Here is a 47746-nt window from a genome sequence, read left to right on the forward strand (position 1 = left end):
TTCCAGCCACGCCCTGGCCGGTGACGCGGGCACGGTGGCCACGGCGGCGCCCACGCGGCGCACAGCCAGTTCGCAGCGGCCCACCATCGCGGACCAGCGGTCGTTCACCGGAGGCGCAAGCGGCGGCGGAGGTGGTGGCGGCAGAAGTGGGGGCATGAGCGGAGGTGGCGGGAGCCGGCGTTCCCGGGTGCGGCGGCGGACGGCGCCCACCACCAGACCCACCACGGTGCCGGGGACGCCGCCTATCACCACGCCCACCACGCCGGACGCGATCACGGTCCCCACGATCGACGGCGGGCTCGCGTCAGTGGACGACGCGGTCAAGCCGAACGCCAGCAGCAGCGTCATCAGCGCCGTGCCGATGAGCAGTCCCCAGAGCGCCGCCCGTCCCATGCGCCCAATGTGCCAGATCAGGCGTCGTAATCCACGGTAACCGCCGAGGTCACGGCGACCGATTGGCACGTCAGGACGAAACCGGCCTCCACCTCGCGCGGCTCCAGCGCGTAGTTCCGCCGCATCTCCACCTCACCGGACACGACCAGCGCACGGCACGTCCCGCACACGCCGCCCTTGCATGCGAACGGCAGGTCCGCGCGCACCCGCTGGGCCGCGTCGAGGATCGGCACGTCCGCCGGCAGCGGGACTTCGGTGGTCCGCCCGTCCAGGATCACGGTCGCGGTGGCGGCGGAGACAAGAGACGACTCGGCACGACGCGGCGGAGGAGGCGGTTCGTCCACGTAGAACAGCTCGTGGTGCACGTCCGACGGTGGAACGCCCAGGGACGCCAGCACGTCCTCCGCGTCCCGCACCATCCCGTACGGCCCGCACAGCCACCACGCGTCGACGTCCGCCCACGGCACCACCGTCGAGAACAGCGCCCGCAGCTTCGCCGCGTCCAACCGCCCGCTGAACAGCTCGACGTCCCGCGGCTCCCGCGACAGCACGTGCACCAGCTGGAACCGAGCCGGGTACCGGTCCTTCAGGTCCGCCAGCTCCTCGGCGAACATCACCGTGTCCGCACGCCGGTTCCCGTACAGCATCGTCACCCGCGCACCGCCGGCCAGCACCGACGCGGCGATCGACAACGCGGGCGTGATGCCGGACCCGGCGACCACCAGCCCGTGGTGCGCCCCTCCGGACGGCGTGAAGGTGCCCAACGGCGGCAGCACCTCCAGCACGTCGCCGCGCTGCAGCCGGTCCACCAGCAGCGTCGAGAACAGCCCGCCGTCCACCCGCCGCACCCCGATCCGCAGCGGACCGCCGGCGGGCGCGCAGATCGAGTACGACCGCCGCTCGTCGCCGTTGCGCAGGGTCAGGTACTGCCCCGGCGCGAACGCGAAGTCCGCGGCCAGCGACGGGGGCACCTCGAACGTCACCGCGACGGCGTCCGAGCACAGCTGCTCGACCGACGCGACGGTCAGCTTGTGGAACACCGGCCGCGCCATCAGATCTCCTTCACGTGCTCGAACGGCTCGGCGCAGTCCGCGCACCGGCGCAGCGCCTTGCACGCCGTCGACCCGAACCGCGACACCTCCGACGTGCGCGGCGACCCGCACCGCGGGCACGGCACCCGCTGCGACGGCGGGGTCAGGTTCAGCGGCACCGGTCCGACCGCGCGCGGCCCCAGCCGGGACGGTGGCGCGATGCCCGCCTCCCGCAGCTTGCGCAACCCGTCCTCGCTGATCCAGTCGGTGGTCCACGCGGGCGAGAGCGACAGCCGCACGTCCACCGCCGCGTACCCGGCGGCCAGCAACGTCCGCCGCAGGTCGGCCGCCATCTCGTCGAGCGCCGGGCACCCGGAGTAGGTGGGCGTGATGGTCACCGACACCCGCCCGTCGGACTCGGTCACGTCGCGCAGCACGCCGAGGTCGGCCAGCGTCAGCACCGGCAGCTCCGGGTCGCGGACCCGCGCGGCGACGTCCAGCGCGGTGCTCACCACTTCGCCCCCGGCAACGACCGGTGCAGGTGCTGCAGCTCGGCCAGCAGGTAGCCGAACGCCTCGGTGTGCACGCCGTCGCGCCCCGCCAGCCCGTTGACCCGCGCCGCGGGCACGTCCGCGGGCCGCGTCAGCCCCGCCGCCGCCAGCACCGCGTCCAGCACGCCGTCCACTTCGGACCGCAGCTCGGCCGGGTCGACCGCGACACCGGGCAACCGCAGCTCGACGGCGTGCGCGGTGGACAGCTCGGCCAGGAACGGCCACACCCGCTCCAGCCCCGCGCGCATCCGCCGGTGCGACTCGTCGGTGCCGTCACCGAGCCGCACGACCCACTGGGCGGCGTGGTCGCGGTGGTAGGCCAGCTCCTTCAAGCCCTTCGCCGCCACGGCCGCCAGCACCGGGTCGGCGCTCGCCCGCAGCCGCGAGTACTGCGCGACCTTCCACGACGAGAACACCAGCAGCCGCGCCACGGTGGTGGCGAAGTCACCGCCCGCGAACGGCCCGCACTCGATCTCCGCCAGGTGCACGTTCCGGAAGTCGCGCTCGTCGCGCAGGTACGCGAGCGCGTCCTCGTCCCGGCCCGCGCCCTCGACCTCGCCCGCCCTGGTCAGCAGCATCCGGGCCTGGCCGAGCAGGTCGAGCGCGATGTTGGCCAGCGCGACGTCCTCCTCCAGCTCCGGCGCGCGGGAGCACCACTCGGCCAGCCGCTGGGACAGGACCAGCGCGTCGTCGCCGAGCATCAGGCAGTACGCGGCGAGGTCGGCGCGGTCGACGTCGGGCACCTCGCGGTCCACCCCGGCCAGCGCCTCGGAGAACCCCGTGCCGAACGCCCAGTGCGCGTCCTCATGCCCGTCGATCAGGGCTTCGTAGGCGTTATCGAAGCTCATAGGTGCGGCACGTCCTCGGGGATCTCGTAGAACGTCGGGTGCCGGTAGACCTTGTCCCCGCTCGGCTCGAAGAACGGGTCCTTCTCGTCCGGTGACGACGCGGTGATCGCCGTCGCGGGCACCACCCAGATGGACACGCCCTCGTTGCGCCGGGTGTAGACGTCACGCGCGTTGCGGAGCGCCATCTCGGCGTCCGGCGCGTGCAGCGACCCGACGTGCACGTGGTTCAGCCCGCGCTTGCCGCGCACGAACACTTCCCACAGCGGCCACGACGCACTCATGCCACACCTTCCTCGACAGCCGCGTGCTTCATCGCGTGCGCCGCGGCGGCGGCACGCACCCACTCGCCGTCCTCGTGCGCCTTGCGCCGGTGCTCGACGCGCTGCGCGTTCGTCGGCCCGTTGCCGCCGACGACCTGCCAGAACTCGTCCCAGTCGGGCTGCCCGAAGTCGTGGTGCCCGCGCTCGGGGTTCCACCTCAGCTCCGGGTCGGGCAGCGTCACGCCGAGCTTCTCCGCCTGCGGCACGGTCATGTCGACGAACTTCTGCCGCAGCTCGTCGTTGGTGTTGCGCTTGATCCGCCACTTCATCGACTGCTCGGTGTTGGACGACTCGGCGTCCGGCGGGCCGAACATCATCAGCGACGGCCACCACCAGCGGTCGACCGACTCCTGCACCATCGCGCGCTGGGCGTCGGTGCCTGCCATCATCGTCATCAGCAGCTCGTAGCCCTGCCGCTGGTGGAAGGACTCCTCCTTGCAGATGCGGATCATGGCTCGCGCGTACGGCCCGTAGGACGTGCGGCACAGCGGCACCTGGTTGCAGATCGCGGCGCCGTCCACGAGCCAGCCGATCACGCCGACGTCGGCGTAGGACAGCGTCGGGTAGTTGAAGATCGAGGAGTACTTCTGCCTGCCCGAGATCAGCTTCTCGGTCAGCTCGGCCCGGTCCGCGCCGAGCGTCTCGGTCGCGGCGTACAGGTAGAGCCCGTGCCCGGCTTCGTCCTGGACCTTGGCCAGCAGGATCGCCTTGCGGCGCAGCGACGGCGCGCGGCTGATCCAGTTGCCTTCGGGCTGCATGCCGATGATCTCGGAGTGCGCGTGCTGCGCGATCTGCCGGATCAGCGTCTTCCGGTAGCCGTCGGGCATCCAGTCGCGCGGTTCGACGCGCTGCTCGGCCGCGACGGTGCGCTCGAACTGTGCCTCCAGGTCCATGCGACCGATGTTACACCTGGAGACAGAATTTGGGCAGAACTGTCACAAGCCTCCGGTCACCACTTCCGGCGGACCCACCACAGCAGCGGCGCCAGCACCGCCCACGCGGCCAGCAGGAACGTGCCGATCGGCAGCAGCGCGAGCACGGCCGTGCGCCCGGCGACCCGCGCCACCTCGGGGTCGGCCGTGTCGTACTCGATGCGCACCAGCTGGCCCGGCTCCAGCCCTTCCGGGTACAGCAGGCCCTGCGACGGGCTGTGCACGGCGCCGTCCGGGGTGGCGAAGCGCACCACGGTCCGCTGGAACGAGACGGACACCACCTCGGCGGTCGCCTTGCCCAGCCGCTCCTCGATCATCAGGTCGTCGCGCCAGCACGCCGCGAGGAGGATCACCCCGATCAGCGTCACCACCGCGCCCAGCAGCACCAACGCCCGGCTGACCAGGAGCCGGGCCTTGGGGCGGGCACCTGTCCGCACTGCGTCGTCCACCACAACTGAGGAGTCTAGGGCGGCCTCCGCGCCGGATCTCAGCGATGAGTCCATACCCTCGACGCCGTGACCTCAGCTCCTGCCTCGCGGACCCGACAACGGCTGCGCGTGCACACCAGGCGCGTCGCGGGCGACAACCTGCTGGGCGGGCTACCCGCGCCGACCGGTGCGCTGAGTTGGGTGCGGGACGGAACGGGCCTGGTGGGATGGGGTGAGGCGGCCAGGTTCGAGGTGTCGGGAGCGGACCGGTTCGCCGCCGCCGACCGCTGGTGGCGCGAGTTCACCGAGGACCTCGACGTGGCCGACGAGCTCGGCGTGCCCGGCACGGGGCCGGTGGCGTTCGTCAGCATGGCGTTCTCCGACCGGCCCGGCCACTCGGTGCTCGTGGTGCCGGAGGTCGTGCTCGGCAGGCGCAACGGGCACAGCTGGCTCACCACGATCGGCGACAGCCGCAAGCGACGGGTCGAGCCGGTGCGCAAGCCGTCGGAGGTGCGCTACAGCGACGGGCAGGTGTCCGTCACCGGGTACCGCGAGGCCGTGCGCACGGCGGTCGAGCGGATGCGCGCGGGCGAGCTGGAGAAGGTCGTGCTGGCACACGACCTGCTGGCGGTCGCCGACGTCGGCATCGACCACCGGTTCGTGCTCGAAGGCCTGGCCCGGCGCTACCCCGAGTGCTGGGTGTACGCCGTGGACGGCCTGATCGGCGCCACGCCCGAGCTGCTGCTGCGGCGCAGCGGGTCCGTGGTCGACTCACGGGTGCTCGCGGGCACGACGTGGCCGCACGACGGCATGTCGGACGACGAGCTGGCCGCCGCGCTGCTGTCGTCGGGCAAGAACCGCGACGAGCACGAGTACGCGGTGGCGTCGCTGGTCGAGACGCTGCGGCCGTTCTGCGACACCATGTCGGTGGAGGGGCCGTCGGTGCTGCGGCTGCCGAACGTCTCGCACCTGTCCAGCGACGTCATCGGCACGCTCAGCGGCACGCCGTCGCTGCTCGCGCTCGGCGAGGCGCTGCACCCCACGGCGGCCGTCGGCGGCACGCCGCGCGCGGACGCGATCGCGATGATCGAGGAGCTGGAGGGCATGGACCGGGGCCGCTACTCCGGCCCGGTGGGCTGGATCGACGGCAACGGCGACGGCGAGCTGGGCGTCGCGCTGCGCTGCGCGCAGGTGGACGGCCGCACGGCCCGCCTGTTCGCGGGCTGCGGCCTGGTCGCCGAGTCCGACCCGGACTCCGAGGTCCACGAGGCGCACGCCAAGATGCTGCCGTTCCGGGAAGCCCTCGAAGGCATGTGACGCACGTCACCGGGACGGCGGAGGGCATTCCGGTCAACCGGTACGTGACCACAGCACTGGACAAACCTCCCGACCTGCGCGGGCCGGACGTCACGGCCGCGTTCGCCGAGCTGTTCGACGCGCACGCCCGGCAGCTGCGCGGTTACCTGGCCGGCCGGGTCGGTGACGCCGCGGCCGACGACCTGGTCGCCGAGACGTTCCTGGTGGCGTTGAAGCGGCGGCACAGCTACGACGCCGAACGCGCGCCCGTGAAGGGCTGGCTCTACGGGATCGCCACCAACCTCGTGCGCGAGCACGTCCGCCGGGAGACCCGCGGCCGGCGTGCCTGGTTGCGCACGGTCGGCCGACCGGAACCCGACCACGGCGGCGCGGTCGCCGACCGGGTGGACGCCCAGCGCCACACCGAACTGCTCACCCGCGCCCTGGCCGGCCTGCGCGACGAGGACCGGGACGCGCTCCTGCTCACGTCGTGGGCCGGGCTGAGCCCCACCGAGGTGGCCGCCGCGCTCGGCGAGCCCGCCAGCACCGTCCGCTCCCGGCTGCACCGGGTCCGCACCCGGCTCCAAGCCCTGCTCACCGAGGAGAACCGCGATGCGTGAACTCGACGACGCGCTCGACCGGCTCCACCACGACGTCCGCACCGCCGACGTGCCGCTCGACGCCGTGCGCGCCCGCGTCCTGGCCGCCGCGGCCGACTCCGCGGCGCCGAAGCGACGCGGCGGCACGTGGTGGCTCGCGCCCGTCGCCGTCGCCGCGGCGACGGCCCTGATCGCGGGCGTCGTCGCGGTGGGCAGCGGGACCGGGCAGGCGCCCGTGGCCGGCTCGTCGAACGTCGAGCCGGCGTCCGCGCGGGAGTACCTGACGCGGGCGGCCGACGCGATCACCGCCACCGACCAGCCGCTCGAACCGGGCCAGTACCACTACGTCGCGGTGCACCAGTGGGCCTCCTACCACGTGCCGCCGTCGCCCCAGGAGCCGGAGACCGACTACGCCTACCTGGTCGAATCACGCGACGAGACCTGGATCCCCCGGGACATCACCCAGGAGTGGGTGAACCGGCGCGACCGGTTGCCGGGCGCGAAGTGGCTCGGCGGCACCGTGCCGCAGTCCGAGGCGCCGCTGCCCGGGCCGAGCGGGTCCGAGCAGGGCGAACGCCGCGGCGCGTGCGGCTCCTTCTTCGGGCTCGTCCCGCCGCCGCCGGGGTGCGGAGACCCCGACTCGCGCCACCCGGAGTTCTACGCGCGGCTGTCCCGCGACCCGCAGGTCCTCGCCCAGTGGCTGCGCGACCGCACGGACGGCGCGCGCCAGGCGGGGGGCCTGAAGAACTTGCCGTTCCACTTCGCCGTGCAGCTGCTGCGCACCGGCCTCGTGCCTGCCGACCTGCGCGCCTCGCTGTACCGGGCGCTCGCGCTGCTCGACGGCGTGACCGTGGCCGACGTCCAGGTCGACCTGGACGGTCGGGTCGGCGTCGCGATCGCCGTCGAGGACGTGCACGAGCGGCGCGAGCTGATCGTGGACCCGGCCAACGGTGACTTCATCGGCGAGCGCACCGTCGCCGGTCAGCAGCCCCACTTCCCCTACCTCGCGCCGGGCACCGTGACGGGCTACAGCTCGATCACCACGAAGGTCGTCGACGGGATCGGCGAGACCTCCTGACGCGCGAAGGGCCGCCCTCACCGCGAGGGCGGCCCTTCACCGTGCGGTCAGTGCTGGTGACCCGCGAGCAGCTCGCGCGTCTCCTGGATCTTCTTGAACGACTTCGGCTCGGTCACCGCGGCACGCGCCGCGAAACCGGTCGAGCCCGGCGCGACGGCCGGCTTGCCCGGCGTGAACAGCCAGGTCCGGAACAGCTCGTCGAGCTGCTTGCCGGACAGCTCCTCGGCGAACGCGATGAACTCGTCCGTCGTCGCGTTGCCGTTGCGCTGCGCGGCCGGCCACTCCCGCAGCAGCTCGAAGAACGCCTCGTCGCCGATCTCGCCGCGCAACGCGTGCACGGTCAGCGCGCCCCGGTCGTACACGGCGGTGTGGAACTGGTTCGACGCGCCCGGGTCACCGGGCAGGACCTGCCAGAACGGGCTGTCGGCCGGGTAGAGGGCGTAGACGTAGTCCGAGTTCTCCTGGACCGTGCCCTCGCCGACGTGCTCGGACCACAGCCACTCCGCGTAGCTGGCGAAGCCCTCGTTCAGCCAGATGTCCTTCCAGCCCTGCACGGACACCGAGTCGCCGAACCACTGGTGCCCGACCTCGTGCGCCACGACGTACGTGTTCGCGCCGCGGCGGAAGAACCCGGCGTCGTAGGTCGAGCGGGTCTGGTTCTCCAGCGCGAAGCCGATGCCCGGCGTCGCCACGCCGCCCTGCGCCTCGAACGGGTAAGTCCCGAACTGCGACTCCAGGAACTCCGTCACCTCGGGCGTGCGCTCGATGCTGGCCACGGCCGCGCCGTAGTCCGCGCCGAGCCGCTCCGAGTAGGCGTTGAGCACCGGCTGGCCGTTCGGCGCGGTCGACTGGCGGATCTCGAACTGGCCGATCGCGATGAACGCCAGGTACGTGGCCATGGGCTCCAGGCTGCGGTAGCGCCAGCGGGTCCAGCCGTTGATCTGCTGGGCCGTGCCGCCGAACGTGCCGTTGGAGATCACCTCGACGCCGGTGGGCACGGCCACCGAGATGTCGAACTTCGCCTTGTCGGTCGGGTGGTTGTTGCTCGGGAACCACCACGGCGCGATGTCGGGCTGGTCGATCGCCAGCGCGCCGTCCGGCGTCCGCTTCCACGACGTGTAGCCGTCCACGGCGTGCGTGGAGGGCACGTCGGAGTACGTGACGACGACCGTCACGTTCGCGCCCTGCTTCAGCGTGCCGCGCGGGTCGACCACGAGTTCGCCACCGGACTGCGAGAACTCGGCGACCTTGTTGTTCACCCGGACGGAACTGACCTTCAACAGGAAGTCGAGGTTGAACCGGCTCAAGTCCTGAGTGGTTTTGGCCAGGATCGTCGTGGTGCCGGAAAGGGTGTCGCTCGCCGGCTGGTAGTTGAGCCTGATGTCGTAATGGGAAACGTCGTACCCGCCGTTGCCCGCATTCGGGTAGTAAGGGTCGCCGATGCCGGGCGCTCCTGGTTGGGCCGCCGTCGCCGTGCCGGCGAGCAGGAGCACGGACGCCGCGGTGGCGGTACCGAGGGTCAGCTTCGCTCTCAGGGACATGCGGAGAAGCTAGTCGCGGCCACCGGTGGGCTGTACCCCCGTCGGTAGGATTCCTCCTACTGGAATGCGGTTGACACGGCTGCCTTCAAGCGGGCGTGCAGATCGCGCAATTCGTGGCGTTCCGCCCGGATTTCCACCACCCGGATTCCGCTCGGCCGGTCGAGGGCCCGGCGCAACTCGTCCGGTGTGCCCGCTTCGGTGTGCGGCACGTGGTGCGCCGCGCACAGCGCCTTCAGGTCGACGCCGTGCGGCGTGCCGAAAACGCGTTCGAAGGTCCGCTCGTGCTCTTTCGCGCCCTGCTCCAGCAACGCGAAGATGCCGCCGCCGTCGTCGTTGAGCACGACCACGGTCAGGTCCGGCCGCGGCTCGCCGGGACCGATGAGCAGGCCGTTCGCGTCGTGCAGGAACGTCAGGTCGCCGATCAGGGCGTAGGTCGGGCCGCGGGTGAGCGCGATGCCCGCGGCGGTCGAGACGCTGCCGTCGATGCCCGCCACGCCCCGGTTGGCGTACGTGCGGACGTCGCGGCGCGGCTCGGCGACCAGGTCCACGTCGCGGACCGGGTTGGACGAGCCGAGGAACAGGTTCGCGCCCGGCGGCAGCGCGGCGACCACGTCGCGGGCCACGTGCAGGCCGGTCGGCCAGGGCTGCTTCGCCAGCAGGCCGTCCACCACGTCGGCGACGGCCTTGTCCGCGTGCTGCCAGGCGGTGAGCCAGTCGTCGTCCACGTCGTGCTCGCCGAGCACCAGGTCGGTGGACGTGTGGGTGGCGGTGAACTGCGGGTCCGGCCAGTCCAGGTCGTCGGACAGCACGTGCACGACGGGGGTCCGCGCGATGAGCTTGAGCACACCCCGGGAGAGGGTGGCGCGGCCGACGACGACCACCGCCTGCGGCCGGAGGCGGTCGGGCAGCTCGCCCGCGTTGAGCAGGAGCGTGCCGTGGCGCAGGCCGTGGCCGGTCGGTTCGGCGACCACCGGCCAGCCGGCGCGTTCGGCCAGGTCGGAGAGGTCGTGCTCGGTGTCGCCGACGATCACCAGGGTGCGCGGGCCGAGGTGGTCGGCGGCGTGCGTGGAGGTGGTCGTGCGGCGGGCCGTGCGGGTCCACGGCATGTCGAACGGGCGGCCGTCGAGGCTCTCCGGCCAGTCGACGTCCCCGTCGGGCACCAGGGGCTCGCGGAACGGGACGTTGACGTGCACCGGGCCCTGCTCCCGCGCGGTGGCCACGGCGCGGCACACCAGGGAGCGCCACAGGCCGTTCTGGTTCGCCCGGCGTTCGGCGATGGGGAACTGGAGCGTGTCCAGGCCGAAGATCCGCTGCTGGTCCACGGTCTGGCTGGCGCCCGTGCGGTACAGCTCGACCGGGCGGTCCGCGGTGAGCGCGATGACCGGGACGCCCGCGTGCCCGGCCTCCAGCATGGCGGGGTGCAGGTTCGCCACGGCGGTGCCGGACGTGCAGGTGACGGCGGTGACCTCGTCGTTGCCCTTGGCCAGGCCGAGGGCGAGGAAGCCCGCGGTGCGCTCGTCCACGCGGACGTGCAGCGTGAGCCGGCCCGCCGCGGCTGCCTCGTGCAGGGCGAACGACAGCGGCGCGTTGCGCGATCCGGGGCTCAGCACGACGTGTCGGACGTCGTTGCGGATCAGCTCGTCGACGAGCACCCTGGCCTGCGCGGTGGACGGGTTCACCCGCACATTGTCGCTCAGCGCGCGACCAGGTGATTCCACGCGCTGAGCCGGACCGGGCCCGCTCTCAGCCGCGGCGCGGGCCTATTGTCCCTGCCGTGGCAGATCAGGACGTTTCCGAGCTGTTCGACCCCGCCCGCTGGAAGCAGGTCGAGGGCTTCGACTTCACCGACATCACCTACCACCGCGCGGTCGACCAGGGCACGGTGCGCATCGCGTTCGACCGGCCCGAGGTGCGCAACGCGTTCCGGCCCCACACGGTCGACGAGCTGTACCGCGCCCTGGACCACGCCCGGATGAGCTCGGACGTCGGGTGCGTCCTGCTCACCGGCAACGGCCCGTCACCGCGGGACGGCGGCTGGGCGTTCTGCTCGGGCGGCGACCAGCGCATCCGCGGGCGCAGCGGCTACCAGTACGCGTCGGGCGAGACGGCGGACACGGTCGACCCGGCCCGGGCGGGCCGGCTGCACATCCTGGAGTGCCAGCGGCTGATCCGGTTCATGCCGAAGGTCGTCATCGCGGTCGTGCCCGGTTGGGCGGCCGGCGGCGGGCACAGCCTGCACGTGGTGTGCGACCTCACGCTGGCCAGCGCCGAGCACGCCAGGTTCAAGCAGACCGACGCCGACGTCGGCAGCTTCGACGGCGGCTACGGCTCGGCGTACCTGGCCAGGCAGGTCGGCCAGAAGTTCGCCCGCGAGATCTTCTTCCTCGGCCGGGCCTACTCCGCCGAGGACATGCGGCAGATGGGCGCGGTCAACGCGGTCGTGCCGCACGCCGAGCTGGAGTCGACGGCGCTGGAGTGGGCGAAGGAGATCAACGGCAAGTCGCCGACGGCGCAGCGGATGTTGAAGTACTCGTTCAACCTGATCGACGACGGCCTGGTCGGGCAGCAGATTTTCGCCGGCGAGACCACGCGCCTGGCGTACATGACCGACGAGGCGGTGGAAGGCCGGGACGCCTTCCTGGAAAAGCGCCCGCCGGACTGGTCCGACTACCCCTACTACTACTGATGATCACCTTCGAGGAGTTGCGCGCCGCCCTGAATGGCGAGGGTGGCCTGGTGACGGCACAGCCCGGCCCGACCGCTCCGCTGCGCGGGTGGGAGACCGGAGCCGTGCTCGCGGTCGCGACGTCGGGCTCCACCGGCGAGCCGAAGACCGTGCTGCTCGGCGCGGACGCGCTCACCACGTCCGCCGAGCTGACCCACGCCCGCCTCGGCGGGCCCGGCACGTGGCTGCTCGCCCTGCCGACGACGCACATCGCGGGCATCCAGGTGCTGGTGCGGTCGGTCGTGGCGGGCACCGAGCCGGGCGTGATGGACCTGGCCCCCGGTTTCCGCGCCGTCGACTTCGCGGTCGCGTCCCGGCCGGTGCTGGCCACGCCGGGACGCCACTACACCGCGCTCGTGCCCACGCAGCTGGCCCGCCTGGTCGCCACCGACGGCCCGGGGCTGGCCGCCGCCCGGCAGTTCGACGCCGTGCTGATCGGCGGCGCCGCCACCCCGCCCGCCCTGCTGGAACGGTCTCGGGAGCTGGGCGTGCGGGTGGTCACCACGTACGGGATGAGCGAGACGTCCGGTGGCTGCGTGTACGACGGGCTGCCGCTGGACGGCGTGCGCGTGCGGCTGGCCGACGGCCGGATCGAGGTCGGCGGCCCCGTGCTGGCGCTGGGCTACCAGGGCGACGAGCCGTTCGGGGAGTGGTTCCGCACCGGCGACCTCGGCCGCATCCGCCCCGACGGGACGTTGGAGGTGCTCGGCCGCGCCGACGACGTGATCATCAGCGGCGGCGAGAACGTCGTGCCGACCAGGGTCGAGCGGGTGCTGGCGGCCCAGCCCGGCGTGCGGGAGGCGTGCGTGGTGGGGCTGGCCGACCCGGAATGGGGTCAGGTGGTGGCGGCGGCCGTGGTGCCGGAAGATCCGGGTGACCCTCCCGACGCGGACGAGCTGTGCGCGGCGGTCGGCGAGGTGGTGGGGCGGTTCGCCATGCCGAAGCGGGTCGCGTTCGTGACGGAACTGCCGCTGCGCGGCCCGGGCAAGGTGGATCGGAGGGCGGTCGCTAGCTCGTTTGGGTGAGTTTCTGTCTTGTTAGCGACCTTGTTGGTTGACAGCTAACCACGCCAGGCGATTGGCTCGGCAGCGCCGAGACGCGAGCGGCCCTGCCGCGGTCACCTCCGCACCGCCGCGTCCGGACGAGGAGTGCTGCGATGACCAGGCGCTACCTGATACCGCTCGCCGTCGCCACCGTCCTGACCGCCGGTCTGGCGGCGCCCGCCGCCGCCGAGGGTGACCGCGAGTGGACGGCCGACCTCTCCACCGTGAACGCCGACGACAACGGCGTCACGACGCACGACGGCACGGTGCGGCTCGACCGCGCCGCGCCGACGCCCGCCAGCGCGCGGGCCGCCCTCCGCACCGGGTTCCTGCAACTCGACCCGCGGACGTTCGACGCGCCGGTCAACGCCGTCGCCGCGGCCGTGAAGAGCGACGTCCCCGCCGGCGCCGAGGTCGCCGTGGACGTGCGCGGCGCGTTGGGCGACGAGCAGTGGACCGAGTGGGTCGAGGCGCGTCCCGACGCGCCCGCCGTGCTGCCGACCTCGGTCACCACCGTGCAGGTCCGGTTGGCGCTCACGGCCGAGAAGGCGTCGCCCGAGGTGAGCCGGGTCGACCTGCGGGCGTTCACCTCGGTCGCCGCGTCGGACGTCGGCGCGCAGGCCGCGGGCCTGTCCTACCGGATCTACGCGACCCGTGAGGGCCTGGTCGGCGGCACGACCGCGAACGGGCACGTGATCGTCAGCCGCGACCACTTCGTCGCCCTGCCGTCACGGCGCGGCCTGTCCGCCAAGGGCACCGGCACGTACAGCGTGCGGGTGTGCGCGGCGAACGGCCGCTGCGAGTGGGCGCCGGTGTGGGACGTCGGCCCCTGGAACACCAAGGACGACTACTGGAACCCGTCGGCCACCCGGGAGATGTGGAAGAACCTGCCCCAGGGCAAGCCCGAGGCGCAGGCCGCGTACCAGGACGGCTACAACGGCGGCAAGGACCAGTTCGGCCGCACCGTGGCCAACCCGGCGGGCATCGACCTGGCCGACGGCACGTTCTGGGACGGCCTGAAGCTGACCGACAACGCGTGGGTCACCGTCACCTACCAGTGGACCGGTTCGGGCCCGGCGGGCTTCGTCCGCACCGCGGGCGATCCGCTGAACGTGCGCAGCGGCGCGACGTCGACCGCCGCGCAGGTCGGCCTGGCCGCGAACTACGCGCAGGTCCGGGTCGAGTGCCAGGTCACCGGCCAGTCGGTGACGGGCTCCCAGGGCACGTCGAACATCTGGTTCCGGATCGCGGCGGGCAAGTTCATCGCCCGGGCCTACGTGTCGGGCGTGTCCGGCGCCACCGCCTGCTGATCACGCGACCACCCGGGAGCGGGTCCCCGTTCACCATGTCGGAGGATGTCCGTCATGGCCACAGTCGCCCAGTGGGTATCGGGGACCCGCCCCCGCACGCTGCCGAACTCGATCGCGCCCGTGCTGGTCGGCTCGGGCGCCGCGCACCACATCGACGGCCTCAACCCGACGTGGGCGGCGCTGGCGCTCGTGGTGGCGGTGGCGTTGCAGGTGGGTGTGAACTACGCCAACGACTACTCCGACGGCATCCGGGGAACGGACGCGCACCGCGTCGGCCCGTTCCGCCTGGTCGGGTCGGGTGCGGCCGATCCGCGGTCGGTGCGCACGGCGGCGTTCGCGGCGTTGGGCGTGGCCGCGCTGGTCGGCCTGGCGCTGGTGGTGCTGTCGGGCCGGTACTGGATGGTGGCGTTCGGCGCGGTGTGCATCGCGGCGGCGTGGTTCTACACCGGTGGCCGCAAGCCGTACGGGTACTCGGGTCTCGGCGAGCTGGCCGTGTTCCTGTTCTTCGGGCCCGCGGCGGTGCTCGGCACGCTGTACGTGCAGACCGGGGAGGTCACCGGCATCGGGATCGGCGGCGCGGTCGCGATGGGCGCGTTCTCGACCGGCGTGATGATCGCGAACAGCCTGCGCGACATCCCGACGGACATCCAGGCGGGCAAGCGCACGCTGGCGTCCACCCTGGGCGACCGGGACTCCCGCCGGCTGTACCTGGCCCTGGTCTCGATCCCGTTCCTGATCACGCTGGCGATCGGCTTGCGCGTGCCGCTGGCCCTGATCGGCTTCCTGGCCCTGCCACTGGCCGTGCTGGGCGCGCGGCGGGTGCTGAACGGCAGCACGGGCCGCGACCTGATCCCCGTGCTGCGCGACACGGGCCTGGCGATGCTGGTGTGGGGCATCGCCGTGCCGGTCGCCCTGGTGCTCGGCTGATCACACCGGTGCCGGGAGCAGCGCGCCGGACACCTCCAGGAAGTCGCGAACGGCCGGCGAGTCGCCGTGGTCGCGCAGCCGGCTCCGCAGGTCGGTGACCGCATCGACTGAGCGCGAGGACTTGACGGTGGCCGCGAGCTTGGCCGCGGCCAGGCCTGCGGCGGCCGCGGCCTCCAGGTCGTGGTGGTCTAGAGCGGCGCGGGACAGGGCGGCTTGGGCCATGGAGCCTCGACGGGCGCGGTTCTGGCGTTCGGACTCCGCGATGGACAGGCGGGCGAAGCGGGCGGCTTCGTCGGGGCGCTGGAGGTCGCGGAAGGTGTGCGCGTGCTCGCCGTTGAGGTAGGCGGCGTCGATGAACCTCGCCCACTCGGGTTCCTCGTCCTGGTCGACGCGTTCGAACGTGCTCTCGGAGAGGTGCACGCTGCGGACGGCCGCCTTGGCATCACCGAGGGCTGCCTCAGCGCGGGCTTGGAGGGCGTAGAGATCGGCCAGGCAGGCCTCGGAGTGACCTTGGGCCAGTCCGGCCCGGCCCGCCTTGGCCAACTGCACGGCGTGATCGGGGTGACCAGTGAGGGTGGCCTGGTCGGACAGACCTGCCAACACGTGCGCACCGAGTTCGGGGCTGCCGGCGGCTTGGGCCAGGCGCAGGGACTGGATCAGGTAGCGCTGGGCCAGGGAATGCTCGCTGTTGTCGAACGACATCCAACCGAGCAGGTAGAGCTGTTCGGCGGCTGCCTCGTAGAGGGCGCGGCCGGTCTCGGTCGTGGGATCGTTCGACTTGAGCAACGGCACGATCTTGGCGGTCAGGTAGGTGGAGAGCTGTTCGCGAGCGTGGCCGCCTCCGCGCATGACGTCGAGTTCCTGGAAGACGCCGAACGTGCGACGGATCGCCTCGACCTGCTCACCGCTGATCTTGCCTCGGGCTCGACCTGCCTCCTCCAGCGTGGCCAGCAACCAGTCCCGGCTGGGAGCGACTGATGCGGCGACGCTGAACAGCGCGCCCGCGAGGAAGGTCCTGCGCTCCATATCGTGCCTCCCGAGTTCCGCGACGACGTCCACCGTAGACGGCACCGACGACGCGTACGAGAGCCCGAGACCCGTCGGTGGATTTCCTTGTGCCCCTTGAATTTCCGCATTCCGGACTTCACCCGTTCCCCCGTTGAACCAGCGGAGGTGGCGGGGTACGCGGAGGGCGTCGGACCAGCGCTCCAGGCGCTCCAGGTCGGTGACCGGGCGACGGGAGCGCTCCAGCTCGCTGACGCGGCCCTGGGTGAGGTCCAGCCAGGCGGCGAGGGTGGATTGGGGAATGGTCGGGCCGTGGGCTTGGCGGTAGGCGCGGAAGACCCGACCGATGTTGCGCGACTCGAGCGCTTCGCGGATCGGCTGCCGGTCCCAGAACTCCGGCGGCAGCGCCGGTGCGCGGAGCACCGATGCGGCGACGCAACGCCCGCACTGCGCGCCCCGGTTGTCGTGGGCCAGCCACGTGTCGCAGGTGCGGCAGCGCCGCTTGCCTACGTGCACAGCCCACCACCCCTTGGCTCAGCAGCAGATACTCCGGAGTGTAGCGCTCTGGTCACCGGACGATCCGCGGTTAGTGGTGACGCCGATATCCCATCGGACATCGGTATGGGATCGGTCTTCCGTCCGGGCGAACCTGGTCCGGCAAGCCCGCGACAACGCTGGACGATGGGGAGGCTGACCGGTGAACGACCTCGACGGGTTGAAGCCGTTGTGCGGTGAAGCGGAGTTCGCCGCACTGCTGGACGACATGGCGCTCACGTCCGCGCCTCGCGTGTTCGCGGTGGTGCAGGAGTTCGGTGACCGCCTCGACGGCTGGGTCGCCGCGTGGGGCATGGCCTTCGACGGCCGTGCGGAGGTCTTCGCGGTGGACGACCACTCCCGGCTGAGTCTCGGCAGGCCCGAGAACGCGCTGCACCTGTTCACCAGCGAACGCCATCACCTCAGGGCACGCCTGGTCTGGCTGCCGGAGCTCGACCGGCGACCCGGAGGCGGTCAGCGCTCGTTGCCCGCGCGCAGCCAGGCCAGGTAGTCGGCGACGGCGCGTTCGGTGTCGTACTCGGGCCGGTAGCCGGTGTCCTCCTGGAGCCGGGTGATGTCGAGCCAGGTGCGTCGGCCGGTGCCGCCGGTGGGCAGGTCGACCTTGGCGTCCGGGACGACCTGCTTGATCGCGGCGATGAGGTCGGCGTTCGAGGTCGCCCGGCCGGAGGCGACGTTGTACGTGCGGTGGTTGAGCTTGGTCGCGGTCTGCAGGAGGGCGATGGCCCGGCCGCAGTCCTTCACGTAGCAGAGGTCGAGGGCGTCCTCGGCGTGCGCGGGTCCGTGGAGGGCCGAGAGGTCCGGCTCGGTGCCGCGCGCGGCGGCGTGGATCAGTTCGGGTGCGGCGAAGAACAGCGCCCCGTGAGGCTCGCCCGGTCCCCAGATGCCGGAGATGCGGTAGTCGATCACCTCTACGCCGGTGGCTTCGGACAGGTGCTCGGTGAGCAGTTCGCCGATCTTCTTGAACCTCGGGATCACGTGCGGTGAGGACAGCGGCAACGGCAGGTCCTCGCTGAGCGGGCCGTCGCCGGGGACGCCCGCGTAGACGCCGATGGTGCTGGCGACGCCGACGCGCGGCACGCCCCAGGCGCGGGCCGCCTCCACGATGTTGAGCAGGCCGCCGAGCGCGGCGCGCGTGGCCTCCACGGGCTGGTCGCCGCCGGGCGGCCAGGGCATCGACCCGGCGAGGTGCACGATGCCGGTGATCCGGTGGCGCGTCCCGACGTCGAGCAGCGCCGCCAGGTCGGTGACGTCCACCCGCTCCACCGCCACCCGCCCGTCGGCGAGGTCGGCGGGCACGGCGGCGGCACGGCGCTGGACCAGCACGCAGTCCTCGCCGAGGTCGAGCAGGGCCCGCACGGTGTGCGAGCCGATGAAACCGAGACCCCCGGTGACCAGGATCATCGCCTGAACCTTTCTGTCGTCAAGCTGATTATCAGCTATACTGACGATCAGGCTAGCGATAGGATCGACGGGTGGCAAGGAACGACGGACCAGGGCCGGAGCTGCGGGAGAACCTCGTCTACCTGCTCAAGCACGCGCAGCAGCGGATGGCGGAGCTGCTCGCGGACGCGCTGAAGCCGCACGGCATCGAGGGGCGCGAGCTGGGCGTCATGCTCACCCTCGCCGGCCGCGAGCCGATGTCCCAGCAGCAGGCGGCGCAACGGCTGGGCATCGACCGCACGACGATGGTCGCCCTGCTGGACGCGCTGGAGGGCAAGGGCCTGGTGTCACGCCACCCGGACGCCGACGACCGGCGGCGCAACGTGGTCGAGCTGACCGGAGCGGGCCGGGAGACCCTGCGCCTGGCCATGGCGGCGAGCGCCGAGGCCGAACGCGTGTTCCTCACCCCGGTCAGCCCGCGGACCGCGCAGGAGCTGCGGGGCGCGTTGCAGGTGATCGTGTTCCAGCCGGACGGCCGGGACTCCTGACGAGCGCGCCTACCAGGCGTCCTCGGTGAACGTCATCGGCTCGTCGTCGTCACGCGGCTTGGGCTTCGGCGGGTCGACGCGCGGTTCCTCGCCCCGGCACAACGCCGCCAGGGCCTCGCGGTCGGCCTCCAGCGCCGCCTTCACGCCGCGGTCGTCGGCGGCCTCGCCCATGAGCACCTGGCGCCAGCTCAGGTAGCCGCCCGCGATCCGCCGCTGCAACGCCTGCAGTTCCGGCGACGCCGCGTTCGACTTCGCGTACTGCATCACGCGCCGCACGTCGTCGGCCGAGGGCTCGCGCTGCGGGTACCGCAGCTTGGCCGCCTCGCGCATCGCCTTGTCGGCGTCGGCCACCGACCTGGCCAGCACGTCCTCCGCCGTGAGCACCTCCGCCGTACGCCACGCGCTCACCGCACACCCCTTCCCACGCGCCGATCCCCGCTGCGACGCACGGCACGTGCCGCTCGTTCCCACGAATGCGGAATCACCGGTCCCACGTGCCGGTCGAGCCGAACCTCTCCAGCGCGGCCAGGTGCGGTTCGAGGTCCATGCCTTGCGCGGCAACCCACTCGTCGTCGTAGTACGTGTGCGCGTAGCGCTCGCCGCCGTCGCACAGCAACGTCACGACGCTCCCGCGCAACCGCGACGCCCGCATCTCCGCGATCAGCTGGAACGCGCCCCACAGGTTCGTGCCGGTCGACCCGCCGACCCGCCGACCCAGCACCTGCTCGACGTGCCGGATCGTGGCCAGCGACGCGGCGTCCGGCACCTTGATCATCCGGTCGATCACGTCGCCGATGAACGACGGCTCCACCCGCGGCCTGCCGATGCCCTCGATGCGCGAGCCCCGCGTGCCGGTCAACGACAGGTTCCCGTCGCACCACGCGTCGAAGAACACCGAGTGCTCCGGGTCCACCACGGCCAGCCGGGTCCGCAGCTTCCGGTAGTGGATGTAGCGGCCGATGGTGGCGCTCGTGCCGCCCGTGCCCGCGCCGACCACGATCCACTCCGGCTCGGGCGCGGCCTCCAGCTCCATCTGCTGGAACACCGACTCGGCGATGTTGTTGTTGCCGCGCCAGTCCGTCGCCCGCTCGGCGTGCGTGAACTGGTCCATGAAGTGCCCGCCCAGCTCGGTGGCGAGCCGCCGCGACTCGTCGTAGATCGCGCCCGGCTCGTCGACGAAGTGGCACTTCCCGCCTTGGCGCTCGATCAGCGCCACCTTCTCCTGGCTGGTGGAACGCGGCATCACCGCGATGAACGGCAGGCCGAGCAGCCGCGCGAAGTACGCCTCCGACACGGCGGTCGAGCCGGACGACGCCTCGATCACGGGCGTGCCGCCGACCACCCAGCCGTTGCAGATCGCGTACAGGAACAGCGACCGGGCGAGCCGGTGCTTGAGCGAGCCGGTCGGGTGGGTCGACTCGTCCTTCAGGTACAGGTCGATTCCCCACTCCGGTGGGAGGGGGAAGTGCAGCAGGTGCGTGTCGGCGCTGCGGTTGGCGTCCGCTTCGATGATGCGGACGGCCTCGCACACCCATTCCCTGGTCCGGGAGCTACAGCGATCTACCGAGGAGGTCACGCCGGCACGATAACTTCTGCGACGTGAACTCACTTCCGATCGGCTCACTCCGCGGCAGCCTCCTCGCCGGCGCCGTCGGCGACGCGCTCGGCGGTTCGATCGAGTTCGACCGGATCGACCGCATCCGGGGTCGGTTCGGTCCTTCGGGCCTGACCGACTACGCGCCCGCCTACGGCCGGCTCGGCGCGATCACCGACGACACCCAGATGACCCTGTTCACGCTGGAAGGGCTGCTGCTGGCCCGCAAGCGCGGCAGCGACCCGGTGCACGAGGTGCGCGTGGCGTACGCGCGGTGGCTGCGCACGCAGGGCGGTCCGGAGGTCAGACCGGACGGGTGGCTGCTGGACGTGCCCGAGCTGCACGACCGGCGCGCGCCCGGCAACACGTGCCTGACCGCGTTGCGCTCGGGCGTGCTCGGCACGGTGGACGCGCCGATCAACGACAGCAAGGGCTGCGGCGCGGTGATGCGCGCGGCGCCGGTGGCGTTGTGGTCCGACGACGTGCGCGAGGTGTTCGACCTGGCCGCCGCGACCGGCGCGCTGACCCACGGCCACCCCAGCGGCTACCTGTCCGCGGGCGTGCTGGCCGTGCTCGTGCGGCAGGTGCTGGCGGGCGTGGCGCTGCTGCCCGCGATCGAGGCGGCCCGCGCCGAGCTGATCAGGTGGGACGGCCACGAGGAGCAACTGGCCCTGCTGGACCTCGCCGTCGAGCTGGGCGTCGGCGGCGTGCGGCCCACGCCCGAGGTGATCGAGACGACGTTGGGCGGCGGGTGGGTCGGCGAGGAGGCGTTGGCGATCGCGGTGCTGACCGCGCTGGCCGCGCGCGACCTGGCCGACGGGCTGCTGCTCGCGGTCAACCACTCCGGGGACAGCGACTCGACCGGCGCGCTGTGCGGGAACCTGCTCGGCGCGCGGGACGGCGTGGAGGCCATCCCGGAGCACTGGCTGGAGACCTTGGAGCTGCGGGACGTGATCGAGCGCCTGGCCGACGACGCGGAGGCCACGTTCGCCGGGTGAGCGGTGGACAAGCCTTAATCTACATAGGTAGGCTAGTGCCGTGGAACCACTCGGACGCATCGGAGCGGCCACGGTCGACGTGCTGGAAGTGCTGCTCAAGAGCGACCAGCCGCGCTGGGGCCTGGAGATCATCAAGCTGACCGGGCGCCCGTCCGGCAGCGTCTACCCGCTGCTCGACCGCCTGGAACGGGCCGGGTGGGTCACCTCGTCCTGGGACGACGACAGCGAACGCCGCGGACCGCGCCGCCGGATGTACGTGCTCACGCCCGGAGGCGCCCAGGAGGCGGTCAAGGCGTGCGCGAAAGCCGCCGGCCGAGCCGGCAACCGGACGAAGGCCAGGTCCGTGCCCGTCACCCGACCGGAGGTCGCCCGATGAGCAGACTCACGACCCGACTCGCCCTGACCGTGGTCGCCGCCGCCGCCCTGCGGCTCCCGCGCGGTCAGCGGGACCGCTACCTGGAGCAGTGGCGCGCCGACGTCGAAGGCGCCCGTGAGCTGGGCCTGAACCCGCTCGGCGTGGCGTTCGGCGCGCTCCGGATCGCGAACCGGGAGCGCAAGCCGGTGATGCTGCCGATCGGCCCGTTGGCGCTGGCCCTGCGCCTGCGCGAGAGCACGAACTTCGGCGCGGTGCTGGCCGTGATGGTGCTGGCCAACCTCGGCGGGGCGATCCTGCTGGTGGTGTGAGGCGCTAGGCGGCGTCGCCGCGCAACTGGGCGCGCAGCTTCTCGCGTTCGGCGCGGCGCACCGCCTGCTTCTCCTCCAGGCCCTGCGCGACCCGCTTGCGCAGCCCGCTGAACACGAACAGCGACAGCGGCAGCGCCACGACCACGCCGACGGCGAGCGCGACCAGCAGCGGCACGTCGACGAGCACGAGCAGCGCGGTGACCGCGGCGACCATGCCCAGGCGCGCGCCGATGTAGAGCGTCACATCACGACCCAGGTGCACGGTTGACCAGGTTACGCGTCGTCCGCGGGACCGGCCGCCGCGGTGTTCGGACGGCCCTCGAACCGGGTGGACAGCACGACCGTGGTGCGCGTGCGCGCGACGCCCTGGATGCGCCGCAGCCGGCCGAGCGAGCGCTCCAGGTCGTCGACCGTGGCGACCCGCACCTTCACGATGAACGACTCGTCGCCCGCCACCCGGTAGCACGACTCGACCTCGACCAGCTCGGCCAGCGCGACGGCCAGCTCGTCGTCGTCCGCGGTGTCCGTGGGGTGGATGCTGACCAGCGCGGTAACGCCGAGGCCGACGGCGCTCGGGTCGACCACGGCGTGGTAGCCGACGATCACCCCGGTGGTTTCCAGCTTGCCGACCCGTTCGTGCACGGCGGAGGCCGAGAGGCCCACCTTGCGGCCGAGGTCGGCGTAGGTGGCCCGGCCGTTCTCCCGCAGGGCGGCGATGATCTGGCGATCAAGAGCGTCCACCGGTCACAGCGTAGGCCCACCGACCACGATGTCCGAACCGCACGCTTCGTCCCTTACTACCTCTTTACCATCACCCAAGCGTTCGAGTACCCGATGGGTGGGGTGCCACGATGCGTCCGGTACGTCTGTACGCCATCGGGGAGGATGCCGTGACCGTGACGCAGGGACACCAGGGGGAACGCCTGCTGACGCCGGGTGAGGTCGCGAACTTGTTCCGGGTAGACCCGAAGACGGTCACCCGCTGGGCCACCGCGGGCCGGATCGGCTCGATCCGCACGCCAGGGGGCCACCGCAGGTTCCGCGAGTCCGAGGTCCAGCAGTTGTTGTCCCAGCTGACGACGGAGGCGACCGAACCCGTCCGACACTGACGACGTGCACCTCCGGGACACGGGTAATCTCGTGGCAAAGGAGGTGGCGACCATGCTCTACCTGCTCGCGGTGATCGGTGCGCTCACCATCGCCGTGCTGCTGTGGCGTGCGTTCGGACCGAACCGGGTCGATACCGCCCCCAGTCGTCGAATCGTGGCGCCGGACGACGACCCGGACTTCCTGCGCAAGCTCGGTGAGCAGCGCAAGAAGAAGCCGGACGACGAAGAGTGACAACGGTGGGGCCTCGCTCCGAGGCCCCCTCGTCGTGACGGGCTAGTTGTTCGGGAAGTCGTCGGCCACGGTGGCGGCGAGTTCCAGCAGCGCGAGCCTCGTGTCCGGGGCGAGCTTGTCCAGCTCGATCTCCGCGCCCTCTTCCAGGTGCGTGTCGAACGGGATCCGCACCACGGCGCGGCAGCGCTGGGCGAAGTGCGCGGCCAGCTTGTCCAGGTCGACCTTGCCCGAGCCGGGCCGCACCGAGTTGATCACCGCGACGGACTTCGCGACCAGGTCGCGGTAGCCGTGCGCGTCGAGCCAGTCGAGCGTCGCCGCCGACGTCTGCGCGCCGTCCACCGAGCCGGACGACACCAGCACCAGCGAGTCGGCCTGGTCGAGCACGCCCTTCATGGCCGAGTGCATCAAGCCGGTGCCGCAGTCGGTGAGCACGATGTTGTAGAACAGCTCCAGCAACGAGATCGTGCGCAGGTAGTCGAGGTCGCTGAACGCCTCCGACACGGCCGGGTCCTGCTCGGACGCCAGCACTTCGAGGCGGCTGGGCGACTGCGAGGTGTACGCGCGCACGTCGCTGTACCGGGTGATCTTCGACGCGTCGCGCAGCAGGTGCCGCACCGTCGCCGTGGTCTCCCTGGGCACCTTCAGCGCCAGCGTGCCGCGGTCGGGGTTGGCGTCCACCGCGATGACCCGGTCGCCGCGCAGCGAGGAGAACGTCGAGCCGAGCGTGGTCGTCGTCGTGGTCTTGCCGACGCCGCCCTTGAGGCTCAGCATGGCGATCTTGTAGCACCCGCGCAGCGGCTGGTTGATCCGGCCGATCAGCTCACGCCTGCGGACGTCCGCGGGGCTCTCGCCGAGGTTGACCAGACCGCCGGTGACCGAGTGCACGGTCTTGCGCCAGCCGGACTGCGGCGGGCGCTTCGCGCGCTTGATCAACTGCTGCGAGGACACGTCGCTGGCGTTGGCCGCCCGCTGCGGTTGCTGCTGCGGCTGGACGCTCTGCGGGAAGTTGTTGGGGAACCCGCCCTGGTACTGCTGCGGTCCCGCCTGGTGCGGGCCGGACTGGTTCGGGCCGGGGTACGGACCGGACTGGCCGCCCGACACCTGGTACGCGCCCGACTGGCCGCCGGACACCGGGTACGGCCCCGACTGCTGGCCGGAGACCGGGTACGCGCCGGACTGGCCGCCGGAGACCTGGTACGACCCGGACTGCTGGCCCTGCACGGGATACGACCCCGACTGCTGCCCCTGCACGGGGTAGGGGCCGGACTGCTGGCCCTGCGCCGGGAACCCGCCCGACGGGGGTCCGGTCACCGGGCCGGACTGCGCCGGGTCGAGGTAGACGGTCTGGGGGTCGACGTAGTGGGCACCCGATCCCGGCTCGACCTGGTAGCCGCCCGACTGGTTCGGGTTGGGCTGCTGCTGCCCTTCCGCTCCGGCCGGCTGCTGCCACGACGGCTCAGGATTCTCGTAGCGACCGGTCACCGCTGGGGTCCTCCCTGAGCGAAGCGGATCGAGACCTCCCCGACCCCACGCGTCCGACGGTAGTCGGCGACCAGTGGTTCCACGACACTGGGTGTTCGTCCACCCCGAGCCCGTGACATGGGTGGACGAACACCGCGTACCTCGTGGTCTACGGGATCAGCCGACACCGGCGTACGAGTGCAACCCAGTCGTTACGAGGTTGATGAAGAACAGGTTGAACACGGTCAGCGCGAAGGCGAACGAGTTGATCCAAGCGGCGGGACGGCCGCGCCAACCGGCCGTCGCCCGCGCGTGCAGGTACCCCGCGTAGACGACCCACGACACGAACGCCACGGTCTCCTTGGGGTCCCAGCCCCAGAACCGGCCCCACGCCGACTCGGCCCAGATCGCGCCGCAGATGATGCCGATGGTGAACAGCGGGAACGCGAACACCGTGCTGCGGTAGGCGAGCCGGTCCAGCACGTCGGCCTCGGGCAGCTTGCGGAACCTCGCCCGGCCCGAGGACTTCAGCAGGTACATCACGCTGGCCACACCGGGCACCAGCAGCACGCCGCTGGAAATCGAGATCACCGACACGTGCACCACGAGCCAGTACGACTGCAACGGAGGCGTCACGGGAGCGGCGTCGGCGTAGAGGACGGTGCCACCGAGGAACATCAGGATCACGATCGGCACCAGCACGAACCCGCCGAGCCTGCGCACCGGGAACTTGCGGACCAGCACCAGCCACGTCACCACGCCCGCGAGCGTCAGCAGCGAGCCGTACTCGTACATGTTGCCCCACGGCGCGCGCTCGGTCGCGAACCCGCGCAGCACCAGCGAAGCGAGGTGCAGCCCCGCGCCGAGGACGTTCAGCGCCAAGCCCATCCGGCCCAGGCGTTCGACGCGGGACAGCTCCGGCTTGACCACGAGACCCGGCGTCCACGTGCCGTCGGCCTGGGCGCCGCCGGCGGCGACCAGCTCGCGTTCCTTGGCCTTCTCGGGCCGGGCGAACGCCGCCTCGCACAGGTACAGCACGGCGGCGAAGAAGTAGATCGCCACGGCCGCGCCGTAGGTCCAGTCGCTGTACGTCGCCAGGGTCGCGTTGACCGGCATCAGCTCTCCTTCTCGTAGGCGAGCAGGTCCCGGGACAGGGAGGTGAACTCCTCGCCGTACCCGGCCTGATCAGTGCGCGCGAGGCCGCCGACCTCGACAACGGTACGCCCGTCCTCCTGCGGCGCGGCCCGCACCCAGACGCGGCGGCGCTTGATGCTCAGCGAGACGGCCAGACCCAGGATGACCAGCACCGAGAACACCAGCACCCACACCTGCGTGGGGTCGTGGGACACCTGCAGCGACACCCAGTCGCGGACGCCGTCGAAGCGGATCACGGTGCCGTCGTCGAGCGTCAGCTGCTCGCCCTGCTTGAGGTTCTGCCGGGCGACCTTGGTCAACTTGCCGTCCCGCACCATCTTCTCGTCGATGGAGAAGATCGACTGGCCGCGGCCGGAGTCGGTGCCGAGGTCGCCGCGGTAGACGTCGATCGCGACCGCCGGGTCGTTCGCGGCGGGGAACGCGGAGTCGAGCAGCTCGCCCTGGAAGGCGGCGGTCGGCGCGAGCAGGCCGGTGATCGCGAGCTGGCTCTTGCGGCGCTGCTCGGCGTCCGGCACGTTCGGCGGGTCGAACTTCGTCGCGCCCTCCGAGGCGAGCGTGACCTGGTCGACCGGGCGCCACTGGGTGGCGCCGGTGCGGGTGTCGCCGTTGGGGAACGTGACGGTGAACAGCGGCGTGTAGCCGTGGCCGAGGAGGTAGAGCCGGTCCCCCGCGGTGCGCAGCGGGCTGTTGACCTCCAGCGGGTACGGCCGCCAGGTGCCGGTCTCGAGGTCCGCGCCGGACTGGTACTGGATGGCGGCGTGGAAGCTCTCCGCCTGGCCGTTGTGCAGGAACGTGGCGTCGAAGTCGTCGACCTTCACGCAGAACTGGTTCAGCTGCGTGCCGTCCACGCGCAGACCGGGGCGGAACGTGTCGTAGTTGTAGACGCCCGAGTTGCAGAACTGGCCGCCGTTCGCCTGCACGATGACCTGGCCCTCGTAGCCGAACATCTTGCCCAGCGCGAACGCGACCAGCAGGCCCAGCAGGGAGAAGTGGAACACCAGGTTGCCGGTCTCGCGGAGGAACCCGCGCTCGGCGCTGATCGTGCGGCTGCCGTCCGGCTCGTCGCGGGTGACCGTGCGCCAGCCCTTGAGCCGGCGTTCGGCGTGCTCGATGACCGCCTGCGGTGACGAGGTGGTGTCGGCCGACGCGTGGTGCGGCATGCGGGCCAGGTTGCGCGGCGTGAGCACCGGCTTGGCCCGCATCTGCTTGAAGTACTCCCACGTGCGCGGGAGCAGGCAGCCCACCAGGGACACGAACAGCAGCACGTAGATCGCGGAGAACCAGAAGCTCGCGTAGACGTCGAAGAACTGCAGCTCGTCCAGCAGCCGGCCCCACCAGCCGTGCTCGGCGATGTACTCGTCGACCTTGAACGAGTTCAGCGAGCGCTGCGGCAGCAACGCGCCCGGCATCGCGCCGAGGGCGAGCAGGAAGAGCAGGGTCAACGCGGTGCGCATGGCCGTCAGGCCGCGCCACGTGTTGCGCAGGAAGGCGAGGATGGTGCGCACTACAACGGCAGTTTCAGGTCGTTGATGACGGCGTCGCGCAGCCAGTTGACGAACTCGCCCCACAGGCCGGTGACCAGGGCGACGCCGACGGCCATCAGCAGCACGCCGCCGAACACCTGCACCTGGCGGACGTGCGAGCGCAGCCAGCCGGTCGTCCGGACCGCCCAGCGCGCGCCGAGCGCGATGAGGATGAACGGCAGGCCGAGGCCGAGGCAGTAGGCGAGCACGAGGACCGCGCCGCGGGCGGTGGTCGAGCCGACCTCGGTGCTGCGGGTCAACGCCAGCACGCCGGTCAGCGTCGGGCCCAGGCACGGCGTCCAGCCGAGCGCGAACACGCCGCCCAGCAGCGGCGCGCCGAACAGGCCCGCGCGGGGCGTGCGGTGGACGCGGACGTCGCGCTGGAGGGCGGGGACGAGCCCGATGAACACCAGTCCCATGGCGATGGTGATGACGCCGCCGACGCGCTGGAGCAGGTCGCCCTGGACCCAGAACAGGTCGGTCAGCCCGAGCACCACGAACGACATCAGCGCGAACACGATCGTGAAGCCGAGCACGAACAGCAGCGCGGCGCCCGCGACCCGCCAGCGGCCGGTCTTCCTCGCCTCGCCGTCCTGGACCGCCGGTGCGTCCGCGCCGACGAGGCCCGCGAGGTACGCGAGGTAGCCGGGGACCAGCGGGACGACGCACGGCGAGGCGAACGAGATCGCCCCGGCCAGCACCGCCACACCGGTCGCGAGCAGGATCGGGCCGGAGGTGGCCAGATCGGTCGGGTTCACGCGTTCAGGGTAGGTATCCACCACTTGACGCCGCGCACCGGCATCCCTTACGGGCGACCCAGATCACAAGCCGGCGGTGGTCTGGTTGGCCTCACGGCAGAGGTCACGCGGAGGCCCATTACCCATCTCAGTGAATGTTTAAACCCGACCATCAACCCTTGTGGGTTAGTGGTCAACTCCATAGCGTGACTTTCATGCGCGCACACCGGCTCACCTTGCCCGTGCTGGCCGTCGCCTTCGCCGTCGTCGCCGCTCCCCTGCCCGGCGGCGCCGCGGAGTCCGGCGGTCCCGGCGTGGAGTGGGTGGAGGTCTTCTCACCGGACGGCACGATCTCGCGGACGCCCGTGCCGGTCGCCGTCGAGACCAGGGCCGCGCCCGAGGCGGTCGCCGCCGACGTGGTGGCCATCCAGGAGACCGGCGCGCCCGACCAGCGGTTCGACCTGGTCTTCGTCGGCGACGGCTACACGGCCACCGAGATCGGCGTCTTCCACGACCACGTGGTGAGCAAGTGGACGGAGCTGGCCGCCGTCGAGCCGTTCCGGTCCTACCGCCAGTACTTCAACGTCTGGCAGGTCAACGTCGTGTCGAACGAGTCCGGCGTGGACCACGACCCGACCCTGGGCACGGCCCGCGACACGGCTCTCGACATGGGCTTCTGGTGCCAGGGCCGCGACACCCAGACCGAGCGCCTGCTGTGCGTGAACCAGACCAAGGCAGGCCAGTTCGGCGCGCTCGCGCCGCAGGCCGACCAGGTCATCGCGCTCGGCAACACCGCGAAGTACGGCGGCGCGGGCGGCGGCGTGGCGACCGCGGCGGGCGCGAACGACCAGGCCGGGCAGATCGCCGTGCACGAGCTGGGCCACTCGATCGGCAAGCTGGCCGACGAGTACGACTACCCGTACGACCAGTACAGCGGCGCGGAGCCGACCGAGGTCAACGTGACCGCGGACCCGACCGGCGCGAAGTGGTCGGCCTACCTCGGCCAGACGTCGCCCGACGGCGGCGTGGTCGGCGCGTACGAGGGCGCCCGGTACTACAAGCTCGGCCTGTACCGACCGACCGACAACTCGATCATGCGCACGCTCGGCCGGGAGTTCAACCTGATCGGCCGGGACGCGATGATCGACGCGTTCAAGGCGAAGGTGCCCGAGCTGCGGTGACCGTCAGGACTCCGCGGCCAGGTCCTTGACCAGCGGCACCAGGTCCGAGGCGATCACGGCGCCGAGGAACGCCGCCGCCACCCGGTGCTGCTTGTCCAGCACGAACGTGGACGGCACGGCGTTGGGCGGCACCCCGCGGAACGCCAGCATCGCCCGGCCCGACTCGTCGTAGATCGACGGGTAGCTGAGCTTCCGGTTGGCCATGAAGTCCCGGGGCGACTCGGTCGAGCTCTCCTTGACGTCCACGCCCAGCACCTGCACGCCGAGCGGCCCGGTCTCGTCCTGCACCTTCTGCAGCTCGGGGGCCTCGGTCCGGCACGGCCCGCACCACGCGCCCCAGATGTTGACGATCACGACCTTGCCCGCGTAGTCGTCCAGGGAGACGGTCTTGCCGTCCTCCATCAGACTCGGCCCGGCCAGCCCCTTGACGCTCTTGCGCTCGTCGCCGTCGTAGCGCAGCTTCGTCTCGCCGTTGGGCGCGACGAGCTGGAACTCCGAACCGGCCACCACCGCGTCGTCACCGGTCGTGCAGCCGGTGAGGAGCAGGAGCGCCACCGCGAGGCTTGCGAGGGGAGAAAGGGCCCTCATGCCCCGGTCACCCTCGGGTTCGTCGCGCCGACCGGCTCGGTGTAGACGACCCGGACCAGCTGCTCGCCCTCGAACACGAGGCTCGTCAACGACGCCAGCGAGCACTCGCGGCGCCGCGGGTCGTGCCACATCCGCTTGCCCTCCAGGAACCGCCGCAGCGTCCAGATCGGCAGCTGGTGCGACACGCACACGGCCTCGTGGCCCTCGGCCACCGACCGGGCCCGCTGCACCGCGCCGAGCATCCGGTGCGCGATCTCCAGGTACGGCTCGCCCCACGACGGCCGGAACGGGTTGACCAGCTTGGGCCAGTGCTTGGGCGAGCGCAGCGCGCCGTCGCCGACGGCCACCTTCAGGCCCTCGAACTTGTTGTCGGCCTCGATCAGCCGCGCGTCGGTGTCCAGTTCGAGGCGGTGCGAGTCGGCGATCGGCGACGCGGTCTGCTGCGCCCGGTCCAGCGGGGAGGCCACGACGTGCGAGATGTCGTGGTCGGCCAGGTGCTCGGCCACGGTCAGCGCCTGCTTCTGGCCCCGTTCGGACAGCTTGAAGCCGGGCAGGCGGCCGTAGAGGATGCCGGTCGGGTTGTGCACCTCGCCGTGCCGCAGCATGTGGACGACTGTTCGGCTCACTGGGTCGCCTCCGCGGCGGCGCGGGCGGCGTGCGGCAGGGCGTCGGCGATGACCTCGAAGTCGTCGTCGGTCATGGCCGCGTTGACGAACCACGCCTCGAAGGCGCTCGGCGGCGCGTACACCCCGCGGTCGAGCAGGGCGTGGAAGAACGCTGGGAAGCGCCACGTGTCAGCTCGCTGGGCGCCCGCGTAGTCGGTGACATCGGCGTCGGTGAAGAACACGCTGACCAGGTTGCCGGCGAACTGGACGCGGTGCGCGACGCCCGCTTCGGTGAGCGCGGCGGTGAACAGCGCGCCCAGGCGCGTGGCGTTGGCGTCCAGGGTGCGGTAGACGTCGTCGGTGGCGGCGCGGAGCGTGGCCAGGCCCGCCGCCACCGCGACCGGGTTACCGGACAGCGTGCCCGCCTGGTAGACGGGGCCGGCCGGGGCGAGCTTCGACATCACGTCGGTCCGGCCGCCGAACGCCGCCGCGGGCAGGCCGCCGGACATGACCTTGCCGAACGTGTAGAGGTCGCCCGCCACGTTCTCCAGGCCGTACCAGCCGGCGCGGGACACCCGGAAGCCGGTCATGACCTCGTCCATGATCAGCAGCGCGCCGTGGTCCTGGCAGAGCTGCTTGAGCTCGGCGTTGTGCCGGGGTGCGATCGCGCCCATGTTGCCCGCCGCGGCCTCGGTGATCACGCAGGCGATCTCGTCGGGGTGGTCGGCGAACGCCTGGCGGACGGCCTCCAGGTCGTTGTAGGGCAGCACGAGGGTGTCGGCCGCCTGCGCGCCGGTGACGCCGGGCGAGGTGGGCAGGCCGAGGGTGGCGACCCCGGAGCCCGCCTGGGCGAGCAGCGCGTCCACGTGGCCGTGGTAGCAGCCGGCGAACTTGACGATCTTGCGGCGCCCGGTGAAGCCGCGGGCCAGCCGGATCGCGCTCATGGTGGCTTCGGTGCCGGAGTTGACCAGCCGGACCTGGTGCACGGGGGCGACCCGGTCGATGATCTCCTCGGCCAGCTCGATCTCGCCCTCGGTGGGCGTGCCGAACGACAGGCCGTGCACGGCCGCCTCGCGGACGGCGTGGACCACGTCCGGGTGGGCGTGCCCGAGGATCATCGGGCCCCACGACGACACCAGGTCGACGTACCGGTTGCCGTCGGCGTCCCACAGGTGCGGGCCCTCGCCGCGCACCATGAACCTCGGCGTGCCGCCGACCGAGTGGAATGCCCGCACCGGGGAGTTCACGCCACCGGGGATCACCGCCGCCGCGCGCTCGAACAGTGCCTGGGATCGCGTCGCTGTCACGTCGTCCAGTCTCACACGTCGGGTTCTTCGCCCTGCTCCCGACCACGGGTGCGCACGGCGAGCACGGTCTGGCGCACGGCGTCGAGCAGCAGCACGCCCGCGATCGTGACCAGGCCGACGGACGCGCCGATCCAGTTGCCCTTGAAGCGGGTCGACTCCAGCGGCGGGTGGTCGGGCAGGGGGTAGCTGTAGTGCACGACGCCCCGGTTCCAGCACCACACGGCGAACGGCACGAGCAGTGCGATGAGCACCACTTCGCCGACCGCGATGAGCGCGCGTCTCGGCTGGTGCAGCGCGGGCGCGCCGGGTTCCGGCTCGGGTTCCGGCACGGTCTCGGTCTCGACGGTGGCCGCAGTCACGTCCGTCAGCCTCTCACGTCCGGGCCCGTCGTCACTCTTGCGTGGCACTGTGCCCACCGCCACTGCCGCTCGGCCCGCCACGGCGGGTGCTCAGCAGCTTCACGATCGCGGCCCGGAGCGCGTCGGCGTCGCGTGCCCAGCCCATCACCACCGTGCCGTCGGCGAGCCGGATCGGCACCGGCTCCGTGCCGCGGGGCAGCGACCAGGCGCCGCCGAGCACCTTCGCGCCCGCACGCGGCTCGACGCCCTCGACCTCGGCGACGTCGCGCAGGGGCAGTTCCTCGCGGCCCTGGTGGAGGGCGGCGGGCGTGAGGCGCACGGCGAACAGGCGACGGCGGCCCTGCACCCAGAGCGCGGTGGGCAGGAGCAGGAGCAGCGCGACGACGAGCCACAGGAGCGGCCGGGTGGAGCCGGTCAGCCCTTCGACGCCGAACCCGAGCACGGCGAACACCGGTCCCCACAGCAGCGGCCACCAGGACGTGCCCGTTTCGGTGTACAGGGTCGGCTGGTCCACGCTCGGCTGCTCCACGGTCGTGCTAGCCCAGGTTGCCGGAGAAGTACTGCCTCGTGCCGGGCAGGAAGCTGAAGACGGACGCGGCGGCGGGCAGCGCCAGCCGCAGCACGATCACCACCCAGGTGAGCGGACCGGTGTCGCCGTCGCGGGCCGCGACGATCGCGGCGGCCAGCGCGAGGATGCCGATGACCAGCGCGCCGCCGCACAGGCCGAGCCGCGCGTGGTAGTTCCCGCCGAGCAGGAGGACGGCCCCCCAGACGCACGCGATGGCCAGGCACGTGCTCGCGAACAAGGCCATGATCGACCCGAAACCGGCGATCGTGCCGTCTTCGTCGAGCGTGCGCACGACCGAGCCGACCGGCCAGGAGAGCGCGGTCAGGATCCAGAGGACGAACGAGACGACGACGGCGGTGGGTCGGACCAGCGCGGTGGTGTGCTGGTCGACGTTGCGCATCTGCCCGGGGTACGGGGACTGGAACGGCGGCTGCGGGCCCGCTTGCGGGTACTCGACTGGCCGCATCGGCTGGCTGTACGGGTCGAACGGCGGCTGCGTCATCTCGTCACCGACCTGGTGTAGGCGTTCGACGCGGGCAGGTACATCGCCACGAACCCGAGCGCGCAGACACCGAGGAACGCCCACGACCACACCACGCCGACCACCCAGTCCACGTGCGGCAGGCCGCCGGAGGCGAACCCGAGCATCGCGAGGAGCCCGAAGGCGCCGACCGGCAGGCTGAGGGCGGTGAGCAGGATGCGCGCCCAGTTCCGGCCCGAGCGGAGCTTGGCCGCGGCGATCACGAACGGCACGGACAGCACCGCGAGCCCGAGCGCGAACAGCACCGGCGTCAGCCGCGCGGCCACGTCCGCCTCGCCCCTGGTCAACGAGTCGCCCTCGGCCGCGGAGTCGCGCACGAGGTCGGCCGCCAGCCCGTCGATCCCGGTGTAGAACACGCCGGGCAGCGCGATGACGACGAGCACGGCGCCCGCGATCCAGCACCAGGAGGCGACGGTGGCGGTGACCGGGCGGCGCGGCGCGTAGTCGTCCGGGCCGACCGGCGGCATGGGCGCGGGCAGCTGGAAGCCGGGCGGCAGGGGCGCGTCGGCCTGCCCCTGGCCCGGCAGGTCCACGTGGTGGAAGGGCGAGGCGAACGGATCCGGTTCGGGCATGGGGTTCTCCGCAGGGGTCAGTGCTGCTTCACCCACTGTGCCGTACCGGGGAGCCACGTGAACGCCAAACCGACAGCGATCAGCAGCAACGTCACCAGGTTCACCGCGCTGGCACCCGGCAGCACGATCCACAGCACGTGCAGCACGGCCACGCCGGTGAGCACACCGCGTGACCACCGCCTGCCCTGCCGCAGGAGCCGGCCGAACAGGCCGTAGCCGACCGTGAAGACCAGCGCGACGACGGTCAGCTGGACGAGCAGCCCCGACACGGCGGCCGGGTCGTCGCCTGCACGGGCGGCGGCCTGCTCGAACTCGTCCCGGCGCAGCCACAGCACGACGTTCTCCAGCACCAGGAACACGCCGAGGGCGAGCCACACCGCGACCGCGCCGCGCACCACCGCGGGCGGCTGCCCGGTCATCCGGCCCGTTTCACCGAGTCGAAGTAGGCCTTCGAGGCGGGCAGGTACAGCGTCACCACGGCCGCGGCCACGACCAGCACGATGACCAGGCCGACCAGCGAGAACCCGATCAGGTGGTAGAGGAACACCGCCGCGCCGAGCACGGTCAGCGCGATCCGCGCCCAGTTGCGGCCCGCCCGGGCCTTCATCGCGAAGAACACCATCAACGCGGCCAGCACCACACCGATGATCACGAGGAACACCAGGATCGCGGTGACGGTGGACTCCAGCTGCTCCACCGTGATGCCCGGCGTCGCCGGTGCCCGGCGTGCCTCTTCGAGGGCGGCGTCGCGCTGGGTGAGCACCAGCGCCGACGACACGACCAGCAGGATCGCGCCCGCCAGCCAGAGGAAGAAGGACAGGCGGACTTCCTTCGGCTCCGGCACCGCGGGCCGCTGCTGCCCGTATCCGGCCAGCTCCGAGTCGCTCAGCGGCGGCGGCGCCGGGGTGTAGGGCTGCTGCGGCGGCGTGTACGGCTGCTGCGGAGGCCGGTTCTCAGGGTCCTGTGGGGTCGTCACGTTGGGAAACGCTAGGGCCCGGTCAAGGTCGTTGTCCACCGTGACAGGCAGTGGCTGCAGACCTGTGACCTGCGACCTCAGGCGGTGGGCGTGACGCCGGGAGGACCGAGGTGGCGCGGCGGTTCGGCGGGGCGCGTCTTGAAGTAGCCCGCGACCGAGGTCTGGTACATCAGCGCCACGGCGGCACCGTCGATGAGCATCGTGACCACGCCGAACGCCAGGTCGACGGCGCTGACCGACAGACCGAACGCCGCGGCGAAGCCGGAGGCGGCGGCGACCAGCCGCACCACGCCCATGAAGATCCCGGCCACGGCGATGATCGTGAGCACGACCCGCGCCCAGTTGCGACCGGCGGCCATCCGGTTCGCCAGCAGCGTGTACACCAGGACCAGGCCGACCGCGAGGAGGAGGCCGAACAAGATGCCTCCGGTCGCGGCGGCGTCCAGCTCGTCCTGGCTGAGCTTCGGCTGCTGCGCGCGCAGCTCGCGGATCAGCATCTCCCGGTCGGCCAGCAGCACCATGAACCGGACCATGCCGACCACGGCGCTGAGGATGAACAGCCACCGCGCGAGGTCGATCAGCTTGGGCGGGGTCGGCTTGGGAGCCTTCGCGCGGGCGGCCCGCGCGGGGGTCGGTGACGTCATTCCCGGTCCAGCCAGCCCGCGGCTTCGACCGCCCAGTAGGTGAGCACGATGTCCGCGCCGGCCCGGCGGATCGACGTGAGCGTCTCCAGCACGGTCCGCTCGCGGTCGATCCAGCCGTTGCGGGCCCCGGCCTCGACCATCGCGTACTCGCCGGAGATCTGGTACGCGGCGACTGGCACGTCGGAGATCTCGGAGACGGCCTTGAGCACGTCGAGGTACGGCAGGGCGGGCTTGACCATGACCATGTCGGCGCCCTCGGCGAGGTCGAGCGCGACCTCGCGGAGCGCTTCACGGGCGTTGGCCGGGTCCTGCTGGTAGGTCTTGCGGTCGCCCTTGAGCTGCGATTCGACGGCGTCGCGGAACGGGCCGTAGAGGGCGGACGCGTACTTGGCGCTGTAGGCGAGCACGCCGGTGTCGGTGTGGCCGGCTTCGTCGAGGGCGGCGCGGATGAACCCGATCTGGCCGTCCATCATGCCGCTCGGGCCCACGACGTGTGCCCCGGCTTCCGCCTGGGCGACGGCCATCTCGCCGTAGACCTCGAGGGTGGCGTCGTTGTCCACGGCGCCGTCCGGGGTGAGGACCCCGCAGTGGCCGTGGTCGGTGAACTCGTCCAGGCAGCAGTCGGACATCAGGACGGTCGCGTCGCCCAGTTCGTGGCGGAGGTCGCGCAGCGCGGCGTTGAGGATGCCGTCCGGGTCCGTCGCGCCGGAGCCGACGGCGTCGCGCTCGGAGGGGACGCCGAACAGCATGATCCCGCCGACACCCGCCTGGACCGCTGCCACGGCGGCTTTGCGCAGCGATTCGCGGGTGTGCTGGAAGACACCGGGCATGCTCTGGATCTCGGTCGGCGCTTCCGCGCCTTCCTTGACGAACATGGGCAGCACGAGCTGGCGCGGGCGCACGGTGGTTTCGCTGACCAGGCGGCGCATGGCCGGCGTGGTGCGCAGGCGGCGGGGGCGGTGGGTTGGGAACACGGCGGGTACTCCCTGTTGCTTCAGGCAGGTCCGGATTGCTTCGTGGGCAAGTCCGGCTCGATTTGACATGGGGCCCTTACGAGCACCCCAGGCAGGCCGCAGCCGGCAGGCCCGGCGGGGAAGAGCGTCCCGCCAAGCCTGCCGGCTCCGACCAGCCTAAGGCACTCGAACCCATGTCAAATCGGGCCTAGGTGCGCCGGTTCCGGATCCGTTGTGGTCTCCGTCGGGTCAGGAACGGCGGAGTCGCTTCGTCTTGCGTGGGGGCGGGAGGGCGCCTTCTGCCCTCAGCCTCGCGGCGTGCTGTGCGAGGGCGTCGACGAGGGCGGGGACGTTGGCGTCCTCGGGTTGGACGTCGACCCGGAGGCCGAACTCGCGGGCCGTTTCCGCGGTCTGCGGGCCGATGCACGCGACCAGGGTGCGTGCGTGTGGCTTGCCCGCGATGCCGACCAGGTTGCGGACCGTGGAGGACGAGGTGAAGCAGACCGCGTCGAAGCCACCCGACTTGATCATCTCGCGGGTGTCCGCGGGCGGCGGGGCGGCGCGGACCGTGCGGTAGGCCGTGACGTCGTCGATCTCCCAGCCGCGTTCCCGCAGGCCGGCCGCCAGGGTTTCGGTGGCGATGTCCGCTCGCGGGAGCAGGACTCGGTCCACCGGGTCCAGTATGTCGTCGTACGGCGGGAAGTCCGCGAGGAGACCCTCGGAGGACTGCTCGCCGGACGGGACCAGTTCCGGGATGATGCCGAAGCTGCGGACCTTGGCCGCCGTCGACTCGCCGACGCAGGCGATCTTCACGCCGGAGAACGCGCGGGCGTCCAGGCCGAACTCGCGGAACTTCTCCCAGACCGCTCGGACGGCGTTGGTCGAGGTGAAGACGACCCACTGGTAGCGGCCGTCGACCAGGCCCTTCACCGAGCGCTCCATCTGGGCGGGGCTGCGCGGTGGCTCGACGGAGATGGTCGGGACCTCGACCGGGATCGCGCCGTGGGAGTGCAGCCGGTCGCTCATCGCGCCCGCCTGTTCCTTGGTGCGCGGGACGAGGACCCGCCAGCCGTAGAGGGCGCGGGACTCCCACCAGGAGAGCTTCGGCCGGCCGGCCACGGCCGCGCCGACGGTGACGATCAGCGGACCGCCCAGGTCGCCGGCGTCGGCGGCCAGGGAGGCGAGCGTGGTGTCCACGGTGCGCTGGCCGAAGCCGGTGCCGTCGCAGGTCACCGCGACCGGGGTCTGCGGTGCCACGCCGTTCTCGACGAGCGACGAGGCCGCCTCGGCCAGGTGGCCGCCGGTGGCGTGCAGGACGAGCGTCCCCGGGGCGGCGGCCAGGCCGGACCAGTCGGTCACGCCCCGGACGTCGGCCTCGGTGTGGACGGCGCCCAGTGCGACGCCGGCGTAGGCCGGCACCGCGGTGCCGGCCGGGACGCCGGGCACCACGTCGAAGGCGATCGTGGTCTTGGAGACGGCCTGGGCCTCCTTCACCACGGAGTCCAGGGTCAGCGGGTCGCCGGCTACGAGGCGGACCACAGCGTGGCCGTTCTTCGCCTCGGCGACCAGGTCCTTCGCGACGTCGGCGGGATCGCCCACGGCGGGTCGCACCTCGACGCCGTCGGGTACCAGCGCCACCACCTCGGCCGGGACGTCCGGGTCCGTGACCACGAGCTCCGCCTTGTGGAGCAGGTCGCGGGCCCGGACCGTGAGCAGCCCGGTGTCGCCCGGACCTGAGCCGACGAACGCGACTCGGCCGGGGGTCTTGCGTGCGCGGGTCATCAGGGCACTCCCCATCAACTACGCCCCGCCGGCGACGCGGTGGCGTGGCCGGAGAGGTCGAGCAACTCGGCGGCCAGCGCGCGGCCGAGTTCCTCTGCTGCGGTCAAGTCACCGGTGGCGGACGCACGGAGGAGGTCGCCGTCCTCCGTCGCCATGACCCCGCGCAGGGACAGGCGGAGAACCACGGCCCCGTCGTCGCTGAGGTCTTCCACCACATCGGCCAGTGCGCCGACCGGCGCGCTGCAGCCTGCTTCGAGCGCGGCCAGGAGGGCACGCTCGGCAGCCACAGCGGCCCTACTGGCCGAATCGTCCAGAGTGGACTGGAGGAGGTGTTCGGTGTCGACGTCGTCGACCCGGCACTCCACTGCGAGGGCGCCCTGTGCGGGCGCGGGGAGCATCTGGATGGGCTCCAAGGTCTCGGTGATCTCGGCGGTGCGGCCGAGGCGGGCGATGCCGGCGCGGGCGAGCACGACGGCGTCCAGCTCGCCGTCCGTCACCTTGCGGATGCGGGTGTCGACGTTGCCCCGGAGGCCGACCACCTCGATGCCGAGGCCGAGGGCTTCGAGCTGCGCGGCCCGGCGCGGCGAGCCGGTGCCCACCTTCGCGCCGGTCGGCAGCTCGCCGAGGGTCAGGCCGTCCCGGGCGACCAGCGCGTCGCGCGGGTCCTCCCGGAGCGGGACGGCGGCCAGCGACAGCCGCTGGTCGGGGGCCGTGGGCAGGTCCTTGTACGAGTGCACGGCGACGTCGATCTCGCCGTTCGCGAGCGCGTCGCGCAGCGCCGAGGTGAACACCCCGATGCCGATCTCGGCGATGGGTGCGGACGAGCGGTCACCGGGCGTGGAGATCGTGACGATCTCCACGGTCGCGCCCGCGTCGCGCAGCGCGTCGGCCACGTGGCCGGTCTGCGCGAGCGCGAGCGCGCTGCCGCGGGTGCCGATCCTCAGGGTGCGGTTCACCGCTTCTCACCTTTGGGTTGCGTCGAATGGGGTGTGCTGACGGCGGACGGCGCCTGCGGGTCGAGCCCGAACAGCTCGCGCAGCGCCTCGGCGTAACCGGCCCCACCGGGCGCCGCGGCCAGCTCCTTCACCCGCACGGTGGGGGTGTGCAGGAGCTTGTCCACCACCCGGCGCACGGTCTTGGCCAGCTCGTCGCGGACCGGGGCGGGCAGTTCGGGCAGCCGCGAGTCCAGCCGCAGGAGTTCGGCGTCCACGACCTCGGCGGCACGCTTGCGCAGCGCCGTCACGGTGGGCGTGACCCCGGCCGAGCGCTGCCCGGCCAGGTAGGCGCGGACCTCCTCGGCCACGATCTCCGCCGCGCGCAGCGTGCCCTGCCCGGTCGGGGCGTCGGACAGCCTGCGCTGGAGGGTCTCCAGGTCGACCACGCGGACGCCGTCGAGCAGCGTCGCCGCCGGGTCGACGTCCTTGGGCAGGCCGAGGTCGCAGACGACCAGCGGCCGGTCCGGCGCGCGGTCGCCGATGTGCTCCGCGCCGACGACCGTGCCGACGGACCCGGTGCACGCGAACAGCACGTCGGCCTTGGCGATCTCGTCGGCGAGGCCGTCCAGGCCGGTCGAGGTGGCGCGGACGCCGTCCGCGCGCAGGGCCGTGGCCAGGCGTTCGCCGTTGGCGGGTGTCCGGTTGGCGATGACGACGTCGCCGATGCCGGCGCGGCGCAGGTGGGCGGCGGCCAAGCCGCCCATGGAGCCCGCGCCGACGATCATGGCGGTGCGTCCTTCGAGACCACCGAGGGCGGCAGCGGCGTCCGCGAGCGCTTCGGAGACGACGGACGCGCCCGCGTGGTCGATGTCCGTCTCGGTGTGCACGCGCTTGCCGACCCGCAGGGCGTGCTGGACCAGCTCGTGCAGCGTGCGGCCGACCACGCCCTGCTCGTCGGCGGCGTTGTAGGCGTTGCGCAGCTGGCCCAGGATCTGGGCCTCGCCGACCACCATCGAGTCGAGGCCGCCGGCCACCGAGAACAGGTGCTCGACCGCGGCGGCGGAGTAGTGCACGTACAGGTGTTCGAACAGGTCGGCGGGCTCGGCTCCGGCTTGGCGGGCGAGCACCTCCACGACCTCGTTCATGCCGCCGTGGAACGTCTCGACGACCGCGTACACCTCGACCCGGTTGCAGGTCGACAGCAGCACGGCCTCGGACACGCTCGGCGCCGTCAGCAGCTGGTCGAGGACCTTGCCGCGGTCGGCGTCGGCGACCGCGACGCGTTCCAGCACGGGAACCGGGGTGGTCCGGTGGGACAGACCGACGACGAGAACGCTCATGCCGTCACCACCGATCGGCTCACTACCCGCACGATCACGGGCGAATCACCACCCCGTCCACACCGATGCCGTTGACCACGTCACCGGCGGCCTCGTCAGCCCGTCGCGCGACGTGGAACGACAGGATCTGCATCTCGACCGCCAGGTCGACCTTGCGCACTTCGACGTAGTCCGGCACTTGGAGCACGACGGGTGCGAAGTTCAGGATGCACTGGACTCCGGCGGATACCAAACGGTCGCAGACGGCCTGAGCTGCCTGTGGGGGTGTCGCGATGACCCCGATCGAGACCTCGCGCTCCGCGCAGACCGACGTGATGTCGTCGATGTGGTTGACCGGAATGCCGCCTACCGGCACTCCCGTCAGGTCCGGGTCGATGTCGAACAGCGCGGCGACCGGGAAGCCGCGGCTGGGGAAGCCGCCGTAGTTCGCCAGCGCGTGACCAAGATTACCGATGCCGACGACCGCCACCGAGTGCTTGCGGGTGAGGCCGAGGATCCGTTCGATGTGGCTGACGAGCACCTCGACGTCGTAGCCGACGCCGCGCGTGCCGTACGAGCCGATGTAGGACAGGTCCTTGCGGAGCTTGGCCGAGTTCACCCCGGCCGCGCCCGCCAGTTCCTCGCTGGAGATGGTCGTCACGCCCTGCTCGACCATGCCCGAGAGGACGCGGAGGTAGACCGCGAGCCGCGCCACCGCCGCCTCGGGAATCGCGCGCGCCCGCTCCCGGACGTCGGCGGGCGCTTCCGGGCTGGTCACGACACCGTCACCCTCGCCCCGCTGAGCCGCCACGCTGGAACTCCTCGACATCCGTCGCACTGACCCGCCGGGTACCGCCACCAGCGGAGTGATGCACCCACCGTACCGCTTGTGAACGCTTGCACAAAGTCGGCGGCCGGGCGCCGGCCCCCGTGGGGTGAATTCCCGTTCGCCCCCGTTCGGGTGATTCAGTCGACGGTGAAGAAGACGCTGTGCCAGCCGGTCGCGCCGTCGGGGATCGGGGCGACGCGGGCCTGCGGCTGGGTGAAGCCGGACTTGTCGGTGGCGCGCGACTCGATGGTGTGGCCGCCGGGCGGCAGGTCGAGCTCGACCCGCCACATGCGCCACGTCGACCCGTTCACGTCGTCGGCCAGGGTCGCGGTCCGCCACGGGCCGCCGTCGACCCGGACCTCGACCTCCCGGACGCCGGTGGGCTGGGCCCACGCCACGCCGGTGGCCACGACCCGGCCGGAGGCGGTGGACCCGCGTTCCGGGCGGTCGATCCGGGACATCACCTTGACCGGCGCCTTCCGCGCCCACGCGCGGTCCAGCCAGTAGCCCCGCCTCGCCTCGAACGTGGTCAGCTCCAGGTCGACGACCCACTTCGTGGCCGAGACGTAGCCGTAGAGACCGGGCACGACCAGGCGTGCCGGGAACCCGTGCTCCAGCGGCAGCGGCTCGCCGTTCATGCCGAGGGCGATCAGCGCGCCGCGCTCCTCCTCCAGGACGACGTCGACCGGCGAGCCCGCCGTCCAGCCGTCGGCGCTGGTGGAGAACAGCTGGTCGGCGCCGTCGCGGACGCCCGCCTCCAGCAGCACGTCCCGCAGCGGCACGCCCACGAAGTTCGCCGTGGAGATGTAGGGGCCGCCGACCTCGTTGGACACGCAGACCATGGTGACCGTGCGTTCGACCAGGTCACGGCGGCGCAGGTCGTCGTAGCGGAGGTTCAGCTCGCGGTCGACCAGGCCGTGCACGCGCAGCACCCAGTCCTCGGCGCGCACGCGCGGCACGCTCAGCGCGGTGTCGATCCGGTAGAAGTCCGCGTTCGGCGTGATGAAGGTGGGCGTGCCCTCGGCGGCGAAGTCCGCGCCCGGCGGGATGGGCGGTGCGGGCGAGGCGGGTTCGAGCGCGCCGACGGCCCGTCGTGACGCCTCGACGTCCACCCGGCTGCCGGCGGCCTGGCCGACCAGGGCGGCGAGACCGGCGCCCGCGGCGGTCGCGCCCGAGGCGATGAGGAACGCGCGCCTGCCGTCGGCCGGGCCGGTGGCCTCGGTGTGGCCGGTGGCCTTGGTGTGCAGCCACCGGAAGACCACGACGCCGGCGGCCAGGGCCGCGACGGGGGCGAGGACGCCGAGTTGGCCCAGGTCGGGCCGGTACAGCACGGCGGCGACGCCCAGCAGGCCGAGCACGCCGGCCAGGACCGTGCCCGGCAGCGGCGAGCGGCGGGACAGCAGGCCCGCGCCGACGGCCGCGACCAGCAGGACCGCGGCCATGCCGAGCAGCAGCACGAGCTTGTCGTGGGTGCCGAACGCGCGGACCGCGAAGTCCTTCACCGCGCTCGGCGTGAAGTCGATCGCGGTGTTGCCCACCGCGAGGAACGGTGAGGCCGACGGCCCGACCACGGCCGCGACGAGGTGCCCGGCCGCGAGCGCGGCGGCCACGCCGAGGACTCCGATGAGGGCGGCGGTCGAGCGGTTCATGTGCTCAATTCGACACCCTCGGGACGCCGGCCGGCCGATTCCGTAAGCGGCCGGTAATCGTCGGCCCCGGGTCTCAGCGCAGGGCGGCGCGCAACCGGTCCTCCTCGACCGACCAGTACCCGTGCTCCTCGCCGTCGACCAGGATCACCGGCACGCGGTCGCCGTACTCGGCGCGCAGCTCCCGGTCGGCGTCGACGTCCCGCACGTCCCACGGCACGCCCAGCTCGCCGCAGATCCGCTCCAGGTCGGCTTTCGCCTGCTCGCAGGCGTGGCAGTCGACGCGGCTCATCAAGGTGACGTGGTGGCTCACGACGTTCAGGCTAGGGGTAGGCGCAGCCGGGCCCGCGCGAGCTTGCCGGTCGGCGAGTGCGGCAGCGCGTCGGCGAACTCGACCACGGTCGGCACCTTGAACTTCGCCAGCCGGCCGGCGCAGTGGTCCTTCACCGCGTCCTCGGTGAGGTCCGCGCCCTCGGCGGGCACCACGACGACCTTCACCGACTCGCCGGTCCGCTCGTCCGGCACGCCGACCGCCGCCGACTCGGCCACGCCGGCCAGCTCGGCCACCACCTGCTCGACCTCGTGCGGGTAGACGTTGAAGCCGTTGACGATGATCAGGTCGCCCGCCCGGTCGACCAGGTGCAGGTCGCCGTCCGCGTCGAGGTAGCCGACGTCGCCGGTGCGGAACCAGCCCTCGGCGTCCGGGCCGTGCGCGCCGTCCGGCCAGTAGCCGCTGAACAGGTTGTCGCCCTTGGCCGCGACCAGGCCGGTGCCGGGCTCGTCCTCGTCCTGGTCCAGCGGCCGGCCGTCGGTGTCGACCAGCCGGACCAGCACGCCGGGCAGCGCGCGGCCGACCGAACCGGCCTTGGGCACGCCGCCGGCCAGGGTCGTGGTCAGCACGGGGCCGGTCTCGGTGAGGCCGTAGCCCTCGTAGACGGGCAGGCCGACGGCGTCGCGCATGGCGTCGAGCAGGCCGGCGGCCAGGGGCGCGGCGCCGGAGGTGAACAGGCGCACGGTGGCCAGGTCGGCGCGGAGCCGTTCGACGGGCTGGGCGAGGATCGCCGCGTACATCGGCGGCACGCCGACCAGCGTCGTCACCCGGTGCTCGCGGATCGCGGTCAGCGCCCGGTCCGGGTCGAACCGCTCCAGCAGCACGGCCGTCGCGCCCGCGCCCGCCACCTGGAGCAGGCCGGGGCCGAGGCCGTAGACGTGGAACAGCGGCAGCGCCAGCAGCACCCGGTCGCCCGCCGTCACCGGCGCGGGGCGCAGGGACGCGCACTGCTCGACGTTGGCCAGCAGCGCCCGGTGCGACAGCATCGCGCCGCGCGGCGAGCCGGACGTGCCGGAGGTGTAGCCGAGCACGGCCAGGTCCTCGCCCGAGCCGATCGCGGGGAACTCCTCGCCCGGCTCCATCGCGGGCGCGGGCAGCACCTCGACGTCCGCGCCGCCGCCGTCGCCGATGAGGAGCTTCGCGCCGCTGTCCGCGACCAGGCGCTGCAACTCGCGCGTCGGCTGGCCGGGACCGGCGGGCACCAGCACGCCGCCCGCGCGCAGCACGCCGAACACGGCGACGCAGAAGGCGGGACCGGTGGGCAGCCGCACGACGACCCGGTCGCCGGGTTCGACGCCAGCCCGGACGAGCCGGTGCGCCTCGCCGTCGACGGCGGCGTCGAACTCCGCCCACGTGTAGCTGCTCGCGGTCGGATCCTCGCCGGAGGCCGTGACATCCACCAGTGCGACGTGCTTGGGTCCACGGTGCGCGGAGGCGCGAACCAGGTCGGCGATGTTGCTTGCGGGTGCGGTCAACGTGACCTCCTGGTGAACCACAGCGGACCTCCGCGCAGTCTGTCACGGGCGGGCGGCGTCACGCAGTGCCTCCGTCCGCGTCGCAGATTCGAGACCGGTTGCCGCTACCTACTACGGAGTAACAACACGTATGCTGCCGGCACGGCGACTCTGTGGAGGTGCCGCGAGCCGATGACCGCAAGGGCACGCGAGAACTCCGTCCGAACCATCCGGACGCTCCGCTCGAGGTGGAGTGCGGGAGGGCAGTCGAGCACGATCGAGAGCGTGGAGAGCAACGCGGCCGACGAGCCGTGGAACCTGGTCCGCGCCGCTCAGGGCGGCGACACGGACGCGTTCGGCGCGCTGTACGACCGGTACGTCGACGTGGTCTACCGGTACGTGCTCTTCCGGGTCGGCGACCGCACCCTGGCCGAGGACGTGACCAGCGAGACGTTCCTCCGTGCGCTGCGCAGCATCGGGTCCATCAGCTACCAGGGCCGCGACGTCGGCGCCTGGTTCGTCACGATCGCGCGGAACATCGTCTTCGACCACGTGAAGTCGAGCCGCTACCGGCTGGAGATCACGACCGCCGAACTGGCGGACAACCGCGAGGTCACGGACGGTCCCGAGCAGGAAGTGCTGACCGACGCGACCAACGCCGAACTGCTCCGCTGTGTCGCCCAATTGGGTGAAGACCAGCGTGAATGCATCACCCTCCGCTTCATCCAGGGCTTGTCCGTGGCGGAGACGGCGGCGAGGATGGGCCGCAACGAGGGCGCCATCAAGGCCCTGCAGCACCGAGCGGTGCGCCGGTTGGCCCAACTGCTGCCCACCTGGCTGCGGTGAGATCACCGTCGCACCACTCGACGTTCGCGTAACCCCGGGACCTCCCGGTTCGTTGTTCGGGGCAGGATCGCTCGAGACGTGCGGGATGGTTGGCCAAGCGGGATGGTAGGCAAGGGGATCACGCCGCTGTGGCGGCACAGGCAGCGCGAGCAGTTCGCCCGCGCGGTCGACGCGCATCCCGGGTCCGAGCCGGCCGAGGGCGACGAGCTCGCCGACGACCTGGCCGTGGTGGCACTCCTGCGGAAAGCCGCAGTCACCGCGGGCCCCGACGAGGCCGCCAAGGCGCGGATGCGGGCACGGGTGCTCGGCGCGGCCGAGCCGCCGCCCACCAAGCTCGACCGGCCCGTCCGGGAGCGCCGCGCCGGAGCGCGCGGCCGATTAGCGGTAGCCCTCGCCGCCGCGCTGTGCCTGCTGTTCTCGCTGGCCGGGATGAGCCTGCTGCTCAGCCGGGACGCGTTGCCGGGCGACGCGCTGTACGGCGTCAAGCGCACCGCCGAGTCGGCTTCGCTCGGCCTCACCTTCGACGAGGAGTCGAAGGGCCACAAACGCCTGGAGTTCGCCGCCGCGCGCGTCGCCGAGATCGAGACGCTGGTCGACCGGTACCGCGAGTCCGGCGGCGGACCGCTCGGCGGCTACCTGACCGCGCTGACCGACTTCGACGCCGACGCCGCGGCCGGTTCCCGCGTGCTGGCCGCGCTCGGCACGAACTCGGATCGGCGCGCCCTCGTGGAACTGCGCGACTGGGCAGGCTCGCAGGCCGCCCGGCTGGCCGAGTTGCGCGCGGCGCTGCCCACCGAGGCCGCCGACCGCGCGGACACGTCGCTGGAGCTGCTCGACCGGATCGCCGACCGCGCGTCCGCGCTGCACGCCAGGGCCGACTGCGCCTCCGTGACGTCGGGGCAGGTCGACCAGGTCGGACCGGTGCCGGCCGAGGACGAGTGCGCGGCCCCGCCCGTCGACCCCCGCACCTCGCCGACCGGCCTGCCGTCCGTGCCGCCGGCCCCGACCGACGTCGCGCCCACCACGTCCGGCAACACCCCGGGCGGCACGAGCACACCGGGTGGCGTGCCGGGCACCGGGACGCCGTCGCTGCCGTCCGCGCCGACCACCACGACGCCCGGCCCGCTGCTGCCGCTGCCCACGTTGACCCTCCCGTCGCTGCCGCTGCCCGGCCTCAGCGGCTGATCGCTACCCTGTCCCCATCGGACCGCGGGAGGCGCTGACGTGGTGAAAAGGCGTGTGGTGGAGGGCTCGGCGGAACGAGAGCGGCGTGCCGCCCTGGCCGGCGAGGCTTCGGCCGAGGCCGCAACGACGGTCGGGCCGTCCGGGAGCGCGCCCACCGACCTCACCGCCGCCGCCTTCTTCGACGTCGACAACACCATGATGATGGGCGCGTCGATCTTCCACTTCGCCCGCGGACTCGCGGCCCGCAAGTACTTCAAGAACTCCGACCTGGCCGGGTTCGCGTGGCAGCAGCTCAAGTTCCGGGTCGGCGGCCGGGAAGACCCGCAGAGCGTCGCGGCGTCCCGTGAGCAGGCGTTGTCGTTCGTGGCAGGCCGGTCGGTGGCCGAGCTGGTCTCGCTCGGCGAGGAGATCTACGACGAGCTGATGGCGGACCGGATCTGGGCGGGCACGCAGGCGTTGGCTCAGATGCACCTGGACGCGGGCCAGCGGGTGTGGCTGGTGACGGCCACGCCGGTGGAGCTGGCCCAGATCATCGCGCGCCGGCTCGGCCTGACCGGCGCGCTGGGCACGGTGTCGGAGAGCACCGACGGCATCTACACCGGTCGGCTGGTCGGTGACCTGCTGCACGGCCGGGCGAAGGCGCACGCGGTGCGGGCTTTGGCCGCGAAGGAAGGCTTGGACCTGCGCCGGTGCACGGCGTACTCGGACTCGGTGAACGACGTGCCGATGCTGTCGGTGGTCGGCACGGCCGTCGCCGTGAACCCGGACTCGGGCCTGCGTGAGACGGCCCGCAAGCGTGGCTGGGAGATCCGCGACTTCCGGACCGGCCGCAAGGCGGCCAAGATCGGCGTCCCGTCGGTGCTCGGTGCTGGGGCTTTGGCCGGCGCGGTCGCCGCCACCCTGGCCTACCGCCGCCGCGACCGATGACGTCCGGGCCGTCCGGTCGGCCGGTACCGCTGGTTTAAAGATCAAAAGCTTAAAAGCATGTCCTCGCCGGACGGGCAGATCAGCAGGATGACCCCCACTGCCCTGGTTCTGTGGCGGGTCCGTCGTTGGTGCGGGTTTCGTGTCATCCCACCGACCTCCCTCCGGGCTACCACACGTATCAAGGGGGCAGCCATC

The 47746-nt window shown here is 72.2% G+C and carries 55 protein-coding genes (1 of these 55 running past the window's edge); 18 read left to right on the plus strand and 37 right to left on the minus strand.

The genetic code is table 11. The features are described from left to right. The 7 genes in view from ADK67_RS05685 to ADK67_RS05715 are tightly spaced (at most 56 nt apart) and all read right to left on the minus strand, a layout consistent with a single transcriptional unit that may run on beyond the window. On the minus strand, positions 1 to 393 hold the 5' portion of the coding sequence (locus tag ADK67_RS05685; RefSeq protein ID WP_053715317.1) for a hypothetical protein. 249 nt of this gene lie to the left of the window's left edge; the window shows 393 of its 642 coding nt (coding positions 1-393); the start codon lies at positions 391 to 393; the stop codon falls past the left edge of the window. A 17-nt stretch (positions 394 to 410) separates the two neighbouring features. Then, positions 411 to 1445 (minus strand): 1,2-phenylacetyl-CoA epoxidase subunit PaaE, encoded by a 1035-nt coding sequence (gene paaE / locus ADK67_RS05690; RefSeq protein WP_053715318.1) that lies wholly within the window; start codon positions 1443 to 1445, stop codon positions 411 to 413. After that, positions 1445 to 1936 (minus strand): 1,2-phenylacetyl-CoA epoxidase subunit PaaD, encoded by a 492-nt coding sequence (gene paaD, locus ADK67_RS05695; RefSeq protein ID WP_053715367.1) that lies wholly within the window; start codon positions 1934 to 1936, stop codon positions 1445 to 1447. Before paaD ends, paaE begins: the two co-directional genes overlap by 1 nt. Further along, on the minus strand, positions 1933 to 2823 hold the full coding sequence (paaC, locus tag ADK67_RS05700) for a 1,2-phenylacetyl-CoA epoxidase subunit PaaC (RefSeq protein ID WP_053715319.1): 891 nt from the start codon (positions 2821 to 2823) through the stop codon (positions 1933 to 1935). Before paaC ends, paaD begins: the two co-directional genes overlap by 4 nt. Then, a complete protein-coding gene (gene paaB, locus ADK67_RS05705) occupies positions 2820 to 3104 on the minus strand; it encodes a 1,2-phenylacetyl-CoA epoxidase subunit PaaB (protein WP_053715320.1) in 285 nt (94 codons plus the stop codon). Before paaB ends, paaC begins: the two co-directional genes overlap by 4 nt. Next, positions 3101 to 4036 carry a 1,2-phenylacetyl-CoA epoxidase subunit PaaA gene (gene paaA, locus ADK67_RS05710; protein ID WP_053715321.1) on the minus strand — a complete coding sequence of 312 codons (936 nt, stop codon included), beginning with the start codon at positions 4034 to 4036 and terminating at the stop codon, positions 3101 to 3103. Before paaA ends, paaB begins: the two co-directional genes overlap by 4 nt. A 56-nt stretch (positions 4037 to 4092) precedes the next feature. After that, positions 4093 to 4527 carry a DUF3592 domain-containing protein gene (locus ADK67_RS05715; RefSeq protein ID WP_442974109.1) on the minus strand — a complete coding sequence of 145 codons (435 nt, stop codon included), beginning with the start codon at positions 4525 to 4527 and terminating at the stop codon, positions 4093 to 4095. A 63-nt stretch (positions 4528 to 4590) separates the two neighbouring features. On the opposite strand from ADK67_RS05715, the gene ADK67_RS05720 reads away from it, so the two are divergent. From ADK67_RS05720 to ADK67_RS05730, 3 genes are read left to right on the plus strand one after another with little or no spacing between them, the layout of a single operon-like run. Then, positions 4591 to 5820, plus strand: coding sequence for an isochorismate synthase (locus ADK67_RS05720; RefSeq protein ID WP_053715322.1), 1230 nt, complete (start codon positions 4591 to 4593; stop codon positions 5818 to 5820). A gap of 44 nt (positions 5821 to 5864) precedes the next feature. Beyond that, positions 5865 to 6419 (plus strand): RNA polymerase sigma factor, encoded by a 555-nt coding sequence (locus ADK67_RS05725; protein ID WP_231648026.1) that lies wholly within the window; start codon positions 5865 to 5867, stop codon positions 6417 to 6419. Then, positions 6412 to 7476 (plus strand): CU044_5270 family protein, encoded by a 1065-nt coding sequence (locus ADK67_RS05730; protein ID WP_053715323.1) that lies wholly within the window; start codon positions 6412 to 6414, stop codon positions 7474 to 7476. Before ADK67_RS05725 ends, ADK67_RS05730 begins: the two co-directional genes overlap by 8 nt. A gap of 47 nt (positions 7477 to 7523) precedes the next feature. Here ADK67_RS05730 and ADK67_RS05735 read toward each other — a convergent pair whose 3' ends face one another. Further along, a complete protein-coding gene (locus ADK67_RS05735; protein ID WP_053715324.1) occupies positions 7524 to 9017 on the minus strand; it encodes a M1 family metallopeptidase in 1494 nt (497 codons plus the stop codon). A 56-nt stretch (positions 9018 to 9073) separates the two neighbouring features. Next, positions 9074 to 10696: a 2-succinyl-5-enolpyruvyl-6-hydroxy-3-cyclohexene-1-carboxylic-acid synthase gene (gene menD, locus ADK67_RS05740; protein ID WP_053715370.1), complete on the minus strand. Its 1623-nt coding sequence runs from the start codon at positions 10694 to 10696 to the stop codon at positions 9074 to 9076. 95 nt (positions 10697 to 10791) lie between these two features. Between menD and ADK67_RS05745 the strand changes: the two genes are divergently transcribed. The 4 genes from ADK67_RS05745 to ADK67_RS05760 all read left to right on the plus strand — a co-directional run bounded on the left by ADK67_RS05745 (position 10792) and on the right by ADK67_RS05760 (position 15022). After that, positions 10792 to 11703, plus strand: coding sequence for a 1,4-dihydroxy-2-naphthoyl-CoA synthase (locus ADK67_RS05745; protein ID WP_053715325.1), 912 nt, complete (start codon positions 10792 to 10794; stop codon positions 11701 to 11703). Then, a complete protein-coding gene (gene menE / locus ADK67_RS05750; RefSeq protein ID WP_053715326.1) occupies positions 11703 to 12767 on the plus strand; it encodes an o-succinylbenzoate--CoA ligase in 1065 nt (354 codons plus the stop codon). Before ADK67_RS05745 ends, menE begins: the two co-directional genes overlap by 1 nt. A gap of 131 nt (positions 12768 to 12898) precedes the next feature. After that, on the plus strand, positions 12899 to 14095 hold the full coding sequence (locus ADK67_RS05755) for a hypothetical protein (protein WP_053715327.1): 1197 nt from the start codon (positions 12899 to 12901) through the stop codon (positions 14093 to 14095). Positions 14096 to 14149: 54 nt separating this feature from the next. Next, complete coding sequence (locus ADK67_RS05760) at positions 14150 to 15022, plus strand: 1,4-dihydroxy-2-naphthoate polyprenyltransferase (RefSeq protein WP_053715328.1); 873 nt, start codon at positions 14150 to 14152, stop codon at positions 15020 to 15022. On the opposite strand, the gene ADK67_RS05765 is transcribed toward ADK67_RS05760, so the two are convergent. Next, the gene (locus ADK67_RS05765; RefSeq protein WP_157619945.1) at positions 15023 to 16543 is read right to left on the minus strand and encodes a helix-turn-helix domain-containing protein; all 1521 of its coding nucleotides are present in this window, start codon (positions 16541 to 16543) and stop codon (positions 15023 to 15025) included. A gap of 181 nt (positions 16544 to 16724) precedes the next feature. On the opposite strand from ADK67_RS05765, the gene ADK67_RS05770 reads away from it, so the two are divergent. After that, a complete protein-coding gene (locus ADK67_RS05770) occupies positions 16725 to 17072 on the plus strand; it encodes a hypothetical protein (RefSeq protein ID WP_063797511.1) in 348 nt (115 codons plus the stop codon). Here ADK67_RS05770 and ADK67_RS05775 read toward each other — a convergent pair. Next, positions 17036 to 17983 carry an NAD-dependent epimerase/dehydratase family protein gene (locus ADK67_RS05775; protein WP_053715330.1) on the minus strand — a complete coding sequence of 316 codons (948 nt, stop codon included), beginning with the start codon at positions 17981 to 17983 and terminating at the stop codon, positions 17036 to 17038. The two genes, ADK67_RS05770 and ADK67_RS05775, sit on opposite strands and share 37 nt — an antisense overlap. Positions 17984 to 18054: 71 nt before the next feature. Between ADK67_RS05775 and ADK67_RS05780 the strand changes: the two genes are divergently transcribed. Beyond that, entirely contained in the window at positions 18055 to 18510 is a 456-nt protein-coding gene (locus ADK67_RS05780; protein ID WP_053715331.1) for a MarR family winged helix-turn-helix transcriptional regulator, read from the plus strand. 9 nt (positions 18511 to 18519) lie between these two features. Here ADK67_RS05780 and ADK67_RS05785 read toward each other — a convergent pair whose 3' ends face one another. Both ADK67_RS05785 and ADK67_RS05790 read right to left on the minus strand, forming a co-directional pair. Continuing rightward, complete coding sequence (locus ADK67_RS05785) at positions 18520 to 18918, minus strand: hypothetical protein (protein ID WP_053715332.1); 399 nt, start codon at positions 18916 to 18918, stop codon at positions 18520 to 18522. A gap of 73 nt (positions 18919 to 18991) precedes the next feature. After that, complete coding sequence (locus ADK67_RS05790) at positions 18992 to 20086, minus strand: PLP-dependent cysteine synthase family protein (protein WP_053715333.1); 1095 nt, start codon at positions 20084 to 20086, stop codon at positions 18992 to 18994. A gap of 23 nt (positions 20087 to 20109) precedes the next feature. Between ADK67_RS05790 and ADK67_RS05795 the strand changes: the two genes are divergently transcribed. Genes ADK67_RS05795 through ADK67_RS05805 form a run of 3 tightly spaced genes read left to right on the plus strand, consistent with a single transcriptional unit; the run spans position 20110 to position 21786 of the window. Next, positions 20110 to 21102 (plus strand): ADP-ribosylglycohydrolase family protein, encoded by a 993-nt coding sequence (locus tag ADK67_RS05795; RefSeq protein WP_053715334.1) that lies wholly within the window; start codon positions 20110 to 20112, stop codon positions 21100 to 21102. A 40-nt stretch (positions 21103 to 21142) separates the two neighbouring features. After that, the gene (locus ADK67_RS05800) at positions 21143 to 21478 is read left to right on the plus strand and encodes a PadR family transcriptional regulator (protein WP_053715335.1); all 336 of its coding nucleotides are present in this window, start codon (positions 21143 to 21145) and stop codon (positions 21476 to 21478) included. Continuing rightward, on the plus strand, positions 21475 to 21786 hold the full coding sequence (locus tag ADK67_RS05805; RefSeq protein WP_053715336.1) for a hypothetical protein: 312 nt from the start codon (positions 21475 to 21477) through the stop codon (positions 21784 to 21786). Before ADK67_RS05800 ends, ADK67_RS05805 begins: the two co-directional genes overlap by 4 nt. A gap of 4 nt (positions 21787 to 21790) precedes the next feature. Here the strand turns inward: ADK67_RS05805 and ADK67_RS05810 are convergent, their stop codons facing one another. Beyond that, positions 21791 to 22048 carry a DUF4229 domain-containing protein gene (locus tag ADK67_RS05810; RefSeq protein ID WP_269435981.1) on the minus strand — a complete coding sequence of 86 codons (258 nt, stop codon included), beginning with the start codon at positions 22046 to 22048 and terminating at the stop codon, positions 21791 to 21793. Positions 22049 to 22059: 11 nt separating this feature from the next. After that, a complete protein-coding gene (locus tag ADK67_RS05815) occupies positions 22060 to 22527 on the minus strand; it encodes an Lrp/AsnC family transcriptional regulator (RefSeq protein ID WP_053715338.1) in 468 nt (155 codons plus the stop codon). Positions 22528 to 22637: 110 nt separating this feature from the next. On the opposite strand from ADK67_RS05815, the gene ADK67_RS05820 reads away from it, so the two are divergent. Next, positions 22638 to 22895, plus strand: coding sequence for a BldC family transcriptional regulator (locus ADK67_RS05820; RefSeq protein ID WP_231648027.1), 258 nt, complete (start codon positions 22638 to 22640; stop codon positions 22893 to 22895). A 52-nt stretch (positions 22896 to 22947) separates the two neighbouring features. Then, positions 22948 to 23127, plus strand: coding sequence for a hypothetical protein (locus tag ADK67_RS05825; protein WP_053715371.1), 180 nt, complete (start codon positions 22948 to 22950; stop codon positions 23125 to 23127). A gap of 42 nt (positions 23128 to 23169) precedes the next feature. On the opposite strand, the gene ADK67_RS05830 is transcribed toward ADK67_RS05825, so the two are convergent. The 4 genes from ADK67_RS05830 to ADK67_RS05845 form a co-directional block, all read right to left on the minus strand. Beyond that, positions 23170 to 24609, minus strand: coding sequence for an AAA family ATPase (locus ADK67_RS05830; protein ID WP_053715339.1), 1440 nt, complete (start codon positions 24607 to 24609; stop codon positions 23170 to 23172). Positions 24610 to 24765: 156 nt separating this feature from the next. Beyond that, entirely contained in the window at positions 24766 to 25704 is a 939-nt protein-coding gene (ccsB, locus tag ADK67_RS05835; RefSeq protein ID WP_053715340.1) for a c-type cytochrome biogenesis protein CcsB, read from the minus strand. Beyond that, complete coding sequence (gene resB / locus ADK67_RS05840) at positions 25704 to 27197, minus strand: cytochrome c biogenesis protein ResB (RefSeq protein ID WP_082403248.1); 1494 nt, start codon at positions 27195 to 27197, stop codon at positions 25704 to 25706. Before resB ends, ccsB begins: the two co-directional genes overlap by 1 nt. A 50-nt stretch (positions 27198 to 27247) precedes the next feature. Then, complete coding sequence (locus ADK67_RS05845) at positions 27248 to 28024, minus strand: cytochrome c biogenesis CcdA family protein (RefSeq protein ID WP_053715341.1); 777 nt, start codon at positions 28022 to 28024, stop codon at positions 27248 to 27250. A gap of 194 nt (positions 28025 to 28218) precedes the next feature. Here ADK67_RS05845 and ADK67_RS05850 point away from each other — a divergent pair, with 194 nt between their 5' ends. Continuing rightward, positions 28219 to 29184 carry a M64 family metallopeptidase gene (locus ADK67_RS05850; RefSeq protein ID WP_053715342.1) on the plus strand — a complete coding sequence of 322 codons (966 nt, stop codon included), beginning with the start codon at positions 28219 to 28221 and terminating at the stop codon, positions 29182 to 29184. Between the two features lie 3 nt (positions 29185 to 29187). Here the strand turns inward: ADK67_RS05850 and ADK67_RS05855 are convergent, their stop codons facing one another. From ADK67_RS05855 to ADK67_RS05940, 18 genes are all read right to left on the minus strand, one after another. Beyond that, complete coding sequence (locus ADK67_RS05855) at positions 29188 to 29772, minus strand: TlpA disulfide reductase family protein (protein WP_053715343.1); 585 nt, start codon at positions 29770 to 29772, stop codon at positions 29188 to 29190. Then, the gene (locus tag ADK67_RS05860) at positions 29769 to 30377 is read right to left on the minus strand and encodes a histidine phosphatase family protein (protein WP_053715344.1); all 609 of its coding nucleotides are present in this window, start codon (positions 30375 to 30377) and stop codon (positions 29769 to 29771) included. Before ADK67_RS05860 ends, ADK67_RS05855 begins: the two co-directional genes overlap by 4 nt. Positions 30378 to 30394: 17 nt before the next feature. Further along, positions 30395 to 31684: a glutamate-1-semialdehyde 2,1-aminomutase gene (gene hemL / locus ADK67_RS05865; RefSeq protein ID WP_053715373.1), complete on the minus strand. Its 1290-nt coding sequence runs from the start codon at positions 31682 to 31684 to the stop codon at positions 30395 to 30397. Between the two features lie 11 nt (positions 31685 to 31695). After that, a complete protein-coding gene (locus ADK67_RS05870; RefSeq protein WP_082403240.1) occupies positions 31696 to 32043 on the minus strand; it encodes a hypothetical protein in 348 nt (115 codons plus the stop codon). A gap of 31 nt (positions 32044 to 32074) precedes the next feature. Continuing rightward, a complete protein-coding gene (locus tag ADK67_RS05875) occupies positions 32075 to 32557 on the minus strand; it encodes a DUF3093 family protein (protein ID WP_053715375.1) in 483 nt (160 codons plus the stop codon). 22 nt (positions 32558 to 32579) lie between these two features. Then, positions 32580 to 33113, minus strand: a complete 534-nt coding sequence (locus ADK67_RS05880; RefSeq protein ID WP_053715345.1) for a hypothetical protein — start codon at positions 33111 to 33113, stop codon at positions 32580 to 32582. Continuing rightward, positions 33110 to 33724 (minus strand): hypothetical protein, encoded by a 615-nt coding sequence (locus ADK67_RS05885; protein WP_053715346.1) that lies wholly within the window; start codon positions 33722 to 33724, stop codon positions 33110 to 33112. The genes ADK67_RS05880 and ADK67_RS05885 overlap by 4 nt, the downstream gene beginning before the upstream one ends. Before the next feature lie 17 nt (positions 33725 to 33741). Beyond that, positions 33742 to 34143 carry a hypothetical protein gene (locus ADK67_RS05890; protein WP_053715347.1) on the minus strand — a complete coding sequence of 134 codons (402 nt, stop codon included), beginning with the start codon at positions 34141 to 34143 and terminating at the stop codon, positions 33742 to 33744. After that, complete coding sequence (locus tag ADK67_RS05895; RefSeq protein WP_053715348.1) at positions 34140 to 34700, minus strand: hypothetical protein; 561 nt, start codon at positions 34698 to 34700, stop codon at positions 34140 to 34142. Before ADK67_RS05895 ends, ADK67_RS05890 begins: the two co-directional genes overlap by 4 nt. A 77-nt stretch (positions 34701 to 34777) precedes the next feature. After that, positions 34778 to 35344 carry a hypothetical protein gene (locus ADK67_RS05900; RefSeq protein WP_053715349.1) on the minus strand — a complete coding sequence of 189 codons (567 nt, stop codon included), beginning with the start codon at positions 35342 to 35344 and terminating at the stop codon, positions 34778 to 34780. Then, a complete protein-coding gene (gene hemB / locus ADK67_RS05905) occupies positions 35341 to 36318 on the minus strand; it encodes a porphobilinogen synthase (RefSeq protein ID WP_053715350.1) in 978 nt (325 codons plus the stop codon). Before hemB ends, ADK67_RS05900 begins: the two co-directional genes overlap by 4 nt. 228 nt (positions 36319 to 36546) lie before the next feature. Next, positions 36547 to 38079, minus strand: coding sequence for a uroporphyrinogen-III synthase (locus ADK67_RS05910; protein WP_053715351.1), 1533 nt, complete (start codon positions 38077 to 38079; stop codon positions 36547 to 36549). A 14-nt stretch (positions 38080 to 38093) separates the two neighbouring features. After that, the gene (hemC, locus tag ADK67_RS05915) at positions 38094 to 39035 is read right to left on the minus strand and encodes a hydroxymethylbilane synthase (RefSeq protein ID WP_053715352.1); all 942 of its coding nucleotides are present in this window, start codon (positions 39033 to 39035) and stop codon (positions 38094 to 38096) included. After that, positions 39032 to 40354, minus strand: coding sequence for a glutamyl-tRNA reductase (locus ADK67_RS05920; RefSeq protein WP_053715353.1), 1323 nt, complete (start codon positions 40352 to 40354; stop codon positions 39032 to 39034). Before ADK67_RS05920 ends, hemC begins: the two co-directional genes overlap by 4 nt. A gap of 34 nt (positions 40355 to 40388) precedes the next feature. Continuing rightward, positions 40389 to 41144, minus strand: a complete 756-nt coding sequence (locus ADK67_RS05925) for a redox-sensing transcriptional repressor Rex (RefSeq protein WP_157619946.1) — start codon at positions 41142 to 41144, stop codon at positions 40389 to 40391. 155 nt (positions 41145 to 41299) lie between these two features. Then, positions 41300 to 42811 (minus strand): molybdopterin-dependent oxidoreductase, encoded by a 1512-nt coding sequence (locus ADK67_RS05930; protein WP_053715354.1) that lies wholly within the window; start codon positions 42809 to 42811, stop codon positions 41300 to 41302. A 73-nt stretch (positions 42812 to 42884) separates the two neighbouring features. Next, positions 42885 to 43121 carry a glutaredoxin family protein gene (locus ADK67_RS05935; protein ID WP_197289301.1) on the minus strand — a complete coding sequence of 79 codons (237 nt, stop codon included), beginning with the start codon at positions 43119 to 43121 and terminating at the stop codon, positions 42885 to 42887. 5 nt (positions 43122 to 43126) lie between these two features. Further along, positions 43127 to 44614, minus strand: a complete 1488-nt coding sequence (locus ADK67_RS05940; RefSeq protein WP_053715378.1) for an AMP-binding protein — start codon at positions 44612 to 44614, stop codon at positions 43127 to 43129. A 171-nt stretch (positions 44615 to 44785) separates the two neighbouring features. Here ADK67_RS05940 and ADK67_RS05945 point away from each other — a divergent pair, with 171 nt between their 5' ends. The 3 genes from ADK67_RS05945 (at position 44786) to ADK67_RS05955 (ending at position 47551) form a co-directional block, all read left to right on the plus strand. Continuing rightward, positions 44786 to 45439, plus strand: a complete 654-nt coding sequence (locus ADK67_RS05945) for a sigma-70 family RNA polymerase sigma factor (RefSeq protein WP_082403241.1) — start codon at positions 44786 to 44788, stop codon at positions 45437 to 45439. A 102-nt stretch (positions 45440 to 45541) separates the two neighbouring features. Then, positions 45542 to 46624 carry a DUF5667 domain-containing protein gene (locus tag ADK67_RS05950; RefSeq protein WP_053715355.1) on the plus strand — a complete coding sequence of 361 codons (1083 nt, stop codon included), beginning with the start codon at positions 45542 to 45544 and terminating at the stop codon, positions 46622 to 46624. A 39-nt stretch (positions 46625 to 46663) separates the two neighbouring features. Further along, complete coding sequence (locus ADK67_RS05955) at positions 46664 to 47551, plus strand: HAD family hydrolase (RefSeq protein ID WP_082403242.1); 888 nt, start codon at positions 46664 to 46666, stop codon at positions 47549 to 47551. The last annotated feature ends 195 nt before the right edge of the window (positions 47552 to 47746 follow it).

It is taken from the genome of Saccharothrix sp. NRRL B-16348 (assembly GCF_001280085.1).
GTDB lineage: Bacteria > Actinomycetota > Actinomycetes > Mycobacteriales > Pseudonocardiaceae > Actinosynnema.

Bases quoted from the DNA above. Each gene is read 5' to 3' on its own strand.
- paaE (WP_053715318.1), bottom strand. From the start codon at position 1,445: ATGGCGCGGCCGGTGTTCCACAAGCTGACCGTCGCGTCGGTCGAGCAG.
- paaC (WP_053715319.1), bottom strand. From the start codon at position 2,823: ATGAGCTTCGATAACGCCTACGAAGCCCTGATCGACGGGCATGAGGAC.
- paaB (WP_053715320.1), bottom strand. From the start codon at position 3,104: ATGAGTGCGTCGTGGCCGCTGTGGGAAGTGTTCGTGCGCGGCAAGCGC.
- paaA (WP_053715321.1), bottom strand. From the start codon at position 4,036: ATGGACCTGGAGGCACAGTTCGAGCGCACCGTCGCGGCCGAGCAGCGC.
- ADK67_RS05730 (WP_053715323.1), top strand. From the start codon at position 6,412: ATGCGTGAACTCGACGACGCGCTCGACCGGCTCCACCACGACGTCCGC.
- ADK67_RS05735 (WP_053715324.1), bottom strand. From the start codon at position 9,017: ATGTCCCTGAGAGCGAAGCTGACCCTCGGTACCGCCACCGCGGCGTCC.
- menE (WP_053715326.1), top strand. From the start codon at position 11,703: ATGATCACCTTCGAGGAGTTGCGCGCCGCCCTGAATGGCGAGGGTGGC.
- ADK67_RS05755 (WP_053715327.1), top strand. From the start codon at position 12,899: ATGACCAGGCGCTACCTGATACCGCTCGCCGTCGCCACCGTCCTGACC.
- ADK67_RS05760 (WP_053715328.1), top strand. From the start codon at position 14,150: ATGGCCACAGTCGCCCAGTGGGTATCGGGGACCCGCCCCCGCACGCTG.
- ADK67_RS05775 (WP_053715330.1), bottom strand. From the start codon at position 17,983: ATGATCCTGGTCACCGGGGGTCTCGGTTTCATCGGCTCGCACACCGTG.
- ADK67_RS05805 (WP_053715336.1), top strand. From the start codon at position 21,475: ATGAGCAGACTCACGACCCGACTCGCCCTGACCGTGGTCGCCGCCGCC.
- ADK67_RS05820 (WP_231648027.1), top strand. From the start codon at position 22,638: ATGCGTCCGGTACGTCTGTACGCCATCGGGGAGGATGCCGTGACCGTG.
- ADK67_RS05825 (WP_053715371.1), top strand. From the start codon at position 22,948: ATGCTCTACCTGCTCGCGGTGATCGGTGCGCTCACCATCGCCGTGCTG.
- ccsB (WP_053715340.1), bottom strand. From the start codon at position 25,704: ATGCCGGTCAACGCGACCCTGGCGACGTACAGCGACTGGACCTACGGC.
- resB (WP_082403248.1), bottom strand. From the start codon at position 27,197: ATGCGCACCGCGTTGACCCTGCTCTTCCTGCTCGCCCTCGGCGCGATG.
- ADK67_RS05850 (WP_053715342.1), top strand. From the start codon at position 28,219: ATGCGCGCACACCGGCTCACCTTGCCCGTGCTGGCCGTCGCCTTCGCC.
- ADK67_RS05855 (WP_053715343.1), bottom strand. From the start codon at position 29,772: ATGAGGGCCCTTTCTCCCCTCGCAAGCCTCGCGGTGGCGCTCCTGCTC.
- ADK67_RS05860 (WP_053715344.1), bottom strand. From the start codon at position 30,377: ATGCTGCGGCACGGCGAGGTGCACAACCCGACCGGCATCCTCTACGGC.
- ADK67_RS05880 (WP_053715345.1), bottom strand. From the start codon at position 33,113: ATGACGCAGCCGCCGTTCGACCCGTACAGCCAGCCGATGCGGCCAGTC.
- ADK67_RS05885 (WP_053715346.1), bottom strand. From the start codon at position 33,724: ATGCCCGAACCGGATCCGTTCGCCTCGCCCTTCCACCACGTGGACCTG.
- ADK67_RS05890 (WP_053715347.1), bottom strand. From the start codon at position 34,143: ATGACCGGGCAGCCGCCCGCGGTGGTGCGCGGCGCGGTCGCGGTGTGG.
- ADK67_RS05900 (WP_053715349.1), bottom strand. From the start codon at position 35,344: ATGACGTCACCGACCCCCGCGCGGGCCGCCCGCGCGAAGGCTCCCAAG.
- ADK67_RS05910 (WP_053715351.1), bottom strand. From the start codon at position 38,079: ATGACCCGCGCACGCAAGACCCCCGGCCGAGTCGCGTTCGTCGGCTCA.
- ADK67_RS05920 (WP_053715353.1), bottom strand. From the start codon at position 40,354: ATGAGCGTTCTCGTCGTCGGTCTGTCCCACCGGACCACCCCGGTTCCC.
- ADK67_RS05930 (WP_053715354.1), bottom strand. From the start codon at position 42,811: ATGAACCGCTCGACCGCCGCCCTCATCGGAGTCCTCGGCGTGGCCGCC.
- ADK67_RS05945 (WP_082403241.1), top strand. From the start codon at position 44,786: ATGACCGCAAGGGCACGCGAGAACTCCGTCCGAACCATCCGGACGCTC.
- ADK67_RS05950 (WP_053715355.1), top strand. From the start codon at position 45,542: ATGGTAGGCAAGGGGATCACGCCGCTGTGGCGGCACAGGCAGCGCGAG.